Origin of the sequence: Sulfitobacter sp. CW3 (genome assembly GCF_019392245.1) — a bacterium.
GTDB lineage: Bacteria > Pseudomonadota > Alphaproteobacteria > Rhodobacterales > Rhodobacteraceae > Sulfitobacter.
Map to the genome: position 1 here is coordinate 334755 of NZ_JAHXRL010000003.1, position 54435 is coordinate 389189.

At 57.7% G+C, this 54435-nt stretch carries 59 protein-coding genes (2 of these 59 running past the window's edge); 25 read left to right on the plus strand and 34 right to left on the minus strand.

The annotated features are described in order from the left end of the window. A protein-coding gene (locus KZZ06_RS08550; RefSeq protein ID WP_219579611.1) for an Lrp/AsnC family transcriptional regulator crosses the window boundary here: on the plus strand, positions 1-158 show its end. The gene continues 343 nt to the left of window position 1, outside the view; 158 of the gene's 501 nt are visible here — the last part of the coding sequence; its start codon lies off the left edge, out of view; its stop codon occupies positions 156-158. A gap of 13 nt (positions 159-171) precedes the next feature. On the opposite strand, the gene KZZ06_RS08555 is transcribed toward KZZ06_RS08550, so the two are convergent. From KZZ06_RS08555 to lgt, 5 genes are all read right to left on the minus strand, one after another. Further along, positions 172-861 carry a Hint domain-containing protein gene (locus tag KZZ06_RS08555; RefSeq protein WP_219579612.1) on the minus strand — a complete coding sequence of 230 codons (690 nt, stop codon included), beginning with the start codon at positions 859-861 and terminating at the stop codon, positions 172-174. A 332-nt stretch (positions 862-1193) separates the two neighbouring features. Then, a complete protein-coding gene (locus KZZ06_RS08560; protein WP_219579613.1) occupies positions 1194-1337 on the minus strand; it encodes a hypothetical protein in 144 nt (47 codons plus the stop codon). Between the two features lie 285 nt (positions 1338-1622). After that, positions 1623-2378, minus strand: coding sequence for a peptidoglycan editing factor PgeF (pgeF, locus tag KZZ06_RS08565; protein ID WP_219579614.1), 756 nt, complete (start codon positions 2376-2378; stop codon positions 1623-1625). After that, positions 2375-3439: a class I SAM-dependent methyltransferase gene (locus tag KZZ06_RS08570; protein ID WP_219579615.1), complete on the minus strand. Its 1065-nt coding sequence runs from the start codon at positions 3437-3439 to the stop codon at positions 2375-2377. Before KZZ06_RS08570 ends, pgeF begins: the two co-directional genes overlap by 4 nt. Next, positions 3436-4320, minus strand: a complete 885-nt coding sequence (gene lgt, locus KZZ06_RS08575; protein ID WP_219579616.1) for a prolipoprotein diacylglyceryl transferase — start codon at positions 4318-4320, stop codon at positions 3436-3438. Before lgt ends, KZZ06_RS08570 begins: the two co-directional genes overlap by 4 nt. Before the next feature lie 96 nt (positions 4321-4416). On the opposite strand from lgt, the gene KZZ06_RS08580 reads away from it, so the two are divergent. From KZZ06_RS08580 to KZZ06_RS08600, 5 genes are all read left to right on the plus strand, one after another. Further along, positions 4417-4659, plus strand: coding sequence for an accessory factor UbiK family protein (locus KZZ06_RS08580; RefSeq protein ID WP_219579617.1), 243 nt, complete (start codon positions 4417-4419; stop codon positions 4657-4659). Positions 4660-4997: 338 nt separating this feature from the next. Continuing rightward, a complete protein-coding gene (locus tag KZZ06_RS08585) occupies positions 4998-5498 on the plus strand; it encodes a YbjN domain-containing protein (protein ID WP_219579618.1) in 501 nt (166 codons plus the stop codon). A gap of 38 nt (positions 5499-5536) precedes the next feature. Further along, complete coding sequence (proC, locus tag KZZ06_RS08590; protein ID WP_219579619.1) at positions 5537-6352, plus strand: pyrroline-5-carboxylate reductase; 816 nt, start codon at positions 5537-5539, stop codon at positions 6350-6352. Beyond that, positions 6345-6683, plus strand: a complete 339-nt coding sequence (locus KZZ06_RS08595) for a tRNA-binding protein (RefSeq protein ID WP_219579620.1) — start codon at positions 6345-6347, stop codon at positions 6681-6683. Before proC ends, KZZ06_RS08595 begins: the two co-directional genes overlap by 8 nt. After that, positions 6680-7630, plus strand: coding sequence for a D-glycerate dehydrogenase (locus KZZ06_RS08600; protein ID WP_219579621.1), 951 nt, complete (start codon positions 6680-6682; stop codon positions 7628-7630). Before KZZ06_RS08595 ends, KZZ06_RS08600 begins: the two co-directional genes overlap by 4 nt. Here the strand turns inward: KZZ06_RS08600 and KZZ06_RS08605 are convergent. Together KZZ06_RS08605 and KZZ06_RS08610 are read right to left on the minus strand one after the other, a co-directional pair. After that, positions 7627-8205, minus strand: a complete 579-nt coding sequence (locus KZZ06_RS08605) for a thymidine kinase (protein ID WP_219579622.1) — start codon at positions 8203-8205, stop codon at positions 7627-7629. The genes KZZ06_RS08600 and KZZ06_RS08605 overlap by 4 nt on opposite strands. A 122-nt stretch (positions 8206-8327) precedes the next feature. Beyond that, positions 8328-9452, minus strand: a complete 1125-nt coding sequence (locus tag KZZ06_RS08610) for a beta-ketoacyl-ACP synthase III (protein ID WP_219579623.1) — start codon at positions 9450-9452, stop codon at positions 8328-8330. A 155-nt stretch (positions 9453-9607) separates the two neighbouring features. Here KZZ06_RS08610 and KZZ06_RS08615 point away from each other — a divergent pair, with 155 nt between their 5' ends. Next, entirely contained in the window at positions 9608-10318 is a 711-nt protein-coding gene (locus KZZ06_RS08615) for a hypothetical protein (RefSeq protein WP_219579624.1), read from the plus strand. A gap of 75 nt (positions 10319-10393) precedes the next feature. On the opposite strand, the gene carB is transcribed toward KZZ06_RS08615, so the two are convergent. Both carB and KZZ06_RS08625 read right to left on the minus strand, forming a co-directional pair. Next, positions 10394-13726 carry a carbamoyl-phosphate synthase large subunit gene (gene carB / locus KZZ06_RS08620; RefSeq protein WP_219579625.1) on the minus strand — a complete coding sequence of 1111 codons (3333 nt, stop codon included), beginning with the start codon at positions 13724-13726 and terminating at the stop codon, positions 10394-10396. A 188-nt stretch (positions 13727-13914) separates the two neighbouring features. Then, positions 13915-14685: an alpha/beta fold hydrolase gene (locus KZZ06_RS08625; RefSeq protein ID WP_219579626.1), complete on the minus strand. Its 771-nt coding sequence runs from the start codon at positions 14683-14685 to the stop codon at positions 13915-13917. A 54-nt stretch (positions 14686-14739) separates the two neighbouring features. On the opposite strand from KZZ06_RS08625, the gene KZZ06_RS08630 reads away from it, so the two are divergent. Further along, positions 14740-15114 (plus strand): hypothetical protein, encoded by a 375-nt coding sequence (locus KZZ06_RS08630; protein WP_219579627.1) that lies wholly within the window; start codon positions 14740-14742, stop codon positions 15112-15114. Here KZZ06_RS08630 and KZZ06_RS08635 read toward each other — a convergent pair. After that, positions 15105-15506 carry a cupin domain-containing protein gene (locus KZZ06_RS08635; RefSeq protein ID WP_219579628.1) on the minus strand — a complete coding sequence of 134 codons (402 nt, stop codon included), beginning with the start codon at positions 15504-15506 and terminating at the stop codon, positions 15105-15107. The genes KZZ06_RS08630 and KZZ06_RS08635 overlap by 10 nt on opposite strands. A gap of 193 nt (positions 15507-15699) precedes the next feature. Continuing rightward, positions 15700-16977, minus strand: a complete 1278-nt coding sequence (glyA, locus tag KZZ06_RS08640) for a serine hydroxymethyltransferase (RefSeq protein ID WP_219579629.1) — start codon at positions 16975-16977, stop codon at positions 15700-15702. Between the two features lie 168 nt (positions 16978-17145). On the opposite strand from glyA, the gene KZZ06_RS08645 reads away from it, so the two are divergent. After that, the gene (locus KZZ06_RS08645; protein WP_219579905.1) at positions 17146-17901 is read left to right on the plus strand and encodes an NAD kinase; all 756 of its coding nucleotides are present in this window, start codon (positions 17146-17148) and stop codon (positions 17899-17901) included. Between the two features lie 111 nt (positions 17902-18012). Continuing rightward, entirely contained in the window at positions 18013-18213 is a 201-nt protein-coding gene (locus tag KZZ06_RS08650; protein WP_219579630.1) for a CsbD family protein, read from the plus strand. A 62-nt stretch (positions 18214-18275) separates the two neighbouring features. Here the strand turns inward: KZZ06_RS08650 and KZZ06_RS08655 are convergent, their stop codons facing one another. From KZZ06_RS08655 to KZZ06_RS08665, 3 genes are all read right to left on the minus strand, one after another. Beyond that, a complete protein-coding gene (locus KZZ06_RS08655) occupies positions 18276-18518 on the minus strand; it encodes a peptidase (RefSeq protein WP_219579631.1) in 243 nt (80 codons plus the stop codon). A gap of 188 nt (positions 18519-18706) precedes the next feature. Further along, on the minus strand, positions 18707-19363 hold the full coding sequence (locus KZZ06_RS08660) for an HAD family phosphatase (RefSeq protein WP_219579632.1): 657 nt from the start codon (positions 19361-19363) through the stop codon (positions 18707-18709). Positions 19364-19494: 131 nt separating this feature from the next. After that, the gene (locus tag KZZ06_RS08665; RefSeq protein ID WP_219579633.1) at positions 19495-21387 is read right to left on the minus strand and encodes a propionyl-CoA synthetase; all 1893 of its coding nucleotides are present in this window, start codon (positions 21385-21387) and stop codon (positions 19495-19497) included. Positions 21388-21661: 274 nt separating this feature from the next. Between KZZ06_RS08665 and KZZ06_RS08670 the strand changes: the two genes are divergently transcribed. Next, positions 21662-21790 (plus strand): malic enzyme, encoded by a 129-nt coding sequence (locus tag KZZ06_RS08670; RefSeq protein ID WP_219579634.1) that lies wholly within the window; start codon positions 21662-21664, stop codon positions 21788-21790. A 60-nt stretch (positions 21791-21850) separates the two neighbouring features. Here the strand turns inward: KZZ06_RS08670 and KZZ06_RS08675 are convergent, their stop codons facing one another. After that, on the minus strand, positions 21851-24124 hold the full coding sequence (locus tag KZZ06_RS08675; RefSeq protein ID WP_219579635.1) for an NADP-dependent malic enzyme: 2274 nt from the start codon (positions 24122-24124) through the stop codon (positions 21851-21853). Positions 24125-24351: 227 nt separating this feature from the next. Between KZZ06_RS08675 and KZZ06_RS08680 the strand changes: the two genes are divergently transcribed. The 5 genes from KZZ06_RS08680 (at position 24352) to KZZ06_RS08700 (ending at position 29387) form a co-directional block, all read left to right on the plus strand. After that, positions 24352-24747 (plus strand): cytidine deaminase, encoded by a 396-nt coding sequence (locus KZZ06_RS08680; protein WP_219579636.1) that lies wholly within the window; start codon positions 24352-24354, stop codon positions 24745-24747. A gap of 3 nt (positions 24748-24750) precedes the next feature. Beyond that, complete coding sequence (locus KZZ06_RS08685; RefSeq protein ID WP_219579637.1) at positions 24751-26055, plus strand: thymidine phosphorylase; 1305 nt, start codon at positions 24751-24753, stop codon at positions 26053-26055. Continuing rightward, positions 26055-27248: a phosphopentomutase gene (locus KZZ06_RS08690; protein ID WP_219579638.1), complete on the plus strand. Its 1194-nt coding sequence runs from the start codon at positions 26055-26057 to the stop codon at positions 27246-27248. The genes KZZ06_RS08685 and KZZ06_RS08690 overlap by 1 nt, the downstream gene beginning before the upstream one ends. A gap of 146 nt (positions 27249-27394) precedes the next feature. Beyond that, a complete protein-coding gene (gene upp, locus KZZ06_RS08695; protein WP_257884261.1) occupies positions 27395-28036 on the plus strand; it encodes a uracil phosphoribosyltransferase in 642 nt (213 codons plus the stop codon). Between the two features lie 91 nt (positions 28037-28127). Next, positions 28128-29387: an SPOR domain-containing protein gene (locus KZZ06_RS08700; RefSeq protein WP_219579640.1), complete on the plus strand. Its 1260-nt coding sequence runs from the start codon at positions 28128-28130 to the stop codon at positions 29385-29387. A gap of 3 nt (positions 29388-29390) precedes the next feature. Here KZZ06_RS08700 and KZZ06_RS08705 read toward each other — a convergent pair whose 3' ends face one another. Beyond that, on the minus strand, positions 29391-30113 hold the full coding sequence (locus KZZ06_RS08705; protein ID WP_219579641.1) for an SGNH/GDSL hydrolase family protein: 723 nt from the start codon (positions 30111-30113) through the stop codon (positions 29391-29393). A 9-nt stretch (positions 30114-30122) separates the two neighbouring features. Continuing rightward, positions 30123-31136: a hypothetical protein gene (locus tag KZZ06_RS08710; RefSeq protein WP_219579642.1), complete on the minus strand. Its 1014-nt coding sequence runs from the start codon at positions 31134-31136 to the stop codon at positions 30123-30125. A gap of 109 nt (positions 31137-31245) precedes the next feature. On the opposite strand from KZZ06_RS08710, the gene KZZ06_RS08715 reads away from it, so the two are divergent. Continuing rightward, a complete protein-coding gene (locus tag KZZ06_RS08715) occupies positions 31246-31710 on the plus strand; it encodes a GNAT family N-acetyltransferase (RefSeq protein WP_219579643.1) in 465 nt (154 codons plus the stop codon). 62 nt (positions 31711-31772) lie between these two features. On the opposite strand, the gene KZZ06_RS08720 is transcribed toward KZZ06_RS08715, so the two are convergent. Next, complete coding sequence (locus KZZ06_RS08720) at positions 31773-32279, minus strand: DUF992 domain-containing protein (protein ID WP_219579644.1); 507 nt, start codon at positions 32277-32279, stop codon at positions 31773-31775. 218 nt (positions 32280-32497) lie between these two features. Beyond that, a complete protein-coding gene (locus KZZ06_RS08725) occupies positions 32498-34120 on the minus strand; it encodes an AMP-binding protein (protein ID WP_219579645.1) in 1623 nt (540 codons plus the stop codon). Positions 34121-34255: 135 nt separating this feature from the next. Here KZZ06_RS08725 and KZZ06_RS08730 point away from each other — a divergent pair, with 135 nt between their 5' ends. Next, positions 34256-34912, plus strand: coding sequence for a sulfotransferase family 2 domain-containing protein (locus tag KZZ06_RS08730; RefSeq protein ID WP_219579646.1), 657 nt, complete (start codon positions 34256-34258; stop codon positions 34910-34912). 84 nt (positions 34913-34996) lie between these two features. Here KZZ06_RS08730 and KZZ06_RS08735 read toward each other — a convergent pair whose 3' ends face one another. From KZZ06_RS08735 to KZZ06_RS08770, 8 genes are all read right to left on the minus strand, one after another. Then, on the minus strand, positions 34997-37198 hold the full coding sequence (locus KZZ06_RS08735) for a 3-hydroxyacyl-CoA dehydrogenase NAD-binding domain-containing protein (protein ID WP_219579647.1): 2202 nt from the start codon (positions 37196-37198) through the stop codon (positions 34997-34999). Positions 37199-37223: 25 nt separating this feature from the next. Then, positions 37224-37523: an acetyl-CoA acetyltransferase gene (locus tag KZZ06_RS08740; RefSeq protein WP_219579648.1), complete on the minus strand. Its 300-nt coding sequence runs from the start codon at positions 37521-37523 to the stop codon at positions 37224-37226. Continuing rightward, a complete protein-coding gene (locus tag KZZ06_RS08745) occupies positions 37523-38734 on the minus strand; it encodes an acetyl-CoA C-acetyltransferase (RefSeq protein ID WP_219579649.1) in 1212 nt (403 codons plus the stop codon). The genes KZZ06_RS08740 and KZZ06_RS08745 overlap by 1 nt, the downstream gene beginning before the upstream one ends. Before the next feature lie 18 nt (positions 38735-38752). Further along, positions 38753-39391 carry a glutathione S-transferase family protein gene (locus KZZ06_RS08750; protein WP_219579650.1) on the minus strand — a complete coding sequence of 213 codons (639 nt, stop codon included), beginning with the start codon at positions 39389-39391 and terminating at the stop codon, positions 38753-38755. Positions 39392-39683: 292 nt separating this feature from the next. Continuing rightward, positions 39684-39896, minus strand: coding sequence for a hypothetical protein (locus KZZ06_RS08755; RefSeq protein WP_219579651.1), 213 nt, complete (start codon positions 39894-39896; stop codon positions 39684-39686). Positions 39897-39947: 51 nt separating this feature from the next. Then, complete coding sequence (locus KZZ06_RS08760) at positions 39948-41729, minus strand: acyl-CoA dehydrogenase C-terminal domain-containing protein (protein ID WP_219579652.1); 1782 nt, start codon at positions 41727-41729, stop codon at positions 39948-39950. Positions 41730-41776: 47 nt separating this feature from the next. After that, positions 41777-42178, minus strand: a complete 402-nt coding sequence (locus KZZ06_RS08765) for a MerR family DNA-binding transcriptional regulator (protein WP_219579653.1) — start codon at positions 42176-42178, stop codon at positions 41777-41779. 294 nt (positions 42179-42472) lie between these two features. Then, positions 42473-42847 (minus strand): MerR family DNA-binding transcriptional regulator, encoded by a 375-nt coding sequence (locus tag KZZ06_RS08770; RefSeq protein ID WP_219579654.1) that lies wholly within the window; start codon positions 42845-42847, stop codon positions 42473-42475. Positions 42848-42965: 118 nt separating this feature from the next. Here KZZ06_RS08770 and KZZ06_RS08775 point away from each other — a divergent pair, with 118 nt between their 5' ends. The 3 genes from KZZ06_RS08775 to KZZ06_RS08785 are packed head-to-tail and all read left to right on the plus strand — an operon-like array spanning position 42966 to position 45254. After that, on the plus strand, positions 42966-43388 hold the full coding sequence (locus tag KZZ06_RS08775; RefSeq protein WP_219579655.1) for a PaaI family thioesterase: 423 nt from the start codon (positions 42966-42968) through the stop codon (positions 43386-43388). Beyond that, entirely contained in the window at positions 43385-43897 is a 513-nt protein-coding gene (locus tag KZZ06_RS08780; protein WP_219579656.1) for a PaaI family thioesterase, read from the plus strand. The genes KZZ06_RS08775 and KZZ06_RS08780 overlap by 4 nt, the downstream gene beginning before the upstream one ends. 25 nt (positions 43898-43922) lie before the next feature. Further along, positions 43923-45254, plus strand: a complete 1332-nt coding sequence (locus KZZ06_RS08785) for an MATE family efflux transporter (protein WP_219579906.1) — start codon at positions 43923-43925, stop codon at positions 45252-45254. A 49-nt stretch (positions 45255-45303) separates the two neighbouring features. Here KZZ06_RS08785 and arsC read toward each other — a convergent pair whose 3' ends face one another. Genes arsC through KZZ06_RS08805 form a run of 4 tightly spaced genes read right to left on the minus strand, consistent with a single transcriptional unit; the run spans position 45304 to position 47460 of the window. After that, positions 45304-45651 carry an arsenate reductase (glutaredoxin) gene (gene arsC / locus KZZ06_RS08790; RefSeq protein ID WP_219579657.1) on the minus strand — a complete coding sequence of 116 codons (348 nt, stop codon included), beginning with the start codon at positions 45649-45651 and terminating at the stop codon, positions 45304-45306. Continuing rightward, the gene (locus tag KZZ06_RS08795) at positions 45648-46691 is read right to left on the minus strand and encodes a quinone-dependent dihydroorotate dehydrogenase (protein ID WP_219579658.1); all 1044 of its coding nucleotides are present in this window, start codon (positions 46689-46691) and stop codon (positions 45648-45650) included. The genes arsC and KZZ06_RS08795 overlap by 4 nt, the downstream gene beginning before the upstream one ends. Continuing rightward, positions 46688-47119, minus strand: a complete 432-nt coding sequence (locus KZZ06_RS08800) for a DUF1330 domain-containing protein (protein WP_219579659.1) — start codon at positions 47117-47119, stop codon at positions 46688-46690. The genes KZZ06_RS08795 and KZZ06_RS08800 overlap by 4 nt, the downstream gene beginning before the upstream one ends. Next, a complete protein-coding gene (locus KZZ06_RS08805; protein WP_219579907.1) occupies positions 47116-47460 on the minus strand; it encodes a DUF952 domain-containing protein in 345 nt (114 codons plus the stop codon). Before KZZ06_RS08805 ends, KZZ06_RS08800 begins: the two co-directional genes overlap by 4 nt. A 166-nt stretch (positions 47461-47626) precedes the next feature. On the opposite strand from KZZ06_RS08805, the gene KZZ06_RS08810 reads away from it, so the two are divergent. After that, the gene (locus tag KZZ06_RS08810; protein ID WP_219579660.1) at positions 47627-49183 is read left to right on the plus strand and encodes a bifunctional UDP-sugar hydrolase/5'-nucleotidase; all 1557 of its coding nucleotides are present in this window, start codon (positions 47627-47629) and stop codon (positions 49181-49183) included. A 77-nt stretch (positions 49184-49260) separates the two neighbouring features. Here KZZ06_RS08810 and KZZ06_RS08815 read toward each other — a convergent pair whose 3' ends face one another. After that, on the minus strand, positions 49261-49569 hold the full coding sequence (locus KZZ06_RS08815; protein ID WP_257884263.1) for a helix-turn-helix transcriptional regulator: 309 nt from the start codon (positions 49567-49569) through the stop codon (positions 49261-49263). A gap of 57 nt (positions 49570-49626) precedes the next feature. Between KZZ06_RS08815 and KZZ06_RS08820 the strand changes: the two genes are divergently transcribed. Then, a complete protein-coding gene (locus KZZ06_RS08820) occupies positions 49627-50451 on the plus strand; it encodes an alpha/beta fold hydrolase (RefSeq protein ID WP_219579661.1) in 825 nt (274 codons plus the stop codon). A gap of 41 nt (positions 50452-50492) precedes the next feature. On the opposite strand, the gene KZZ06_RS08825 is transcribed toward KZZ06_RS08820, so the two are convergent. Next, positions 50493-50846, minus strand: coding sequence for a hypothetical protein (locus KZZ06_RS08825; protein WP_219579662.1), 354 nt, complete (start codon positions 50844-50846; stop codon positions 50493-50495). A 95-nt stretch (positions 50847-50941) separates the two neighbouring features. Beyond that, positions 50942-51835 (minus strand): LysR substrate-binding domain-containing protein, encoded by an 894-nt coding sequence (locus KZZ06_RS08830; RefSeq protein WP_219579663.1) that lies wholly within the window; start codon positions 51833-51835, stop codon positions 50942-50944. Between the two features lie 99 nt (positions 51836-51934). Here KZZ06_RS08830 and KZZ06_RS08835 point away from each other — a divergent pair, with 99 nt between their 5' ends. Both KZZ06_RS08835 and KZZ06_RS08840 read left to right on the plus strand, forming a co-directional pair. Then, positions 51935-53158 (plus strand): acyl-CoA dehydrogenase, encoded by a 1224-nt coding sequence (locus tag KZZ06_RS08835; protein WP_219579664.1) that lies wholly within the window; start codon positions 51935-51937, stop codon positions 53156-53158. A gap of 154 nt (positions 53159-53312) precedes the next feature. Next, positions 53313-54435: the 5' portion of a thiamine pyrophosphate-dependent enzyme gene (locus KZZ06_RS08840; protein WP_219579665.1), read on the plus strand. 1058 nt of this gene lie beyond the right edge of the window; only the first 1123 of its 2181 coding nucleotides appear in the window; the start codon lies at positions 53313-53315; its stop codon lies off the right edge, out of view.

Sequence of the window (54435 nt, forward strand, 5' to 3'; positions counted from 1 at the left end):
CACCTGACTTGTCGAGCTTTCAAAGCTTCCTCACGGGGCAGTTGCTGACCACGCCAAATGTCGCCAGCGTCAAAACCAGTCTTGTCATCCGGCCTGCCAAGGACGAACCCGGCGTGCCTTTTGATGTCTTGGAAGATAGGTTAAGCACCAGCGCCTGAGCAGGTTTTCACCTTAGGCCGAAAGCGCCATGTTTGATCTGGCCGGCGCACGCGGTTGACACACCGCGCCGAAATCTCTTTCGCTTCGGATATGCGGAAACATCCCCAAAAACTGGTCCCGGTAACGTATTGGGACCTCGCTCAAGAAATCCATTCCGGGATGGAATGTCTCAACAAGCAGCCCGCCAACGTTGATGGTCGCGTGTTCCTCAAGGCACAGATGGTACAGGCGAACGGGCGTCGGCGGCGAAATCTCGATGATATTCACGCCATCCACCAGATCTCGCATCAGCGTCAGCACGTTTTTTTGGAAACCTTCGCCGCGCATGTCTAGGGGCGTATGCAACACCCTTGCCGATGCCCCAAATGTCAAAAACCCAGACGGCCGTCCGATCCCGAGGCTATCAGCCATCACGCGTACCAGTGGCGTCGGCTGACCCGTATCGGCCGGTACAAATGAACTGGACCCGATCCAAAGTAGGGGGGATGCAGTGCCGTCGCCTTTTACAATCATATCACCAGGGTGGAGGTCTTCGACCGCGACATCGCCGTCGGTCGTGAGGACGGGGGACCCATGGGCAAAAGCGGAAAACGCGTTCTCAAAGATAGGCACGGCAGGCGCGTGGTTTTGCCCAATAAACACGGTTCCATCGGCACGTTTTGCAACGATCTCGTAGCTTCGGCACGGCTGGTTTGTCTGCATTTTCGACCCTCGCGATAGATACGAAGTATAATAACCTCGTGCGCTTATGTCATTAGAGAGCGAAATTCGTTTAGATACGATTGAGGAAGCGGCAGTTTGTATCATTGTACTACTTTCAATTTGGGCATCACATGGCTCAAGCCCGCGCTGATCCGCACGTTGAGAAATATGCATAAAATGATGCAGGTATTTTGCTGTCGGCCCAAAGCTGCTGCGCGTGGCGCGGTATTCTGGTGCCGTATTACACAGGGCTTTTCAGCCGATATGCCCAACCTTGACGGTAAGGCACCGTGTCCAGCATTGCCGGTTAGTCGCTTCTCATAGGCTAGAACTTAGGCTGTTTTGCGTTCAGGTTGAGGTGTGTCGCGTGTTGCAATGAAGGCCGCGCGACGTGCACCGCGTGCCCATGGCATTACGGTTGTTTCTTTCGCTGCGGCTGCAACAACGGATTTTATAAAGCGTGTGTTCGTTTTCATGATCGTATCCCCTTCGACGGTGACGTTTGTTCGTTGGGATCAATATGCAAAGGCTTTGGGGCAAGCTTAGGGCGTCAAAAAATTTCTTTATTTGAAAATGAAACGCCGGTGATCAGATTTGTGACGCTTTCGCCTCAATCACCGGTTTTGCTATGTTTTGTGGGTGATTTGGCAACTTGCGTTTGCTTGGCCAGCAGTTGTTTGCGGCAGGTTGTGATCGAAAATGGCAGGGTATCTGTCAAAACGATGGCAAATTTGGTCGCATTTTCGACAAATTGCCTCAACTTACAGGGTGATCGCAGCGATCAACCGACCGTAATCTGCCTCTTTTGAGTGGGTCGTCCGGCGATACGAATAGAATCGGTCGGGATCGGCATAAGTACAGTGACGCGTCCATTCTGCATGGCCGACCCCGGCAGCACGCAAACGGTTCAAGCCAAAGCCGGGCAGGTCGAATTGCATGCGATCATCTGCACCATTCGCGAAATAACGGGCAAAGTCGGGATCCTCGGCGAGGAAATCTTCGATGAACTCGGGCCCGACTTCGTAGGCGCGTTGGCTGATGCAGGGACCGATGACCGCGCTAATATTGGCACGCTGCGCGCCCAGTTTTTCCATCGCTTCGACAGTGGCCAGCAACACCCCGTCCAGCGCCCCGCGCCACCCAGCATGGGCGGCCCCGATTACGCCTGCGTCAGGGTCGGCAAACAGCACCGGTTGGCAATCCGCTGTTAATACAGACAGCGCGATCCCCGGCGTCGCGGTCACCATGCCGTCTGCGCGGGGTTTTTCTTCTAGCGGGCCATCGACAGTGACCGCCGTGGCCGAATGTATCTGGTGAACGCCGATCAAATGCGTGTCTGGCACGCCCATTGCATCTGCGACGCGGCCCCGGTTGATCTGGACGATCTCACGCTGGTCTGAACTGCCATAGCCGCAGTTCAACCCGGTAAACACGCCAGAGGACGCCCCACCGCGACGTGTGAAGAAGCCGTGGCGCAGCCCTCCCAGACAATCGGATGTTAGAATTTCAAGCGTCATGGTTCCAATCCCGGTGGCGGTATCTGGGTCGGTGGATACACCCCGATTACCTTGAACAGGTTTCCCATTTCCGACGGGTGCGTCAAGCGCCGATGTGCAGCAATATGCGCCTCGAGGGTGGTGCCGTCCATCGTCTTGGCTAAATCTTGCGCGCGCTGGGTAATGCCCAGTCTTTCAAGAAAGACACCTTGGGGCGTCACACGGGTGTGCAGGGCGGGTGATGCGGCTGCAGCTAGTTGTTCAAAATCGACATGCGCGGTCAGATCACTGGTGCCGGGGGCCGTCAGCGGATCGGTCTTTTCATGGGCGTGCAGCGCCTGAAATGTGTCCCCCAAACTGCGCCAATCACCATAGTCGATGATAATGGCAGCCCCGCCATGCGCGGCAATACGGGCCGAGATCGCCTGCATGTTCGGCGCAATTTGCGCGCAGTCTTCGATCAGGTCGCCCTCGGCAGTATCATCAAGGCGCGCCGCAAGGGCGGGTTGCGGCAAGACCGGCCCCAGCCCAAAGCTGAGGGCAGCATCTGTCACACCGATCTGCCGCTCGCGCCAGCCATCGGCGCTGCGGATGAATTGCCGGATGGGCAGCGCGTCAAAGAATTCGTTCGCAACCAGATACAGCGGTTGATCGGGCAGGGCAGCAGCGGTGTCGGCCCAACTGACCTTGTACCCTGCCAATGTGGTGGCTTGGGTGTCGCGCAGCTTGGGTGATGCCTCGACCAGTGCTATCTCGGTCGCGTCAACAAAACCCGGCACATTGCGGGTCGCGCGCATGATGTCAGCCATCAATGTGCCGCGCCCGGGGCCCAGCTCAGCCAAGGTGAACCGCTTTGGCGCGCCTTGGGACAGCCATGTTTGCGCAAGGCACAGGCCGATCATCTCGCCGAACATCTGGCTGATTTCGGGGGCGGTGGTGAAATCACCCTGAACGCCCAGCGGATTGCGTGTGGTGTAATAGCCCAGCGTCGGGTGGAGCAGGCAGGTCGCCATGTATTCGTCAACACGCATCGGGCCGTTGGCGTGTATCTGGGCCGTTATATGGTCCAGCAGGTCGGTCATGTGGCGCGTCTGGCCCGCAGAATGAAAAAGGCCCCGACCGCGATCATTGGCAGACACAGGATCTGCCCCATGGTCAGACCATACCCGCCGATTTCCCACGCAAGGCCCAGCGGATTGCCGGGGGTGATGAATTGCGCGTCCGGCTGGCGGACAAATTCCACCATGAAACGCGCAATGCCATATCCGGCAAGAAAGGTGCCACCGATCAGGCCGGGCGATTTCAACGCCCCGCGCCGCCACGCCATGTACAGCAGCATTGTGCCAAGGATCAGCCCTTCAAGCAGGGCCTCGTATAATTGCGACGGATGGCGGGCGCAGATGCCAAGCACGTCGGGGCAGTCTTGTGCAGCCACGGTTGGAAAGGCCACGCCCCACGGTAAATCGGTCGGGCGGCCCCACAGCTCTGCATTGATGAAATTGGCCAGCCGTCCCAATAACAACCCCGGTGCAAGGCCAAGCGCCACCATATCCCCGGTCGATATTTTGTTCAGGCCATGGCGGGTGGTGAATGCCAGAAACGCCACAACGACGCCGATTGCGCCGCCATGGAACGACATACCGCCCTCCCAGATGCGCAGGATCTGAAACGGGTTTTGTAGGTAATAGGCAGGCTGGTAGAACAGCACATAGCCAAGCCGCCCGCCCAGAATCACACCCAAAATGACCCAGAACAACAAGTCTTCGACCCGTTCTTTGGTCATGACGGGGGTGGCGTCTTTCCAGTATTCGGGGTGATTGACGGTTCGCACAACCACGCGCCAGCCGATCAGGATGCCCGCAATATAAGCAAGAGCATACCAGCGTAGGGCAAAGGTCATGCCAAACAGCGAAATCGAAAACAGCTCGGGCGATATATTCGGGAAGTCGATCATTGCATTCATGGACGCGATTGAGCCTGCCCGCGCGGCGAAGTCAACCTTGCGAGAACATGAATTGAACACCATATAGAGAGCAACCGCTGATCAGGAGACACCGTAATGCAAACCCGCAACAAGATTTTTGATGATATTTCGCAGATGATGACCAATGCCATGGGCGTGGCTCAAGGGGCCAAAACCGAGGCTGAAACAGCCATGAAGGGGATGATGGACCGTTGGCTGGCGGACCGCGATTTCGTAACCCGCGATGAATTTGATGCGGTGCGCGCGATGGCCCAGAAGGCACGCGAAGAGAACGAGGCCCTCAAGGCCCGTCTGGATGCGATCGAAACCAAAGGCTGATCCCGGCTTTCGATCCCGATTGAAATTGATCAAACAGCATCCGAATTTGCGTTCGGGTGCTTTGTTTATTTTGTGGGCAGGGCGATATATCGGCTCGTTTGTCCGAAATGGTTGTGCAAAGCATTGTTAACCATGAAATTTTTGTGACGTTATCCACAAAATACTGAGGTTATCCCCGACCTTTTGCATCTATCCCCAGAAAAAGACTTGCCAGACAGACGTCATATGCGCACCATATCTTGTATGGGGTAGCGAAATGTTCCGCACCCTATAGTGAACTCACCCAAGTATAGAGGTGCCATTGGCCCGATATACCCAAGTAGATACGAGGTGGTAACATGGCCCTAAGCGAGCAATACCTTGACGACGAGATCCATCCCATCGACATCGTCGAAAATTTGGCAGCTTTTAATGACTGGGATTTTGACAGAATTTCCGATGAACAGATCGCAATGGCTGTTGAGGGCCAGTGGCGGACATATTCGATCACGCTTGCATGGTCGGCCTATGACGAAACCCTGCGGCTCATCTGTTCGTTCGAAATGGACCCACCAGCCGAAAAATTGCCTGCACTGTATCATCTTCTGAACGATGTGAACGATCAATGCTGGGCTGGTGCGTTTACCTATTGGGCTGAACAAAAGACGATGATCTATCGCTATGGTCTGGTGCTGTCTGGCGGGCGCGAGGCCTCTGCAGAACAGATCGACACGATGATCGGCGCGGCTGTCCTAAGCGCTGAACGCTATTACCCCGCCGTTCAACTTGTGGTCTGGGGCGATCAAACACCCAAGCAAGCGCTTGAGGTTGCCATTGCAGAGGCCTACGGCCACGCGTAAGTGTTGCCCCCGAATGCTAAAAATTTGGGGATATCGCGATGAAAGATACACGTATTGCAAAAGACGGCCTTGTTCTGCTGGGCTGCGGCAAAATGGGATCTGCGATGTTGGCCGGTTGGCTGGCACGCGGGTTGCCGAAATCATCGGTTTGGGTCATCGATCCTTATCCATCTGACTGGCTGAAAGAGCAGGGCGTTCATTTGAACGTCGATCTGCCAGCCGCACCTGCGATCGTGTTGGTCGCTGTAAAGCCGCAGATGATGGGCGATGCGTTGCCGACGTTGCAGGCGATGGGCAATGGCAAGACCGTGTTCGTCAGTGTCGCGGCCGGCACCACAATCGCCACCTTTGAAAAAACGCTGGGCGCACAGACGCCGATCGTGCGCGCCATGCCCAACACGCCCGCCGCCATCAGCCAAGGCATCACTGCAATTGTCGGCAATGATAATGTCGGTGCCAAGGGGATGGACGAGGCGGAAGAACTGCTAAGTGCCGTGGGCGATGTGGTTCGATTGGAAGAAGAAGCGCAGATTGATGCGGTGACGGGGGTCAGCGGCTCTGGCCCTGCATATGTCTTTCACATGATCGAAACCATGGCGGCAGGCGGCGTTGCCCAAGGGCTGAGCCCAGAATTGGCGTTGCAGCTGGCGACGGCAACCGTTGCCGGGGCAGGGGCCTTGGCCAAATCCGCGGACGAAGACCCGACACAATTGCGCAAAAACGTGACCAGCCCGAATGGCACGACACAGGCTGCGCTTGAGGTGTTGATGGACGAGGAAAACGGTTTTCCTGCCTTGCTAAAGCGCGCTGTCGCTGCCGCCGCTGACCGCTCGAGGGAGCTGTCACGTGACTGAGATCAGCTTTGACGATTTTCTGGCGGTTGATATCCGGGTCGGCACCGTCACGCGTGCCGAAGCCTTTCCCGAAGCGCGCAAACCGGCGATCAAGATATGGATCGATTTCGGACCCGAGATTGGCGAGCGCAAGACCTCGGCCCAGATCACGGTGCATTATACGCCCGACGATTTGATTGGCATTCAGGTAATGGGTGTCGTGAATTTCCCGCCGCGCCAGATCGGGCCGTTTATGTCCGAAGTGCTGGTGCTGGGGGTACCTGATGAAAACGGGGCAATTGTGCTGACGCGGCCCGCGCAGCCTGTGCCCAACGGAGGACGCATGCATTGACCAAACTTTTGATTGCCCGACCCGCCCCGGACGATGTGCACGCAGCGCTTGAGGGCTTTGACGTGACATACCGCGATGTCCATACGCCGATGACCACCGACGAGATGCTGACGGCGTTGCGCGATTATGATGGTGTGCTGCCGACATTGGGCGATATGTTTTCCGCCGATCTATTCGCGCAGGTAGAGAACCCGCGCTGTAAAATCCTCGCGAATTTTGGTGTGGGGTATAACCATATTGACGCGGCGGCCGCCAAAGCCAGCGGCATTCAGCTGTCCAATACGCCGGGTGCTGTGACGGATGCCACCGCCGATATTGGTATGACATTGATGCTGATGGCCGCACGACGTGCTGGCGAAGGCGAACGGTTGGTGCGGTCCGGCACGTGGATCGGCTGGCATCCCTCGCAACTGCTGGGCATGCATTTGACCGGCAAGACCGTTGGCATTGTCGGCATGGGCCGCATCGGTCAAGCGGTGGCGCAGCGCTGCCACTACGGGTTTTCGATGCCTGTGAAATACTTTAGCCGCAGCGCCAAGGACTTGCCCTATGAGGCGGAACATATCAGCGACCTTAAGGCTTTGGTCGCTGCCGTTGATGTGGTCGTGATCGCGGTTCCGGGCGGCGATGATACGCATCACCTGATTAACGCCGATGTGCTGGCGGCAATGCGACCGCATGGCTTGCTGATCAACATCGCGCGGGGCAACGTCGTTCATGAAAACGCGCTGATTGATGCCTTGCAATCAGGGTCCATCGGCGGTGCGGGTTTGGACGTGTACGAGTTCGAACCACAGGTGCCCGAAGCCCTGCGCGCGTTGGATAACGTGGTGCTGTTGCCGCATTTGGGCACAGCATCCCACGAGGTGCGTTTGAATATGTGGATGATGGCGGTCGAGAACCTGAAGGCAGGTGTTACTGGTAAAACGCCCCCGAACGCGGTTTAGCGGCCTACGGCCTCGCGCCAGTGACGGCGGCAGAGCGAGACATAGGTCTCGTTCCCGCCAATCTGGACCTGCGCGCCCTCTTTGGTGGCTTGTCCCTGCGCATTCTGGCGTACGACCATCGTGGCCTTCTTGCCGCAATGGCAGATGGTCCGGACTTCGCGCATCTCATCCGCGAGCGCCAGCAACGTGGCCGATCCGGGGAACAACAACCCCCGAAAATCGACCCGCAACCCGTAGCACATGATCGGCACGCCCAGATCATCGACGGCGCGGGCCAATTGCCAAACCTGTTCTTCGCCCAGGAACTGCGCCTCGTCGATAAAGATACAGGCGCAGGGACCCGTTTCTAGGCGGTCCTTGATCTTCTCAAACAGATCTTCGCCAGTGCCGAATGTGTCGGCCTCTTGGCCGATGCCAATCCGCGACGCGATACGCCCGTTGCCCGCGCGATTGTCGAACTGCGCCGTCATCAAATAGGGCACCATGCCGCGCTCCACATAGTTATGGGCGGCTTGCAGCAGCACCGTGGATTTGCCTGCGTTCATGGTCGAATAGTGGAAATAAAGCTTTGCCATGGCTCTCTTTACAAGCAGTCAGGTCGGGCGTTCAAGGTGGGGCCGGCGAATTGGTGACCTGTATGCAGACCGCTCAGGTTGCGACCGTCTGAAGTCAAGCCTGCGACCACTCGCACCGGCGTTTACTCGTGACGTTCCACCAGAACAGAACCCACGGAATACCCCGCCCCGAATGAACAGATCAGCCCGGTATCGCCCTCTTTCAGATCGCTGGAGTATTTCGAGAATGCGATGATGGACCCCGCAGACGAGGTGTTGGCATAGTCTTGCAAGATGTTTGGCTGTTCGCCCGGCTCCGGCACGCGGCCCAACACTTTGCGCCCGATGAAATCATTCATCGACTTGTTCGCCTGATGCAGCCAAAGCCGTTTCAGATCAGCGGCCTCAACGCCTTCTTCCGCCATATGGTTGGCGATATGATCGGCGACCAGTGGCAACACTTCTTTGAATACTTTACGGCCGTTTTGCATGAATTGCATGTCGCGACGATCCGCAACACCATCAGGGCGCGACCGGCGCAGAAAGCCGTTGTTGTTGCGAATGTTGTTTGAAAACTGCGTGGCACAACGCGTGGATTTGATTTCAAAATAGGGGCCGGTTGCGTCCTCTGCCCGTTCAATCAAAACGGCGGTTGCCACGTCACCAAAAATGAAATGGCAATCGCGGTCGCGCCATTCGATGTGGGCGGAGCAAATCTCGGGGTTGACGACCAGCGCCGACCGGATCGAACCGGACCGCACCATATCTGCGGCCACTTGAATGCCAAAAGTGGCTGACGAACAGGCCACATTCATGTCAAAGGCAAAGCCGTTAATTCCCAACAGATCCTGTATTTCAATCGCCACGGCGGGATAGGCGCGTTCAAGGTTCGATGCCGCGCAGATCACCGCATCTACATCCGCCGCCGTCTTGCCCGCATCTGCCAGCGCCTTTTGCGCCGCGTCCAAGGCCATTTCTGCCATCAGGCCGGGCTCATCATCCGACCGCTGACGCAGCAGCGGGTGCATTATGTGCGGGTTCAAAGGGCCGGTTTTGTCGATCACATACCGCTGTTCAATCCCCGACGCCTTGAAAATGAACTCTTCCGAGGAATGTTCCTTGGCGTCCACTGTGCCCGCCGCGATCTCGTCCGCGTGTTCGGCGTTGTAAAGATCGGCATAGGCGTTAAAGGCGACAACCAGCTCGGCGTTGGTGATAACCTGATCCGGCGTGAAAATTCCGCTGCCGGTAATGGCTGGTGTGAACATGATGAACCCTTTCTTGCAGACCACCGATAAAGCCTAAAACCAGCAGAAAGGTCAAGCTGAAGCGCCCTGCTTTGCATCCGCTTTCGTGATAAACGGTTGTCATGCCGGGGGCTTGATTGCACTGTCCTCCAAACCCTGCCCAGATCGGAGCCACCATGACCCTGCCGCCGCTTTTGCCCCTTGGCGAACTTGATCAGCTTGCCCAAGAAATGGGGACCGACAAGTCATCGCGCACCCATGACTATATGCGGCTCTACGAGTTTCTGTTTAAACCGTTCAAGGATCAGGAGTTCTGCTTTATGGAGCTGGGCGTCGGCCTGCCGCGCATCCAAGCGGCGTCTTTGCGGTCGTGGCGGCGGTTCTTTACCAAAGCGCTGATCGTCGGCGTGGATAACGACCGAAGGGTGCGCAAATTTTCAGGCGATGATTTCACGATCCGCATCGGTGACGCGTCAGACCCCGCGTTTCTGACCAAGATGTCAGAGACCTATAAACCCTCGATCGTGCTGGATGACGCCAGCCACAAATGGTCGCATCAGATCATCGCGTTCAAAACCATGTTCCCGCTGCTGCCCCCCGGCGGGCTATACGTGATCGAGGATATTTTCACGTCCTTCCCGATGCCGATCAAATATGACGTCTATGCGGATCACCCTGAATCCTGCTGGAGCTTCATCTCACGGCTACAGGCCGCTTTGGCCGGCTGCCAAACTGAATGGCCCGCACTAAGCGCCGAGGAATCCGAGCTGGTATCCTGGATCGACGCCGTGTTTCTAACGCGCCGCACGGTGATTTTCGTGAAGAGGGATGCGCAGCGCCCCGAGGAGGTGGAACGGGTGGCGGAGTTGAAGCGGCGACAGGGGTGATTTAAGCGCTCCGCCCGGAATCAAGCCGCAGTTGACCGTTGCATCGCCTTCCCGCAGGCAGGCGATGCCACTTAATTACCCCTGCAGTGACTTCACGCCAATCTCGTCTTCGGCCTGTGCTTTGATCGCCAGTGCCGCTGCATAAGAACCCGCAGCGGTGGTGAAGTACGGGATCTTGTCATACAGCGCGATGGAGCGGATGGATTTGCTGTCTTCGACCGCTTGCGCGCCTTCGGTGGTGTTCATCACCAGTTGGATCGCTTCGTCCTTCATCATGTCGGTGATGTCGGGGCGGCCTTCGTAGACTTTGTTGACGATCTGGCACGCGATATCATGGGATGTCAGCCAATCGGCGGTGCCACGGGTCGCGACGATGGTAAAGTCCTGCTCGAGCAGGATGCGCGCGGCGCTTAGCATGTCGTCGGTTTTGTCCATGTCCTTGATCGACAGGAAAGCGCAGCCGTTGCGGGGCAGCGGGTTGCCTGCGCCCATTTGCGCCTTGAGGAAGGCACGCGGGAAGTCGCGATCCCAGCCCATGACTTCGCCGGTAGAGCGCATTTCCGGCCCCAGCAGCGTGTCGACACCGGGGAAACGGGCGAAGGGCAGAACCGCCTCTTTGACCGAGAACCACGGCATGTTCGGGTCGGCCAGCGTCATCGGATCGCCAAGCGGCAGCACGTCGTCATAGGCGGCATCGGCATTGTAGGGCGCGCGCAGCGGGAAGTTCGACAGCGGTTCGCCCGCCATGATCCGCGCGGCGATGGACGCAATCGCGCTGTCCGTCGCTTTGGCCACGAAGGGCACGGTGCGCGAGGCACGGGGGTTGACCTCGATCAGGTAAATCTCGCCGTCTTTGATGGCGAACTGGATGTTCATCAGGCCGACGACGTTTAGCGCAAGGGCCAGCGCCTTGGTCTGTTTTTCGACTTCGGCAATGATCTCGCGCGAGAGCGAATAGGGGGGCAGCGAACAGGCGCTGTCGCCCGAATGCACGCCGGCCTCTTCGATGTGTTGCATGATGCCTGCGACGTGGACGTTTTTGCCGTCACACAGCGCATCAACGTCAAGCTCGACCGCGCCGGATAGGTAATTATCCAGCAACACCGGGCTTTTACCCGATACAACCACGGCCTCGCGAATATAGCGTTCAAGGCTGGCTTGATCGCGCACGATTTCCATCGCGCGGCCACCCAAGACGTAAGACGGGCGGATCACCAGCGGGAAACCGATGTCGGCTGCAATTTCCAGCGCCTCGGCGTCGGAATGGGCGATGCCGTTATGTGGCTGTTTCAGGCCCAGCTTTTTGACCAGATCGGCAAAGCGTTCGCGGTCTTCGGCAAGGTCGATCATGTCGGGCGTGGTGCCAAGGATCGGGATGCCCGCGTCTTGCAAGGCTTGTGCGATTTTCAGCGGAGTCTGGCCACCGAATTGGACGATCACACCGTGCAGCGTGCCGTTTTCCTGTTCGACGCGCATGATTTCCATGACATGTTCAAAGGTCAGCGGCTCGAAATACAAGCGGTCCGAGGTGTCATAGTCGGTCGACACGGTTTCGGGGTTACAGTTGACCATGATGGTCTCGTAACCCGCGTCGGTCAGCGCATAGCAGGCGTGACAGCAGCAATAGTCGAATTCGATGCCCTGGCCGATACGGTTCGGGCCACCGCCCAGAATCACGACCTTTTTGCGGTCGGACGGGCGCGCCTCGCATTCGACTTCGTCAAAGGCGGGGGATTCATAGGTGGAATACATATACGGGGTTTGCGCCTCAAACTCGGCGGCGCAGGTATCGATGCGTTTGAACACGGCCTTGACGCCAAGGTTCAGACGGGCGCGGCGCACATTGTCTTCGTCGCGGCCGGTCAGAATGCCAAGGCGTGCATCGGTAAAGCCCATCATTTTGAGCTGGCGCATGCCGGTTTCAGTCAGGGGCAGACCTTCTTGGCGCACGACTTCTTCGGCCTCGACGATCTCGCGGATACGGGCAAGGAACCACGGGTCGAACATGGTCACACCATGGATGTCGATGTCAGACATGCCGTGACGCATCGCTTGGGCGATGGTGCGCATGCGGTCAGGGGTTTGCTTGCTGATCGCTTTGATCAGGGCGGCCTGTTCGGGGGCACCGGGAATGTCGATTTCGTCAAAACCGGTCAGGCCGGATTCCATCGATGCCAGCGCCTTTTGCAGGGATTCGTGGATCGTGCGGCCGATCGCCATTGCCTCGCCCACGGATTTCATCGCGGTGGTCAGGTAGGGTTCGGAGCCTGGGAATTTTTCAAACGCGAATTTCGGGATCTTGGTGACGACATAGTCGATTGTCGGCTCGAAAGATGCAGGGGTCACGCCGGTGATGTCGTTATCAAGCTCGTCCAGCGTAAAGCCAACGGCCAGTTTCGCGGCGATCTTGGCAATCGGGAAACCCGTCGCCTTGGACGCCAGCGCCGAGGAACGCGACACGCGCGGGTTCATTTCGATCACGACCATGCGGCCATCGGCAGGGTTCACGGCCCATTGCACGTTTGATCCGCCGGTTTCCACGCCGATTTCGCGCAGGACGGCGATCGAGTGGTTGCGCATGATCTGGTATTCTTTGTCGGTCAACGTCAGCGCAGGGGCGACGGTGATCGAATCGCCCGTGTGTACGCCCATAGGGTCGATGTTTTCGATGGAACATACGATGATGGCGTTGTCCGCAGTGTCGCGCACGACCTCCATCTCGAATTCTTTCCAGCCCAGCAGGGACTCGTCGATCAGGATCTGGCCCATCGGGGACGCGTCCATGCCCGAGCGGCAGAAGAATTCATAATCGTCGCGGTTATAGGCAACACCACCACCAGTACCGCCCATGGTAAAGGCAGGGCGGATGATCGCGGGCAGGCCGACATAGTCAAGCGCCTCAAGCGCGATGGCCACACCTGCGGCGAGGTCTTTCTTGCCGGCAGCATTCTTGGGGGCGGTGACGATTGTGGCCTTGGGGTTTTCAATGCCCAAACGGTCCATCGCTTCGCGGAACAGCTGGCGATCTTCTGCCATTTCAATGGCTTCGCGCTTTGCCCCGATCATCTCGACGCCGTATTTTTCCAACACGCCCATTTCTTCGAGGGCGAGGGAGGTGTTCAGCCCGGTTTGGCCACCCATGGTGGGCAGCAGTGCGTCGGGGCGTTCTTTTTCGATGATTTTAGCGACGATTTCGGGGGTGATCGGTTCGATATATGTGGCGTCTGCCAGCCCCGGGTCGGTCATGATTGTCGCAGGGTTGGAGTTGACGAGGATGACGCGGTAGCCTTCCTCTTTCAGGGCCTTACAGGCCTGAGCGCCGGAATAGTCAAATTCGCAGGCCTGACCGATCACGATGGGCCCCGCACCAATGATCATAATCGATTTGATATCGGTTCTTTTTGGCATGGTTCAGGCCCCCGGATGTTTGCAAATTCTCCGCGTTATAGGCCTTGGGGGGAGAGGTGCAAGGGGGGATGGCCGCTATCTGGTCGGGTTTTGGTTTTGGGGATGGCGGATTGGGGCGCTGCCCCAAACCCCGGGATATTTAAGAGCCAGAGAAGAGGGGCCGTTTCGTGGCGCGGCTGCGGTTGTTTTTAAGGTTCGCCGTGATCGAGGAAGGCGCGCACCGATGCCTCGAACGCGCGGGGGTTTTCAGCATGCAGCCAATGACCCGCGCCGGGAATTTTTGCGAAATGGGCATTGGGGAACAGTGACTTGATCAGGGGCCGGTATTCAGGTTTCACATAATGCGACGCGGCACCTGACAAAAAGAAGGTCGGGCCGTTGAAGGGGCCGGTGACGGTTTCAGGCCAACCGACGATTTGAGGCATATCGGCCTCGAGCACATCAAGGTTCAGTTTCCACGCCTTGTTGGCCACGTCGAGGGATTGGGTGAAAAAGCTTTGCAATGCGGCTTCCACCCCGGCGGCGGCAAGTTGTTCTTGGGCGTCGGAGCGGCGGGTGAGCGTGGAAAGATCGACGCTGCGCATGGCGTCGATGAAGCCTTGTTGGTTGTGATCATAGGCGACGGGCGCGATGTCTGCGACGATCAGGCGGCGCACCAGTTCGGGGTGTTGAAGGGCCAGAACCATCGATGCCTTGCCACCCATCGAGTGCCCACAAACATCCATCGGTGCGCCGATGTGGCGAATAAGCTTAGCCAGATCGGCGGCCATGTCTGGATAGGTCTGCGTGTCTGCGCGCGGACTGTCGCCGTGGTTGCGCATATCAACGGTGATCACGCGGCGGGTGTCGGACAGCCGTTTGGCGATCACGCCCCAATTGCGGCCCGAACCGAACAGGCCGTGGACAATCAAAAGGGCGGCGGCATCTGTTGCGGTGCCATATTCTGAGAAACTGAGCATGGTGTGAGATTTACGGCCATTGCAGCGGATAGGCCAGAGTGTTTAGGATATAGAATGCTGAGTCAAAAAGACATTTATAAGAAAACCTACGCGGTGCGCCGTCAGTTGGACGAAAAACTGGGCGTGCGGGGCCGTGATCTGGGGCATGCGGTGCGTAAGGCCGGACGCCGGTTACCTGTTGCGATCCGTGCGCAGGCTGGCACCTTGGCTGAGGCTGAATTTTTCGCGGAAAACCCAAAGATGGCGCGGCGGTTGGACGGGCCTGCGATGCAAGCCGCGTTTGACAGCGTGATGGCGTATTTGCGGGGCATTGATGTGGCTGAGGCCCGCAAGGCTCGCATCCTTGGCATCGCGGGAAGTGTTGGGTTTAACCTGTTGTTCGTCGCGGTCGCGTTTATCGCTTTCCTGTGGTGGCGCGGCTACATTTGATCGGCATATTGCGCGTCGGTGACATGCTCTAGCCAGTCTACTGCTTTTCCGTCCAAGGCCTCTTGAATGGCGAGATGGGTCATTGCGCAGTCAGGCGCGGCCCCGTGCCAGTGTTTTTCGCCGGGGGCGAACCAGACGGTATCGCCGGGCCGCAAGGGTTTGATCGGCCCCCCTTGAGATTGGGCAAGACCAGCACCTGACAGCACCACAAGTGTTTGACCCAAGGGATGCGTGTGCCAAGCGGTGCGCGCGCCGGGCTCAAACGTCACGGTCGCTGCGCGGATGCGGGCAGGGTCGGGGGCCGAAACAACTGGATCAAGGCGCACGGTGCCGGTGAAATACTCTGGCGATCCCGCTTCGGAGGGGCGGGTGCCTGTGTGCTTGATGTCCATGTGAACCTCTTTGTAATGGAAATGAGTTTCTTAGAGGATCAGGGCAGATCGGGGTAATTACAAGGGGTATGATCTGTACCCCGGCAGCCGATGCGGCCGGGGTTGATTTTTGCGAGGGTGAAGGGGCGCTGCCCCCGCCCTGTCGGGCTTCCCCCGGGATTAAAACCATTTGGAAATGGACGGGGGAAGACGTTTAGAGGTTTGGGTAAATGGGGAAGCGGGCGCAGAGCGCTTCGACTTCGGCTTTTACCTTGGCTTCGACGTCTGCGTTGCCTTCGGCACCATTGGCGGCAAGGCCATCGACGACTTCGATAATCCAATCGGCGACCTGGCGGAATTCAGCCTCGCCAAAACCACGGGTTGTGGCGGCGGGGGAGCCAAGGCGAATGCCCGATGTGATCGTTGGCTTTTCCGGGTCGAAAGGCACACCGTTTTTGTTGCAGGTGATATGCGCGCGGCCAAGAGCCTTGTCCACTATATTACCTGTGACGCCTTTGGGGCGCAGATCGACCAGAACGACATGGGTGTCGGTGCCGTGGGTTACGGTGTCGAGCCCGCCTTTGATCAACTGATCGCTTAGCGCTTGGGCGTTTGCGATGACTTGTTTGATGTAGGTTTTGAATTCGGGCTGCAGGGCTTCGCCAAAGGCGACGGCTTTGGCCGCGATGACATGCATCAACGGGCCACCTTGGATGCCGGGGAAAATGGCGGAGTTGAATTTCTTTGCCAGCGCCTCGTCATTGGTGAGGATCATGCCACCGCGGGGCCCGCGCAGGGTTTTGTGGGTTGTTGTCGTGGCAACATGTGCGTGCGGGAAGGGCGAGGGGTGTTCGCCGGCTGCTACCAGACCTGCGAAATGGGCCATGTCCACGTGCAGATACGCGCCGACCATATCGGCGATCTCGCGCATGCGTTTGAAATCAATCTGGCGTGGGATGGCGGAGCCGCCGGCGATGATCATTTTGGGCTGGTGTTCTTTTGCGAGCGCTTCGACTTGATCGTAGTCGAGCAGGTTGTCCTGTTTGCGCACGCCGTATTGGATGGCGTTGAACCATTTGCCTGACTGGTTCGGCTTGGCACCATGTGTAAGGTGGCCACCTGCGTCGAGGCTCATCCCGAGGATCGTGTCGCCGGGCTGCAAGAGGGCCTGAAACACGCCTTGGTTTGCCTGCGAGCCGGAGTTTGGTTGCACGTTGGCAAAGCCGCAGCCAAAGAGTTCTTTTGCGCGGTCAATGGCCAGGTTTTCCGCGACATCGACGAATTCGCACCCGCCGTAATAGCGACGGCCCGGATAGCCTTCGGCGTATTTGTTGGTCATCACCGAGCCTTGCGCTTCCATTACGGCAGCAGAGACGATGTTTTCGGAGGCAATCAATTCGATTTCGCTGCGCTGGCGGCCCAGCTCGTCTGAAATGGAGCCGAAAATTGCGGGGTCTGCTTGCGACAAGGTCTTAGTGAAGAAACCGGACATTTGGTGTTCCTTTTGAAAGGGTATGAATTGCGCGTTGTCTATCTCAAACCGTTGGCGGCGTGAAGGTCGTATTCCGCCGGGCTGGGCGACATAAACGGCAAAGCTGGTAGAGCGGTGGATAATGTGGTTCTTTCGCGTCAGAATATCCCCGATTGGAAACTTGTGCCCATGAAAATCGCCTTTACCGCCAGCCGTGCCGACGTCGCCCAAGCCGCTTTGCAGGCGTTAGGTACGCAGTATGGCAATGTGCCCGCGTCCGAGGCCGAGGTGATTGTGGCGCTGGGTGGTGACGGTTTTATGTTGCAAACCTTGCATGATACGCAGTCGTTGAAGGTGCCGGTTTATGGGATGAACCGCGGCACCATCGGGTTTTTGATGAACGAATACGCCGAGGACACGCTGATCGAGCGGTTGGATGCAGCTGAGGAAGCCGTGATTAACCCGTTGGTCATGGTTGCGACCCATGCGGATGGCACCACGTCGATGGGATTGGCACTGAACGAGGTGGCGTTGCTGCGCGAGGGGCCGCAAGCCGCAAAGCTGCGGATCAGCGTTGACGGGCGCGTGCGCATGGAAGAGCTGGTCTGTGACGGCGCGCTTTTGGCAACGCCTGCCGGGTCGACGGCGTATAATTATTCAGCCCACGGGCCGATCTTGCCGATCGGGGCGGATGTGCTGGCGCTTACCGCTGTTGCAGCTTTCCGGCCTAGACGATGGCGCGGCGCGCTATTGCCGAAAACCGCGACGGTGCGTTTTGATGTGCTCGAGCCGGAAAAGCGGCCTGTGATGGCCGACGCCGATGGCATTTCCCATCGCCATGTCGTGTCGGTCGAGATCAGATCAGATCCGACGATTTCGCACAGCATCCTGTTTGATCCGGGCCACGGTCTGGAAGAGCGGCTGATCAGCGAGCAGTTCACCTGAGGCGACCCCATTTTGTAGGGAACAAAATCAGCGGCGGCACGTTTGATTAATGAGACGCAAGAGACACCCTGATGGTGTTTCAAGCGCCGCTAATCATGATGGAGAACCGCTATGAATTGGGATACAGTCAAAGGCAACTGGAAGCAGATGACCGGTAAAATCAAAGAAGAATGGGGCGATCTGACGGATGATGATCTGACCGAGGCCGCAGGCGAACGCGACCAACTGGTTGGTAAAATCCAAGCCAAATACGGCATCGCCAAAGAAGAAGCCGAAAAGCAAGTCGACAACTTTATGGCTAAGCACAAATAAGCTGATTTGATTGAAGCGGAAAAGCGGTCCTGCGGGGCCGCTTTTTTTATGCCACCCTGACGCTAGATCAGAAAATACCGCGCGATACCGTACACATAAAGCGCCGAGAACATGATATTGAGGTATTTCAGCTGTGGTTCGGTCCGCAGCCAGCCGCAGTACACCCATATCAGGCAAAACGGCAGGCTGAACAGCATCGCCGCCAATTGCCAACCTTGTACCAAACTGATTGTGCTGAAGATGCCCAGACCGACCGCAATCCATTTCAACTGCTGCTCAAAGGCCGCAAGTCGTAAAAGTATCATCGTAAAAGCTCTCTGGAAACCAGCGCCGTGAACCCGGCGATCTGATGCAGTTTTTGTAATCGAACGGGTTTAAGATCGCAATAACGGTTTTCTGGTGGCTGTGGGGGCAGGTCCTTGCAAAAATGCGCATAGGGGCTGTTACCGAAGTACCCTTGGGAAAAAGGGCTGCAATGAGCCTGCTTTATAGGTCACTCAACGAGCGACAATATAGCCTCCAGCCTATCGACAACCGTGTCCGCCCCAACGTCATACAAGCGTTGAGCGTGCCCGTCTGTGCAATGGGACCCGCCGGTAAAACCTATGCAGGTCATACCCGCAGACTTAGCGGCTGTGACACCTGCAACGCTATCTTCAACGACGATACAGCGCGATGGAGAAGTCTTCATCTTTCCTGCGGCATATAAGAAAATATCAGGGTGCGGCTTTCCCTTTTTAACCAACCTTGTTGAGAAGATATTCGGGTACATCAGCTCGTACATTTCGGTCTCGATTAGCCCTAGCGCCAGTTTCGCAGGTGCTGCTGATGATGCGATGCATTTGGCTGTTTTCAAAGAGGACAGAAGAGTTTTTGCACCGCTGATCGGTTGTAGTTCAGTTCTGTATTTCCCAATCACTTCTTTCTTTATCTCGGATCTAAAATCGGCGGGCAGGCTCTTTCCAATTTCAGCGGTAAGAGCCGCATCGACAGCCTCATTCGGCATGCCTGCAAAGCGCCTTGCGACCTCTTCTGTCGTGATTTCATATCCGAAACGGGTGTAAGCTTCGGCATCTGCACGACATGCTATCATCTCACTGTCGAGAAGCACCCCATCACAATCGAAAATCACGAGATCAAATTTAGTCATTTTTTGGCGTAGCCCCAGAGGAAGTTGAACCTAATGGGGCAGGGATAGTGCGTAAACTGAACGGCGGCAATGTCTGCACCGCCGCTCTTACTCCCCTAAGCGCACTGCTCCAAAAGCAAGGAGCCCATCCATCAGTCCTTTGCGTAGCCGATTGTCTGAAGCGCCGCTTTGATCTCGTCCAGAATGGCGGGGTCGTCGATGGTAGCGGGCAGTTTGAAGGGTTCCCCATCCGCGATTTTGACCATGGTGGCGCGCAGGATTTTGCCCGATCGCGTCTTGGGCAGGCGGTCCACAACGAGGGTCATCTTGTAGGCGGCCACCGGGCCGATCTGGTCGCGCACCATCTGAACGCATTCGGCGGCGATATCGCTGTGCGGGCGGTTCACGCCTTTGGACAGGCAAACGAAACCCATCGGCGCTTGGCCTTTTAGCGCGTCGCTGACACCGATCACGGCGCACTCGGCCACATCGGGGTGGGCGGCCAGGACTTCCTCCATCGCGCCGGTGGACAGGCGGTGACCCGCGACGTTGATCACGTCATCTGTGCGCGCCATGATATACAGATAGCCATCTTCGTCGATCATCCCCGCATCGCCGGTCTCGTAATATCCGGGATAGGTGGTCAGATAGCTTTTGCGGAACCGGTCTTCGGCGTTCCAAAGCGTCGGCAGGGTGCCGGGGGGCAGGGGCAGCTTGATCGCGATGGACCCAAGGGTGCCTGCGGGCTGCGGATGGCCTGCTTCGTCCAGAATTTGCACGTCATAGCCGGGCATCGGCACGGTGGGGGATCCGACCTTGACCGGCAGGGCCTCGAGCCCGGCGGGGTTGCCCGCGATGGTGAACCCGGTTTCGGTCTGCCACCAGTGATCGTAGACCGGCACGCCCAGTTTTTCCTGCGCCCAGACAACGGTGTCAGGGTCCGCACGTTCGCCGGCCAGATACAAACCGCGCAGACTGGAAATATCGTATTTGCCGATTTCTAAGCCGTCTGGATCTTCGCGTTTGACAGCACGAATGGCCGTTGGCGCGGTAAAGAAACTGCGCACGTTGTGTTCCTGGATGATCCGCCAAAAGGTGCCTGCATCGGGCGTGCCGACCGGCTTGCCCTCGAACACAATCGTTGTGTTGCCGTGGATCAACGGACCATAGCAGATATAGCTGTGCCCTACGACCCAGCCGACGTCGGACGCGGCCCAGAAGACATCGCCGGGATCGACGTTATAAATGTTTTTCATCGTCCAGTTCAGCGCCACCAGATGGCCGGCGGTGTGGCGTACCACGCCCTTGGGCGCGCCGGTGGTGCCAGACGTATACAGGATATAGGCGGGGTGGTTGCCGTCGACGGGAACGCAATCCGCGGGGGCAACGCCATCTTGGGCCGCGTGCCAATCCAGATCACGACCGGGGATCAGATCGCAGGGGGATTGGTCGCGTTGCAGGATCATGCAGAAATCAGGCTTGTGATCGGCCTGCTCGATAGCGCTGTCCAGCAGGGGCTTGTACTGAACGATACGGTTGGGTTCCAACCCGCAGGACGCGGCAAGGATCGCCTTGGGCGTGCAGTCATTGATCCGCACGGCCAGTTCGTGCGCTGCGAAACCACCAAAGACAACGGAATGCACCGCGCCGATCCGGGCGCAGGCCAGCATCGCCTCCAGCGCCTCGGGGACCATGGGCATATAGATGATGACGCGGTCGCCTTTGGTCACGCCATTGGCCTGCAACGCGCCTGCAACGGCGGCCACACGAGTTTGCAGTTCGGCGAATGTGATCTTGGTCTGGGTGCCGGTGATGGGGCTGTCGTGGATGATCGCCACCTGATCGGCGCGGCCGTTTTCAACATGGCGATCAACAGCGTTATAACAGCCGTTCACCTTGGCGTCGGCGAACCATTCATAAAGACCGTTGCCCTTGTCGAACATCGCTTGGGTTGGTGCCTGATCCCAGTCAATCGTTTTTGCTTGGTCCAGCCAATAGGCCTCTGGATTGTCCTGCCAGTTTTTATAGGTGTCCTGATATCCCATGTGCGGCTCCCTCCCGTGATCGCTTGGTCCTTTTGTTAGGGCACAGTTGCGGGGCAGGGCAAGGTTCTTGCTGGATTAGGCCGCCATTGTGAAAGAAAATTTACAGGCTTTGACAGGGCGGGGTTGAATGTCTTTACAAATAATCGCGATCTTCGATGTCGAAAACAGACGCATTTGTCGAATATGGACCAGCACTGGCCCCGGCGTTCAGCTAGCTTGATGGGTAGGGGTCGTATTCCACTGGCCCCCCGTCTTTAATCAAAGGTTTAGGACAATGGGTGACAAGATCGCCAACAAAAAGAAAAAGGCCAAAGCTGACGCGCGGCCTGCCAAACAGCCAATCGCAGCAATGGCTGATATCAAACCGATTTTTGCAGCCAAGGGTGGTAAATCTGCAAAATAAACCGGACTGATCGAGGATATGCACGCCGCCCCAAACCGGGCGGCGTTTGTCGTTTCAGGCTTAACCGTATTCGGTGACCGGGGTCCCTGCAATCGCGCCGACGTTCAGCAAACCGCGTGCGGTAATCGACGACGATACGATATGCGCGCGGTTGCCCATGCCCATCAGGATCGGCCCGACCTCTAGCCCGCCGCCCTTGATCTTGAGGATGTTACGCACGCCCGAGGCCGCATCTGCATGGGCAAAGACCAGCACATTCGCGGCCCCTTCCATCCGGTTGGACGGTAGTAGACGATTGCGCAATTCCGCATCAAGCGCGGTGTCGATGTTCATCTCGCCCTCATAGCAGAAATCGTGGCTGCCCTCGTCCAGCATGCGAATGGCGGCGCGCAAACGTTTGCCGCTGCCCTCGCCCTGATTGCCGAATTGGCTTTGCGAACAGAATGCGATTTTCGGTTCGATCCCGAAACGGCGCACGTGGCGGGCCGCACCAATCGCGATCTCGGCGATCTGTTCGGGGGTCGGATGCAGATGCACCTGCGTATCGGCGATAAACAGTGGCCCATCTTCGAGGATCATCAATGACAATGCGCCATGCGGCCGCCTGCCATCGCGGCCCAAGACCTGTTCGATATAGTTCATGTGCCAGCGGAATTCACCGAAAGTGCCACAGATCAGACTGTCCGCTTCCTCGCGGTAGACCATGACCGCGCCGATTGCGGTGGTGTTAGTGCGCATGATCGCGCGGGCAATATCGGGCGACACGCCACGGCGCGCCATGAGGTGGTGATAGGTCTCCCAATAATCGCGGTAGCGTGGGTCATTCTCGGGGTTCACCAGATCGACGGATTCGCCCAGCTTGATGGTCAGGCCGGCCTTTTCAATGCGCCGTTCGATGACTTCGGGGCGGCCAATCAGGATCGGGCGTTCGCTGGTTTCCTCGACCATGGCTTGGGCGGCACGCAATACACGCTCGTCCTCGCCTTCGGCAAAGACGATACGGCGCGGGGCGGCGCGCGCGGCCTCGAATACCGGGCGCATCAGAAGGGCGGATTTGAACACCGAGCTGTCCAACTTGTGGCGGTAGGCGTCCAGATCTTCGATCGGGCGGGTCGCCACGCCGGTCTCCATCGCGGCCTTGGCCACAGCCGAGGACACAACACCAATCAGGCGCGGGTCGAACGGTTTGGGGATCAGGTAATCCGCGCCAAATGTCAGCTGTTCGCCCTGATAGGCGGCGGCGGCCTCGGCAGAGGTGGTGGCACGCGCAAGGGCGGCAATGCCGTCAATACAGGCGATCTTCATCTCGTCGTTGATGGTGGTGGCCCCGACATCCAACGCACCGCGAAAGATGAACGGAAAGCACAGCACGTTATTGACCTGATTGGGGAAATCCGACCGGCCTGTTGCAATAATCGCATCGGGTGCCACGGCACGGACAAGGTCGGGCATGATTTCAGGGGTCGGGTTTGCGAGGGCAAAGACAATCGGCCGGGGGGCCATTTTCTGAACCAGTTCAGGGGTCAGGACACCGGGACCGGACAGACCAAGAAACAGATCAGCCCCGTCAATGACATCGGCCAAATGCCGCAGATCGGATTTTTGCGCATATTCGGTTTTGATCGGGTTCATGTCGATTTCGCGGCCTTCATAGACCAGACCGTGAATGTCGCAAAGCCAGACGTTTTCACGTTTAACGCCCAATTTCAGCAACATGTTGAGGCACGCAATACCCGCCGCCCCGCCACCGGTTGAAACGATTTTGATGTCTTCGAATTTCTTTTTGGCCACAAAAAGCGCGTTCTTGACGGCGGCACCTACGACGATGGCTGTGCCGTGCTGGTCGTCATGAAAGACAGGAATGTTCATCCGCTCGCGGCAGATTCTCTCGACCGTAAAGCAATCAGGGGCTTTGATGTCTTCGAGGTTAATGGCCCCAAAAGTGGGTTCCAGCGCGCAGACCAGTTCAGCCAGTTTTTCAGGATCGTTTTCGTTCAGTTCGATGTCAAAGCAGTCGATGTTGGCGAATTTCTTGAACAGGACGGCTTTGCCCTCCATCACCGGTTTGGAGGCCAACGCACCGATGTTGCCCAAGCCTAAAACGGCCGTACCATTGGTGACCACGCCGACCAGATTGGCGCGGGTAGTATAGAGCGCGGCCGTTGACGGGTCTGATTTGATCTCGAGGCAGGCCTCGGCGACGCCGGGCGAATAGGCACGGGCCAGATCACGACCATTGGCCAACGGCTTGGTCGCGCGGATTTCCAGCTTTCCGGGTTTTGGAAAGGCGTGATAATCAAGCGCAGCTTGGCGCAGGTTGGGCGCATCGGTCATAATTTTAGGTCCTTTTGGCGAATGGTTTAGCGTTAAACTATATTTTGGCCCGCGCCAACATGGCATTTGACGTGGCGTCGAAAAGCGACGGTGTTGGGGGCCAGCCCCCATCGCGGCAAGCCGCTCATCCCCCGGAGTTTTTCGGCAAAATGAACGGTAAAGGTTTTTATTCTTTTGCCATCGCAACTTTGAGCAAAGCTTTTTATACTTTCGTGAACGGAGGCCCAATGACACAAGATTTAAGAGACAAAGCCAGCGCGGTTCAGGCCAATGCCTATGCGCCCTATTCAAATTTCAAAGTGGGGGCGGCGCTGCGGGGGCTTTCTGGTGCGCTTTATGTGGGCTGCAACGTTGAGAATGTGGCCTATCCGGAGGGCACTTGTGCCGAGGCTGGTGCCATCGCGGCGATGGTGGCAGCAGGCGAAACAGAGTTTACCGAAGCCTATGTTATTGCGGGTAGCCCGATGCCAATCACCCCTTGCGGGGGCTGTCGGCAGAAGCTGGCTGAATTTGGTAAAGGCGATGCGCGGGTCACCATGGCCACGCTTTCGGGTGTTGAAGAAGTCATGCCGCTGGCCGAGCTGTTGCCGGGGGCATTTGGCCGTGCCCATATGGAAACCTAGCACATGGATGCGCGTGTTATTCTCGGCAAGCTGCGGCATCGGCAGTCACCCAACCGTGACGAGCTGGTTTGGTTTGCCAAAGCCTTGGCCGATGGGCGCGTCAGCGATGCGCAGGCCGGGGCCTTTGCGATGGGGGTCTGTCAGGTCGGCCTAAGCGACGCGGGCCGCGTGGCGCTGACCCTTGCGATGCGCGACAGTGGGCAGGTTCTGACATGGAATTTGAACGGGCCGGTTCTGGATAAGCATTCGACCGGCGGTGTGGGCGATTGTGTCAGCCTTATCCTTGCGCCGGCTTTGGCAGCCTGCGGTGCCTATGTTCCGATGATTTCCGGACGTGGTCTGGGCCATACGGGCGGCACGCTGGACAAGATGGAGGCCATTCCGGGCGTTTCGACGCAAATGGATGAGGCGCAGTTGCGACGGGTCGTTGGCAAGATCGGCTGTGCGATTGTCGGGGCCACAGGCGATATCGCGCCTGCGGACAAACGACTATACGCGGTGCGCGATGTGACATCGACTGTTGATAGCATGGATCTGATCACGGCATCGATCCTATCGAAAAAGCTGGCCGCAGGTTTGCAAGGGCTGGTGCTGGATGTCAAAGTTGGCAGTGGCGCGTTCATGAAAGATCTTGAGCAGGCGCAGATGTTGGCCGGTGCCTTGGCCAAAACCGCCAATGCCAGCGGTTGCAAGACGACAGCAATCATTAGCGATATGAGCCAGCCCTTGGTACCCAGCCTTGGCAATGCGCTTGAGGTGGCTGAGGTGATGCGGGTGCTGACGGGGCAAACCGAAGGTCCGATTGTATCGGTTTGTGCTGCTCTGGGTGGGGTTTTGTTGGCCAATGCGGGCCTTGCCGCAGATGTGCAGCAGGGGGCGGATGCGATTTGCAGCGCCATCCGCGACGGACGTGCGGCGGAGCGGTTTGGCATGATGATCGCGGAAATGGGCGGGCCTTTGCAATTTGTGGAGAATTGGAACCGCTTTTTGCCTGAGGCCACAATCATAGGCGAAATCCCTGCGCCCGAGGCTGGTTATGTCTCGGCTATTGATGGCGAGGCGTTGGGCATGGCTGTGGTGGCGCTTGGCGGCGGGCGCATGTTGGAAACCGACCAGATAAACACAGCCGTAGGGTTGTCGGAAGTCGTGCGGCTGGGCGTAAAGGTCGCCAAGGGCGATCCCTTGGCCGTCATTCACGCGGTCCGGTCAGAGGATGCCGAAAGAGCCGCAAGAGCCGTGCGCAGTGCGATTACACTGACGACGAAACCTGTTAAATCACCGGATCTTATTCTTGAGCGGGTGGGCTGATGGCACGTGCATTTTTGGTGGTCATGGATTCGGTCGGCATTGGGGGCGCACCTGATGCTGATGCATTTTTCAACGGCTCGGTGCCGGATACCGGTTCAAACACCGTCGGACATATCGCACAGGCCTGTGCCGAAGGGCGCGCGGAAGAGGGGCGTTCTGGTCCGTTGAACCTGCCCAATCTGGTGTCGATGGGCTTGGGCGCTGCGACCAAACTGTCCAGCGGGCTTGAGGTGGCGAGTTTGGCGGGCGAAGTTACCGGAACGTGGGGTGCCGCGACAGAGCTGTCACGTGGCAAGGATACGCCGTCGGGCCATTGGGAGCTTGCCGGGTTGGTTGTGCCTTGGGAATGGCATTACTTTGCAGATGTCAGAAATTCGTTTCCACCTGAGCTGTTGGCACAATTGGCGGAGCTGGCCGGCGTAGACGGGATATTGGGCAATTGTCATGCCCCCGGCACGGCTATCATCGAGGAATTCGGTGCCGAGCATATCGCGACGGGCTATCCGATTTGCTATACATCGGCTGACAGCGTTTTGCAGATTGCAGCACATGAGGTGCATTTCGGGCTGGACCGGCTGATCGAGCTATGCGCCAAGATCGCGCCGATTGCGCATGAGATGAAAGTCGGGCGTGTGATCGCGCGCCCCTTTGTTGGGGACGCCGAGGCCGGGTTTACGCGCACGGCAAATCGCCGGGACTTTGCCATCGAACTGCCCGCGCCTGTGCTGAGCAATTGGGTTCAGGATGCCGGGCGGCGTGTCTATGCAGTTGGCAAGATCGGCGATATTTTTTCGATGTCGGGTTTTGACGAGTTGCGCAAAGGGCCGGATGAAACCTTGATGCGACATCTGGATGATTTGGTTGAGACCGCCGAGGACGGCAGTCTGACATTTGCCAATTTTGTCGAGTTTGACAGCATTTATGGGCACAGGCGCGATGTGTCTGGATATGCACGCGCGCTGGAATGGTTTGACGCCGAGATCGGCAAAATCATGTCGAAGCTACGCGATGGGGACATTCTGGTGCTGACGGCAGATCATGGAAATGATCCGACCTGGGTAGGAACCGATCACACCAGAGAGCGCGCGCCGGTCTTGGTGCAGGGGTTTGGTCAGGGAAGTTTGGGGTTGATCGGGTTCAAGGATGTGGCGACGTTGGTTGCTGAACATTTGGGCGTGGTTGTTCCAAAATAGCGGTGACGGGGGCCAGCCCCCATCGTGGCAAGCCACGATTCCCCCGGAGTTTATTTGGCAAAATGAACCCAGACGGGGCGCGCTATGGTTGCGGGCCATGGCATTTCAAGGCAAGAGTCGAGCCAAGCAAAATGGAGAGCGCAGCTATGCCCGATACATCTGAACATCTCACCGTGGTGAACCATCCGCTGGTGCAGCACAAGCTGACCATCATGCGTGACAAGGAAACGCCGACGGCCGTTTTTCGGCAATTGCTGCGCGAAATCAGCCAGCTTTTGGCTTATGAGGTGACGCGCGGGTTGCCGATGACCACAAAGCGGATCGAGACACCGATGCAGCCGATGGATGCACCTACGCTGGATGGCAAGAAGCTGGCGCTGATATCGATCCTGCGGGCGGGCAATGGTTTGTTGGATGGCGTTCTTGAGCTGATCCCGTCCGCGCGTGTTGGGTTTGTCGGCCTGTACCGCGATGAAGAGACGCTGAAGCCGGTCAAATACTATTTCAAGGTGCCTGAAGGCATGGACGATCGTTTGGTAATTGCAGTGGACCCGATGTTGGCCACGGGCAATTCATCTGTCGCGGCAATCGATATGTTGAAAGAGGCTGGTGCCACCAATATCCGGTTCTTGTGTTTGTTGGCAGCACCCGAAGGCATCAAGCGCATGCAAGAAGCACATCCCGATGTGCCTATCGTGACGGCTGCTGTGGATGAAAAGCTGAACGAGTTGGGCTATATCGTCCCTGGTTTGGGTGACGCGGGAGACCGGATGTTTGGCACGAAATAATGACGCAAATGTGCTGAGCCTGTTATAGGAAGCTTTACTCTGACTAGGGGATGACGCATTATTTAGACTATATGTTGTGTTGGGGGCGCAGATGAAGTTTTTGAATATTGTCGCAATCGCTGTCGTTTTTGGGGCTGCCAGCATCGGAGCGGGGCAGGCCCAATCGTTTGAGGAACAACCGAAAGAGTTCCCGCCCGCGTCCTATAAGGGTAAGCAATATGTCGACAGCGCTGGCTGTGTTTTCATTCGGGCAGGCATTGATGGAAATGTGACTTGGGTGCCGCGTGTGACGCGCAAGCGTGCTGGCGTCTGTGGCTTTAAACCGACGAATGTCGGCACTGCGCTGGCATTCCCCGCACCGCAAGCGAATGCACCGGTGCAGATTACGCTAAATGATGCACCAGCGCAGACCGCGCCCGCGGCTGTGAAACCGCGCCCTGTTCCCCAAATCCGCCGCACGCCGCCTGTTGTTCGCCAGACGGCACCAGCGGTGGTGCGCCAAACAGCCCCACGTCCGGTTGTCGCCGCGTCCGTTGCCCCGCAAGGGCGTCGTAGTGTCTGTCCGGAACGGTCCGCTCTTGCGCAAAGCTATATGGGGCGGTCGGGGCTGGCGGAACGGTGTGGCCCGCAGACCGAGCCGATTGCACAAGTCGCGCGCCGTGCGACATCGCACCGCAAAATCCCGGCTGGTACTGTCGCCGTTACCCCAACCACCCGCATTGTTCCCAAGCATGTCGCGGTCAACCGCATCAACACCTACAACACCGTGCAGGTCCCGAAAGGCTACAAGCCGGTTTGGGAAGATGATCGCTTGAACCCGAAACGGGCCGAGCAAAACCTGGCTGGTCGGGCGCAGATGCTTTTGATGTGGACCAACACTGTCCCGCGTCGTTTGATCAACCAAACGACAGGGCAGGACGTGACGGCGCGCATGCCGTTGATTTACCCGTATACATCGATTGATCAGCAGAGCCGCGAAATGGGTCACGTAACGCTGTCCACGCGGGGCGGGCAGGTGGTCAAGCGGGTCGTGCGAAACCGTGGTGCGGCACCTGCCGTGCGCACGTCAACCTATTCCAGCCGTTCCGCGGCCGAGCCTGATACCGCATCTGCGCAAATCCGTAATGGTGGCAGCACCTATGTGCAGGTGGGGGTCTTTCAAGACGCAGCCAATGCACAGCGGGCGGCCAAACGTATTGCCGGCATGGGCATGGGCGCGCGGATCGGCAAATCGACACGCGGTGGCAAGATCTATCTATCTGTTCAGGCGGGTCCGTTTGCCAAGGCGTCAGCACCCCACGCATTGGGCAAGTTGCGCGGCGGTGGATATCAGGACGCCTATATTCGCTAGGGCTTAGTGCCGGTTTGAAACAGGTGGCCAGTCGGTGTTGATCCGGCTGGCTATTTCTTTTCCCCAAAGCGCATAGATTCCGGGACCGGGATGAAAGCCGTCGGCCGCCATTTGCGTGGGGTCCAACGGCACGTCAAATGGCATGTGGTGCCAGTGTTTTCTGGTGCCCAGCGATGTGGCCAATGCCTGATCAAACCGCGCGGCTTGCCTGCCCAATGTCCAGCGCAGCGGGTATGGCAGGATCGGGAAAAGACCCAGCGGCGGCACGCCCGACATATAGACCAGTCGTGGCGCAAAAAGCTGTTCAATGCGCGCGTGCAATGCGTGTTGCCGTCGTTGCCAAACCCCAAAGGGAACAGCATGGGTGACGTCATTCACACCCAGGGCCGTCACCACAATATCGACGGGCGATGGGGCAAGCCCTTCGAGGTGCTTAAGCGTACTGGCAGTCGTCGCGCCGGTCTTTGCGATCAAACGCCAGTTGAGGCTGAAATCCTGCGACAGCTGTTGCGACAATTGACCTGCAAGCGCTTGATCTTGATGCGTGACGCCAACGCCAGCCGCAGATGAATCGCCCAGTATTAACACCGACAATGCGGGGCCAGTGCCGATTATGCCTTCTCGGGGGCCGCTTGCCTCGGGCAGTTTTAGAGCGCGGGCGCGCACGCAGGCACCTTGTATCAGCAACACAGGTGACAGGGCGAGGCGCAGGCCGATATCCAGCATATGCTTTCCCTAGCCGCCGCAGATGTTTTGCAGGCGCAGCCAATCGGAATCGTTGATCAGCGGGTCGGTATCTTGGCCCGCCATTGGATCGCCCTCAATCAGGGCCAGTGTCGTTTCACCAGTGATATCAAGCGCTTCTGCATAGGGGGTGCTGTGCAGCCGTTCGTCATTGAACCGTGCCAGGAGTTGGCCCACCGGTGCTGGCGTGTCCTGCGCCGCCATCAGCGTTTCGGCATAGTCTTTGAGAGCGGGTTCGGAAATCTCGCCGGTGGTAAGCAGGCGGAAATTTTCGCGCAGGCTGAGGTCGGCCAACATGTCGCGCAGCGGGTCGCTTTGCGCGCGTTTGACTACTTCGGACAGGATGAAACCGGCGGCAACATCGGGGGATTCATAGTCTTCAAAGATGGTTTTGTTCAGCACGATCAGTCCGCCGGGCAGGTGGATGCTGTCGCGGGTCATGGCGGGCAACACGGTCAACGGCCCCGCTGACAGGCGCGTGCCAAGCTTGACCAGGGCGGCGCGACCGCGCGGGTTGGTGCAGGCCACGCCGGACACCCGTTCGATCTGGCGCAGCAATGCGATCCCGATCGAGGCGCGTTTCACCTTTGGCACGACTTTTAGCGTGTGATCCTGCATGGCACCGGGCAGCCAGAACAGCGCCAAGGCGACCACCGTAAAGATGGACCCCAGGACACCGATCAGGCGCAAACGCCCCGGATGCGGGCGGTTGCGTTCGACTGCGCGGCGCAGGGTTTCGATGGCATCGATCATCTCGCTGTGGGTGTCTGCGATCTCGAGCGTTTCGGCGGGGTCGCCGTCGGGGTGAAATATCGCAGGACGTATGCCGGGGTTTGCACGGGCCACCGCGGCAAGCGACCAATGCGCTATCGCTTGGTCCTTCATGTCCGAAATCACCAGCGTCGCGTCCCCGATTGACACGATGACCTCGCGACGTTGATCTTTGGGGTCGGCACGCCAAAGGCCCGTCGCTTCGATGCGCGCGTATTTCGTGAGGGCCGTCATGAGCTGTAATATACTGCCTAGTTATTTTGCCGTACTTTAGCACCTGATAAGACTTGATCAATGGGCCAGCACCAGCCAGCGTGGTCCAAACGTGCAGGAGAACAGATTAATGGATGTAAAACCCGCAGTATCTGACGACATCCCCGCGATTGCGGCGTTGTGGCGTCACGGGTGGATGCAGGGGCATGGTGCGGCCGCACCGCAATCACTGACCAAGCAGCGCACAGCGGACGAGTTTTTGACAAGAACCACGGCGCATTTGAAGCAGACGCAGGTCGCTTGGATTGACGGCCAGATGGCCGGGTTCTTTATGCTTGAGGGTGACGAGCTTTATCAGTTTTACGTCGCGCCGGATTTCCAAGGATCAGGCACCGCGCGCGACCTGATGGCCAATGCGGAGGCCGCATTGGGTGACGGGTTGAAATGGCTTGCCTGTTTGGTTGGCAATGACCGCGCGGCACGTTTCTATGAAAAATCCGGCTGGGTTCTGGCTGCGACGGTTCCCTACGAGGTGGAAACCGAAGACGGGCCACATACCATCAATGCATGGCGGTATGAAAAGCGTCTGGGGTAGGTGCACGAGAACGAAAAAGGGCGGCACATCGCCGCCCTCTATTCGTAAAATTTGCGCGGGGTTTAGCCGCCGACGCGGGTCAGGTTGATCTCGCCCACACCTACAGCAAGGTTGATGCCGTTTTGGGTGTTCACGCTTACCGGCTGCAGCGCCAGCGTGTTTTCAGAACCACCGGTCATCACGTTCGCGCCAAGGCCTACACCAAATGTCGCTTCGGCAGATACACCCTTGTAAGAGCCGTTCAACCCGCCTTCGCTATATTCGGACTCGGTTGGAGCCAGAACAAGCCATGACATCTGGCCGTTTTGCGTCTCGCCGATATCCAGACCCCAGCGGTTGATTTCGCCGACATATTTTTCGTCTGCTTGACCATCTTCGACGGGGTTAAAGATACAGGTCAGTTCGCGGCTCGAGCCAACGATGAAACCGCTGCCGTCGCCTACATCACAGCTAAGCGATCCGACCTCTGTATGATCCACTGTTTCGTTATCGGCTGCCAGGGCCGCGCCGCCAAACATCGTGCCAACCAACATTGCGGTGCTTAGGGTAAGTTTCGAAATCCGTGTCATCTTGTTCGCTTTCTGTCACTCGTTAAAAGTGTCTGTTACTGAATTATCAGGCAGTGAGCTGTCGTCCGCCAGCGCCCTTCGTCACGGGGAGATAACCAGCGCAGTCGACGTTTGTTCCAAGGAATTTGCTGAATGCTACGCGAGGGTACGCAAGTCTACGGGAACGGCGGGCAGTTGTGGCCCGCCGAGCAGCGTAATTTTGGTGGGGTGATCAGACGCTAAAGCGTGGCAGCTTTCTTGCGCAGTTCGAATTTCTGGATTTTGCCGGTCGAAGTTTTTGGCAGCTCTTGAAACACGACCTTTTTGGGGGTTTTGAAACCGGCCAAGGTTTCGCGGGCAAAGGCGATCATCGCGACTTCGTCCCCTATCTGGCCGGGTTTTAGTTCCACAAAGGCGCAAGGCACCTCGCCCCATTTATCATCGGGCTTGGCGACAACAGCGGCAAGGTTCACATCCGGGTGCCCCATCAGCACACCTTCGATCTCGACCGAGGAGATGTTTTCACCGCCCGAGATGATGATATCCTTGGCGCGGTCGGCGATCTGCATATAGCCGTTGGGATGCTGCACGGCCAAATCGCCCGAATGGAAATACCCCCCTTCAAACGCTTCTTTTGTGGCTTCGGGATTTTTGAAATACCCTTTCATCACCGAATTCCCGCGGATCATGATCTCGCCTTGGGTGGCCCCGTCCTTGGTGACTTGGGTCATGTCGGGGTTCAATACGGTGATGTCTTCCATCATCGGCATTGGCACGCCTTGGCGGGCCTTTACGGCGGCGCGATCTTCGCCTTGCAACGCGTCCCAATCAGCACTCCATAGGCATTCGGTGACATGGCCATAGGTTTCGGTCAGGCCGTAAACCTGGGTGACGTTGAACCCCAATGCCTCGATCTTGGAAAGGGTCGCGGGGGCGGGGGGCGCACCTGCGGTAAAGACTTCGACAACGTGGTCAAAGGCGCGGCGTTCGGCGTCGGGCGCGTTGACCATCATGTTCAACACAATCGGTGCACCACCGAAATGGGTCACGCCTTCGCCCGCGATGGCGTCGTAGATGGCGCTGGCAGTGATGTCGCGGCAGCAGACCAAGGTGCCGCCCAGCAGGGGCATCATCCACGCATGGTTCCAGCCGTTGCAATGAAACAGCGGCACGATCTGCATAAAGACCGGACGCATCACCATACGCCAGCTGACAACGGTGCCCATGGTCATCAGATAGGCACCGCGGTGATGGTAAACGACGCCCTTGGGCCGGCCTGTGGTGCCAGACGTATAGTTCAAGGCAAGGCTTTCCCATTCGTCTTGGGGCATGACCCACGTATAGGCTGGATCACCCTTCGCCAGCAGATCATCATAGGTCGGGTAGCGTCCGGTTGCCGGGAACCCAGCTTGCGCATCGGGAACTTCGATCAGGGTCGGCGGGGTGTCCAGCGTGGCACAGGCGGCTTCCGCCAGCTCAACGAACTGGGTATCGACCAGCGCGACCTTGGCTTCGCCATGATCAAGGATATAGGCGACGGTATCGACGTCCAAACGGGTGTTAATGGTGTTCAACACGGCACCACATGCGGGCACGCCGAAATGCGCCTCGGCTTGGGCGGGGATATTGGGCAAAATGGTTGATACCACGTCGCTGGGCATCACGCCCATATCCGCCAGCGCCGATGCCAAGCGGCTGCATCGGGCATGATATTGGGCATAGGTCGTGCGGTGCGCGCCATAGGAAACGGCCAGAACATCGGGAAACACATGGGCCGCGCGTTGCAGGTGCGACAGCGGGCTAAGCGGCACATAGTTGGCGCGGCACTTTTCCAATCCGTCTTCGTTTGTCATCCAACCCATGATGTATCCTTCGGCGTTGCGCGGTTTTTCTGCTTGAGTATTGCGCCAGTTGCGTAAAGTTAAAAGTATGAAACATAGCGAACCACAGGATGATTTTGCACAGCGTGCCGCGACAGGCGCGCAAAGGCGCGTGCGATGATCATTAGCCGTGGCCGTAATTACATCTTTGTGCATAGCCCCAAGACCGGGGGAACGTCGCTGGCGCTGGCGCTGGAAGGTCGCGCGATGAAAGATGACATCATGCTGGGTGACACGCCCAAAGCGCTAAAGCGCCGCAAACGTATGAAGGACGTGCAGGCGGCGGGGCGGCTTTGGAAGCATTCGACGCTGGCCGATATCGAAGGGGTGGTGACGCGCAACGAGATTGCCCAGATGTTTTGTTTCACCTTGGTGCGCAACCCGTGGGACCGGATCGTGAGCTATTATCACTGGCTGCGGGCGCAGTCCTTTGATCACCCCATGGTCCGGCTTGCGCAACAAACCAGTTTCGCCGCATTCCTTGAAACGCCAGCGTTGCAAGCCAGCCTGCAAAACGCACCCTATGGCAGCTATCTGCAAGACGGCGCGGGGGCGGAACAGGGTAATCTGTTCATCCGGCTTGAGCATTTCACGCAAGACGCCCAGCCCCTGTTTGATCATCTGGGGTTCACGCTGACGCTGCCAAATGAAAACGTCTCTGACCGTGATGCCGCGTATCAAAGCTATTACACGGATGATCTTGTGCAGATCGTGGCGCGGATTTGCGCGGCCGATATTGCGCGGTTTGGCTACCGCTTCGAGGATGCGAATTAGCCGCAGCCAGCGCGTCATTGCGATAGATACAAAAACGGCCAGCAGTTACCTGCTGGCCGTATGTCTTTTAGATGTGACGCCTGATCAGGCGGCTTTGGCATCCGGTCCGAAACGGCCATAGAATGTCTGACCTTTGTCTGCCATTTCACGCAGCAGGGCAGGGCATTCGAAACGATCGCCGAACTTGGCTTGCAACTGGTCACAGCGTTCAGCGGCATAGGGTGCGCCGATGATATCAAGCCAGCTGAACGGGCCACCGGACCAAGGCGCAAAGCCCCAGCCAAGGATCGCGCCAACATCGCCTTCGCGGATGTCTTCCAACACGCCTTCTTCCAGTGCGCGCACAGCTTCAAGCACCTGCGAGAACATCAGACGATCCTGCACATCGCGCAGATCGGGCTGGGTTTCGGCCAGCGGGAACTTGTCGTGCATGCCCTTCCAATAACCCTGCCGCTTGCCTTTTTCATCATAGTCAAAAAAGCCTGCGTTGGCTTTGCGGCCCAGACGGCCCAGATCTTCCATCCAGAAAATCAGATCGTCGGCTTGGGACGCAGGATAGGCATTGCCCATCGCAGCCTTGGTCGCGCGGGCAATCTTGGCCCCCAGATCAATGGATGTCTCGTCGGTCAGTTGCACAGGCCCAACAGGGAAGCCCAGCAATTGCGCCGCGTGATCCACCAGTTGCGGTGCAACGCCTTCGGTGATCATCCGTGCGCCTTCGTTGGCATAAGGGATGATGCAGCGGTTGGCATAGAAGAACCGTGCGTCGTTAACCACGATCGGCGTCTTGCGGATCTGGCGCACGTAATCGAGCGATTTCGCGACGGCACGGTCACCGGTTTCCTTGCCTTTGATGATCTCGACCAGCAGCATCTTTTCGACAGGCGAAAAGAAGTGGATGCCGATGAACTGATCCGCGCGTGACGATGCTTTGGCCAGTTCGGTGATCGGCAGGGTCGAGGTGTTAGAGGCGAAAATGCAATCCTCGGGGATCACGGCTTCGACCTTTTTGGTCATCTCGGCCTTGACGGCTGGGTCTTCGAACACCGCTTCGATGATCAGATCGCAACCTTTCAGCGCGTCCAGATCGGTGGTCGCGGTGATCAGGTCCAACGCGGCCTGCTTTTTCTCTTCGGTGGATTTGCGACGTGCAATGCCCTTGTCAAAGAAGCTCGCCGAATAGGCTTTGCCCTTGTCTGCGGCCTCTTGGGTCTGGTCGATCAACACAACCTCGATGCCGGCCTGAACGGACACAAGCGTAATGCCTGCCCCCATCATGCCTGCACCCAGAACGCCCAACTTTTTGACGCGCTGGTCTGGCACACCTTCGGGACGCACAGCGCCTTTTTCCAGGGCTTCCTTGTTCAGGAACAGCGACTGGATCATGGCCGACGACGACGGGTTCAGCAGGATGTTGGTGAACCAGCGTGCTTCGATTTTTAGTGCTGTATCGAAAGGAACCAACGCACCTTCATAGACCGCACTCAACAGTGCCTTGGCTGCCGGGAACGCGCCTTGAGTCTTGCCGTTGACCATCGCATTGGCACCAACAAAGGTCATGAAACCGGCAGGGTGGTAAGGCGTGCCGCCGGGCATCTTATAGCCCTTGGCATCCCACGGCTTCAGAATGTCCGCGTCCTTGGCGTTCAAAACCCATTCTTTCGCGGCGGCGACCGGATCGGCGACTACCTCGTCGATCAGGCCCGCTGATTTCGCGGCAGCAGGGGCAACCATCTTGCCCTCAAGCAGGAACGGCGAGGCCCCCATCGCGCCCAGTTTGCGTGTCAGACGGGTTGTACCGCCCGCACCGGGGAAAATGCCAACCATGATTTCGGGCAGGCCGATACGCGCCTTGGGGTTGTCCGCGACGAAAATGCGGTGCGTGGCCAGTGGCAGTTCCAGACCGATACCAGCGGCAGTGCCGGGCAGGGCAGACGCAATCGGCTTGCCGCCCTTGTTGGTTTTCGGGTCCATGCCAGCGCGTTCAATCTTGCGCAGCAGGGCGTGCATTTGCATCGTGCCCTCGAACAGACCCTTGGCAGGATCGTCGCCCGCATCTTCGCGCATTTTGGCCAGCAGGTTCAGGTCCATGCCGCCTGCAAACGATCCGTCCTTGCCGGATGTGACAACCGCACCCTTGATGCTGTCATCGGACAAAACTGTGTCGATGATGGCGTCCAGTTCGGACAACCCTTCGATCGACATGACGTTCATGGATTTACCGGGCACGTCCCAGGTGATGATGGCGACGCCGTCGGCGTCCTTGGTCATTGTGAAATCGGTCATTTATCTCTCCCTGATTTGGAGTGTGTTACGAGCGCTGAGGTGTGTAATCAGCGAATTTTTCAAGCAGTGATCTGATCAGTTCGATCGTGGCTTTCGGACCATCTTGGCAATCTTCCTCGCTCAGCAGGATCCGCTTGAAGTTATCGAAACTCTCGCGGTCAAAACTGTCGCTTGGATCATTGCGGTGCTTGAAGAACAGCGGCGGGGCATCCTGGTACAAACGTACATAGGCACCGCCCCGTTCGACTTTGACCTTCAGATCCTTCAGGCCCTTTTTCGGGGCCAGTTCTGCGATGGCAAGAAAGGGATGTGGTTGATCGCCCATCAGACGCGCTCGATGATTGTGGCGGCACCCATGCCGGATGCAATGCAAAGCGTCGCCATGCCGACTTCCTTGTCGGAGCGCTCAAGCTCGTCCAGCAGCGTGCCGATGATCATCGCACCGGTCGCACCCAAGGGGTGACCCATCGCAATGGATCCGCCGTTTACGTTGACCTTGCTTTCATCCACATCAAACGCCTGCATGAAGCGCATGACGACGGCGGCAAAGGCTTCGTTGACTTCGAACAGGTCGATGTCGCCGATCTTCATGCCGTTGTCGGCCAAAATCTTTTCGGTCACGGGCACGGGGCCTGTCAGCATGATTGTCGGATCTGTGCCGATCTTGGCTGTGGCCCGGATGCGGGCGCGTGGCTTGAGGCCGTATTTCTCACCGAATTCCTTGTTGCCGATCAGCACAGCCGCCGCACCATCAACGATACCCGATGAGTTCCCCGCGTGGTGGATGTGGTTGATTTTCTCAAGATGCGGGTACTTCATCAGTGCGATCTTGTCGAAACCGGGCATGACTTCGCCCATCTGCTGGAACGCAGGGTTCAACGACCCAAGCGACTGCATGTCAGTCTGGGGGCGCATGTATTCGTCATGGCTGAGGATCGACAAACCATTCTGATCCTTGATGTCGATGACGGATTTGGCAAAGCGGCCTTCGTCCCACGCCATCTTGGCGCGCTGCTGGGATTTGACGGCCAGCTGGTCGGCTTCTTCACGGGTAAAACCGTATTCTGTCGCGATAATGTCAGCCGAAATACCCTGCGGTACAAAGTACTTTTCCATCGCCAGCGTCGGATCAACGGCAATCGCGGCACCGTCGCTGCCCATGGGCACGCGGCCCATCATCTCAACACCGCCAGCGATATAGGCCATGCCCGCGCCGCCTTTGACCTGGTTTGCGGCCAAGTTCACGGCTTCCATACCGGAGGCACAGAAACGGTTGATCGCAAGACCCGGAATGCGTTCATCCAGATCGGATGCCAACACGGCCGAGCGCGCAAGGCAGCCGCCCTGTTCCATGACTTGGGTCACGTTGCCCCAGATCACGTCCTCGACCGCGTGGCCCTCAAGGTTGTTGCGTTCCTTGAGTGCGTTCAGCGTCAGCGCGGACAGGCGCAGCGATGTCAATTCGTGCAGCGCGCCGTCTTTGCGGCCCTTGCCGCGCGGGGTGCGCAATGCGTCATAGATATAAGCTTCGGTCATTAGGTATCTCCCTTAAATTCAAGCGCGGTCAGCAGGGCTGCCGGGCATCAGGTCATACGGGGCCTTCCAGCCCGGTGTTTCACTTAGACGCGTAAGCCACGCGTCGATATTGGGCCAATCCTTGCGGTTGAAACCGAAAGGTTCAGGGTAATACAGGTAGCCGCAGCAGCTCAGATCGGCGTTGGTGATCCCGTCGCCCACGATCCAGTCGCGCCCATTCAGGTGATCGTTCAGCACTGCATAGGCAGCGGCAAGACGTCCCTGCATAAAGCCGATGACCTCCTTTGGCTGCTTGTCCTCGGGCAGGAAGTTCATCAAAAACCGGGTCATCCCGGCGTTGGAGCTGAGCTTGTGGTTGTCCCACAAAACCCACCGCAAAACCTCGCGCCGTTCAGTGGCGTCCTTGCCGCCGAACTTGCCGGATTTCTCGGACACGTAATCCTGGATGACGCCGGATTGTGTCAGCCGGACATCGCCATCAATCATGACCGGTGCTTCGCCCATGCTGTTGATGTCGGTACGATAATCCGGCGTGCGGGTTTCACCCCCAAAGAAGTCGACTTTTACCGGCTCCCAGGCAAGACCCGACAGTTCCAGCGCAAGGGCTGCTTTATACGCATTTCCGCTTTCGCCGAAGCAATGCAATGTGATGGTCATTTGAACCTCCCTAAGGTCATTTTTTGTCTCTCCGGTCGACGTGGGGGTTTCACACCCCCACACCCCCGTGGAGTTTATCTGGCAAAATGAAATCAAACTGTTTCATTTTTAAGGCCTTCTTAGTGTCTGTCTTTTATCAAACAGATGCGCAGCAGGCTGGAGAGCTGAGCGGCGTGCAAAGTGAAACCCTGTCTCTTTCTTGGTTTTAGCTGAGAGTGAGGCAGGGCCTTGCCGCCCGTTTCATTTTGCCAAGTAAACTCTCCCCGAAGGGTCGGTTTCATCCTTTTCCCGGTTATTTTTTGCGTTCATCGATTTCGGCATTGAAAAGCCGCAGGCGGGCTGTCAGCTTTTCTTCGTTCATGACGCTGTTGAAGTTTTCGAATAGAAACGACAGCGCTTCCCCTTCGTCCAGCCCTGCCTCAGCCGAGAATTTCTTGAGCCGTCTGTAACCGTCTTCGGTCATGGCGACGGGAAAGCGGCGGGTGAGGCGGAAGCGTTTGGGCATCAGGGACCTTTCGAAAAGCGTGAGGTGGGGTCTTGCCCCACCTCTGGTAGCTTAGAAGTTTGCCGCGTCCAGCGCCATCACCGTATCCGCACCGGTTTGAATACGGGTCAGATGCAGTGCGGTGGCTGGCAGTTGGCGCGCCATGTAATAGCGGCCGGTTGCCAGTTTGGTCTCGTAGAATGCAGCGTCGCCTGTGCCTTCTGCGATTGCTTTCTTTGCAGCCAGACCCATTTTCGCCCACATGTAGCCTAGGCATACATGGCCGAACATGTGCATGAAGTCGGTCGATCCGGCCAAGGCGTTGTTGGGGTTCTTCATACCGTTTTGCATGAAATACATGCCCGCCGCTTGCAGGTCTTTGCTGGCTGCCTTGAGTGGTTCAAGATAGGCCGCGTCGAATTCAGCGTCCTGACCTGCGTTTTCCTTGATAAAGGATTTGAGCATGTCAAAGAACGCCATCACGTGCTTGCCGCCGTCTTGGGCCAGTTTGCGACCCACAAGGTCAAGCGCCTGAACGCCGTTTGCACCTTCATAGATCATGGCAATGCGGGCATCGCGGGTGAATTGGGACATGCCCCATTCTTCGATATAGCCGTGGCCGCCGTAAACCTGCTGCGCCTTGACGGTCATGTCATAGCCGACATCGGTCAGGAAACCCTTGATGACGGGGGTCATCAACGACACCAGACCGTCGGCGTCTTTGTCGTTCGACCGGTGCGCGGCGTCGATCAGGTTTGCGCCCCAAAGGATGAATGCGCGTGCGCCTTCGATAAAGGACTTCTGATCCATCAGGCTGCGGCGGATATCGGGGTGTACGATCAGCGGATCGGCCGGGCCATTGGGGTTTTCGGTGCCTGTCACGGCACGCCCTTGCAGGCGGTCCTTGGCGTAGTCGCGCGCATTTTGATAGGCGACATCGGCCTGTGCCAAGCCTTGCATGCCAACGCCGACGCGGGCTTCGTTCATCATGGTGAACATGGCGCGCATGCCTTTGTGTTCTTCGCCCAGCAGATAGCCAACAGCGCCGTCATAGTTCATCACGCAGGTTGAATTGCCGTGGATGCCCATTTTCTCTTCGATGGAGCCGACGGAGAGGCTGTTGCGATCACCAAGGGAGCCGTCTTCGTTGACCATGAACTTGGGAACGATGAACAGCGACACACCTTTGATGCCTTCCGGGCCGCCTTCGATTTTGGCCAGAACAAGGTGAATGATGTTGTCGGCCATGTCGTGGTCGCCGGAGGAGATAAAGATTTTCTGACCGGAGATTTTATAGCTGCCGTCCGCTTGAGGCGCTGCTTTGGTGCGCATCAGGCCCAGATCGGTGCCGCAATGCGGTTCGGTCAGGTTCATGGTGCCGGTCCATTCGCACGATACCATGTTGGGCAGATAGGTGTCTTTTTGCGCGTCCGACCCGTGGGCCAAAATCGCGGACGCCGCACCGTGGGTCAGGCCCTGATACATGGTGAACGCTTGGTTGGAGGCCGAGAACATCTCGCCCACTGCGGTGCCGATGACATAGGGCATGTTCTGGCCGCCGTATTGTTCTGGCATGTCCAGACCGGGCCAGCCGCCTTCTTTGACCTTGCCGAAAGCATCTTTGAAACCGGTTGGCGTGTAGATCACGCCATTTTCCAGACGGCAGCCTTCTTTGTCGCCCACGGCGTTCAGCGGGGCCAACACTTCCGAGGTCAGCTTGCCTGCTTCCTCAAGAATAGCCGAGGTGAAATCGGCCTCAAGTTCATCATATCCGGGGATGCCGGATTCGGTGACCTTGAGCACGTCGTGCAGCACGAATTGCATGTCTTTGATGGGGGCTGTGTAGCTAGGCATGTTGGGTTCTCCCTTGGGCGGATGTCTGTGTATCTTGGCGTTGCTGTTTATTCTGCCGCTTTGCGCGGGCTGTTCAGTGAGGCGATCATCTTTTCCGCCCATTTCAACTGGTTGCGCAAATCGTCGATGGCTTGTTCGATGTCGTCACGTTGGGTTTCAAGATCGGCAAGCCGGTCACGCGCGATGTCATAGGTGCGGGCCAGTTGTGTCTGCTGCTGGTCACCCATGTGATACAGGTCCAGCAGCTGACGAATTTCTTCCAGGCTAAAGCCAAAACGCTTGCCGCGAATGATCAGCTTAAGCCGCGCGCGGTCGCGTTTGGTGAATAGGCGTTTCTGGCCTTGGCGTTCGGGAAACAGCAGTTCCTTCGCCTCGTAAAAGCGCAATGTTCGCGGAGTCACGTCGAAGGTGTCGCACATCTCGCGGATGGTCATTGTCGTGGTGTTCATCTCTTGGTGCCACTCTCGCATCATAGGTCGGATGAGACCGATTTGGGGGTTTCCGGGTCGCAATACAATAGACGTATGGGTTGACGTAGTGGTACGTCACGTCACTTTTAGGTTTACCTAAGGTAATTTTGCGTCAACTTTTAAAAAGATCGTCAAAAGGGGTGCGCCTGCAAGGTGTTTCCATCGCTTGCCTGCGTTTTTTCGTACAAAATTTTAGTGGATTTGATAGCGTTACAGTGGGCGCTGTTGGCCCCATTGCAGGTGAACAGCGTGAGCTTTGACCGCTTGAGCAGGCTACATATCTTTTAGGGCGTTCGCCGTATCGTCACGAAGACGTTGCAACTCATCGATTGCGTCATCCAGCTGGGCGCGTTGATCGGCCAGCTCTAGCAATTGCCGGTCGGCACTGACGACCCATGCGCGCATTTGCGCTTCGGTGCCTTCTTTTTCATAGATCAGCAACCATTGGCGGATACCTTCAAGGGAATAGCCAAATTTACGGCCCCGCATGATCAACTTCATGCGTGCAATTTCCCGCGGGCCGTAGCTGCGGGATCGGCCATCACGTTCGGGATGCAGCAATTCGATATACTCGTAATACCGCAACGTACGCGGCGTTACGTCGAACTCGGCACACATCTCCTTAAAGGTCAGGCGTTTATCGGACATTGCTTTCTCCTTAATTCGGGAAACTAAGCGCAAGCTAGGGCAAGCGCAACAGGCGGGGTTGCTCTTTGCGACGCGGATGGGTGATATATGTTGAAGGTATACGAAAAGGGGCTGACAAATGTCAGACAAAATACGGATCGCCGGGCAATTCATTGCGGCTTTGCCATTCAGTGAGGCGCTGAACATGTCCCTAGAGGATCTTGGGGATGGTGTTGCGGTCATTTCGATGCCGTATGATTCCAAGCTTGTGGGCGACCCTCGTACGGGGGTGATTCATGGCGGCGCGGTATCGGCGCTGATGGACACCTGTTGTGGGGCTGCGGTGATGAGCCACCCCAGCAGCCCTGGGGGGACCGCCACCATTGACCTGCGGATCGAATATTTACGGGCCGCCAAACCCGGTCAGAAAATCACCACGCGCGCAGAATGCTATCACGTCACGCGGTCAGTCGCCTTTGTGCGCGCCACCGCCCAAGACGAGGAAGACGGAAGCCCCGTGGCCACGGCCACAGGCAGTTTTGTAGTAGAGGGTAAACGATGAGCGGACGTCCCAAGCCAGAGACCGTTCAGGTCATCAAGAAACGCCGTGACGGTGCGCTGAATGCGCTGGTCGGCGGCGTGCCCTATATCAAGTTTCTGGGCATCGAATTTGATCGCCGCGGCGACGAGCTGACAGCGATCTTGCCATTTTCCGAAAAGCTGATCGGCAACCCGATTATCAAGGCAATTCACGGCGGGGCCACGGCGTCGTTTCTTGAGGTGACATCGATCATTACTCTCAGCTGGAGCTATCTGTGGGAAGACCTTGAATCGGGGGCATTGGACGTCGACAAGATGGACAGCGAACATATGCCGCGCTTGCCCAAGACGATTGATTTTACCGTCGATTATCTGCGCTCTGGTTTGCCCCGCGACGCCTATGCGCGGGCGACAATCAATCGGTCTGGGCGTCGCTATGCGTCGGTTCATGTCGAGGCGTGGCAAGATAACCGTGCCAAACTGTTTGCGCAGGCAACCGGGCATTTCCTGATGCCACACAGCCGTGGCTGAACCGACCCGGTCGGTCCATGACCAAATGGGTACGTCAGGTACCGCAGATGCACGTGCGGTGGTGACCCATCGCCGGGTGCTGAATATTGCGATCCCGATTGTGATTTCCAATGCAACGGTGCCGATACTGGGTGCTGTGGATACCGGCGTTGTAGGGCAGATGGGTCTTGCGGCCCCGATCGGTGCGGTTGGCATCGGTGCGGTTATTCTGTCTGCGCTGTACTGGATATTCGGTTTTCTGCGGATGGGAACAGTCGGGCTGACGGCCCAAGCCGCCGGTCATGGCGACGACGCCGAGGTTGCGGCGCTGCTGACCCGCGGTTTGCTGATCGGAGGATTGGCAGGGCTGGTCGTCATCCTGCTGCAAATCCCGCTGTTTTGGGCATCGTTTCAGGTGTCGCCCGCCAGCGCCGAGGTCGAAGGGCTGGCGCGGTCCTATATGCAGATCCGCATCTGGTCGGCACCTGCGGCGATTGCGATTTATGCCATTACCGGTTGGCTGATCGCCCAAGAACGCACCCGCGCCGTGCTGGTCATTCAAGTTTGGATGAACGGGTTGAACATCTTGCTGGACCTCTGGTTCGTGCTGGGGCTCGCTTGGGGTGTCGAAGGCGTGGCTTTGGCCACGTTCCTTGCGGAATGGACTGGGGCGGCAGTAGGGCTCTGGTTCTGCCGAGAGGCATTCGGAGTGCCCGCTTGGCGCGATTGGGCGCAGGTGTTCGACGGTCCACGCTGGGTCAATATGATGAAGGTGAACGGTGATATCCTGATCCGGTCATTGCTGCTTCAGGCGGTCTTTGTCTCGTTTCTGTTTCTTGGCTCGGGCCTTGGCGATGTCAAACTGGCGGCCAATCAGGTGCTGCTGCAATTCCTGATGATCACGGCCTATGCGCTGGATGGCTTTGCCTTTGCAGCCGAGGCGCTGGTCGGACATGCGATGGGCCGCAAACAACGCGACATCCTGCGGCGCAGTGCGGTGCTGACCAGCGGTTGGGGCTTGCTGGCCTGTGGGCTGATGACGGTCGGATTCGCGATTGGTGGCGGCGCTATTATTGATCTGATGACGACGGCCCCGTTGGTGCGCGAAGAGGCGCGGGTGTTCTTGCCCTATATGATTGCCGCCCCGCTGATCGGATGCGCGTCATGGATGCTGGACGGAATTTTCATAGGGGCGACGCGGTCGCGGGACATGCGCAATATGATGGCGGTGTCCTTTGTTATCTATTGTGCGTGCGCAGCGGTTTTGGTTCCCATGCTTGGCAATCATGGTTTGTGGATTTCGCTGCTGGTCAGTTTTATCGCCCGCGGTATCACACTTGGCCTGCGCTATCCGGCGCTTGAGCGGGCGGCGGGGTAGCCCGTTTTCTTTGAAAGAAAACGGTCCGGAATTTTTGAAAAATTCCGGCTCAGCCCTCCAGCAAAGTGTTCACTGTTTCGGGTGGCCGCCCGATTATGGCTTTGCTGCCTTTAAAGACGATGGGGCGTTCGATCAGGATCGGATTTTCTGCCATCGCTCGCATCAATGCGACGTCATCACTGTCTTTGCTCAGGCCCAGTTCTTTGAAACGGGCCTCGCCGCTGCGCATCATCTGGATCGGGCGCAGGCCAAGCGCGGCCCTTGCCGTTTCAAGCTCTGCCAGGCTGGGCGGGTTCTCAAGATACCGGCGGATCGATACCTCGGCACCTGATGCCTCGATCAACGCCAAGGTCTGGCGTGATTTTGAACAGCGCGGGTTGTGCCATATCGTGATCACAACCAATCCTCGCGTTTGGTGCCCACCGCATCGGCCACGGATGCAAAACCGTCGCGTGCCAGTATTTGATCCAGCCCTCGCGCAATATCAGCGGCAAGCGACAAGCCACCGTAAACCAAAGCGGTGTAAAGCTGGACCGCCGACGCGCCTGCGCAAATCTTGGCATAGGCATCCTCGGCCGACCCGATGCCACCCACACCCACCAGCGGAATATCGGTCAGGGTGGACAGTCGCGCCAGCACGCGGGTTGATTTTTCGAACAGCGGCGCACCCGACAGGCCGCCCATCTCATCGCGATGTGGGCTGTGCAGGCCTGTGCGATCCAATGTTGTGTTGGTCGCGATGATCGCAGCGACACCCGCCTGATTAGCCACATCGGCCACATCTGCAATTTCCGCTTCGGTCAGGTCAGGTGCGATTTTCAGGAACACGGGCGTTGATCCGCGCACGTCCATGACGCCGGCCAAAAGTGCTGCCAACGCGGCCTTGCCCTGCAAATCGCGCAGCTTTTCGGTGTTGGGGGACGACACATTGACGGTGGCAAAATCCACGTGATCGCGGGCGGTTTCCATCACACGTGCGAAATCGGCGGCGCGGTCCGTGCTGGTTTTATTAGCCCCGAGGTTCAGACCGACAGGAATACCGGGGGCGCGGTCGCGCAGACGTGCGCAAATCGCGTCCATCCCTTGGTTGTTGAACCCGAAACGGTTGATCGCGGCGCGGTCTTCGGTCAGGCGAAACAGGCGGGGTTTGTCATTACCCGGTTGGGGCAGGGGTGTGGCGGCACCGACTTCGATAAAGCCGAAACCGGCCTTGGACAGCGGCGCAATTGCCGTTGCGTTTTTGTCAAAACCGGCTGCAAGCCCCACGGGGTTGGGCAGGTCCAGTCCGGCCAAAGTGGTTTTCAGCCGATCCGAGGTCACAGGCCCGGGCATCGGGGCCAACCCCATCCGCAAGGCTGAAATTGCCAGCCCATGCGCTGCCTCGGGGTCGATTCTGCGCAGGGCGCGCAGGCCGATTTGTTCAGCAATTCTTTTCATGCAAATCCATCCGTAATGGGCAAGGGGCCGGTCCGGATCAGCCGCGATGTGGTGACAGCAGCCTGACGGTGGACAACCGCCAGCTTGTAGCGGGGGTCCGATATCATCTGCAAAAACGCATGTGCATTGGGGTAGTGGGCGATGAACATGATATCCCATGCCTCGTCGCGCGGGCCGATCAATGTCATTTCGAACTGGCCACGCCAAACGATGGACCCGCCGACATCGGCGAGCACGGGCCCGCTTGCGGCACCGTAGTTCTGATAGGCGTCGGCACCGGTCAAACCATCTGACGCAAGCGCGTGATCCGCCGGGTAGGCGGCAACATCGCGCAGCCGCACAAGGTTGAGCATGTGCAAAGGCGTGTCGCGGTCCAATCCTTTGAAGGCGTCAAATTGCGCGCGGTCTGGATCCAGATAATCGGTCACTCGGTTTCAAACCCCGCCGGAAACTGATGCGCGCCATCGTGCAGCGGCAATGGTTGCGCCCATGCGATGTCAGTTAGTTGAAGATCGCGATAGAGGTGGGGGAACTTGGCACCACCGCGCGATACCTCCCATTTTATGGCGTCACCCAAACGATCCGTTTCCACGGCCAGCAGGAACAAGTCGTCCTCGCTCGCGAAATGTTTTGCAGCTGTTTCGGCCGCTTGGGTCGCAGTCGAGAAATGGACATAGCCGTCGGCCACATCAATCGGCGCACCTTGGGTTGTCCCCGCGCTGCGCAGTGTTTGCCATTCGTTGGCGCGAAAAATTTTGTATATCAACATGAAACCCGTGATGCCTTGGCGGCGGCATACGGTCAAGACCTGTGCACTGCGGCCCATCTTGTGCTTCTTGACCTAGGGGTAGGCGATAATTGGTGCAAATGATCTTTGACAGATGGCAAGCCGGAGGCCACGATACAGCCAGAATTCCAACTCTGGGGGTACCACCATGAAACGATTCCTGACCGCCACTGCGGCGCTTGCTTTGACGACAGGCATGGCGCAGGCCGATTACAGCCTGACCATTCTGCACACCAATGATTTCCATGCGCGGTTTGAACCGATCAGCAAATACGACGGTCCATGTTCAGCCGAGGATAACACCGAAGGCAAATGCTTTGGCGGTACGGCCCGTCTGGTCAACGCGATCAAAGATGCCAAGGCGCGGACCAATAACTACATTCTCGTTGATGGTGGCGACCAGTTCCAAGGGTCGCTGTTCTATACTTATTACAAGGGCCAGATGGCCGCCGAGATGATGAACAAGCTGGGCTATGACGGCATGACCGTTGGCAACCACGAATTCGACGACGGCCCAGAAGTGCTTGCCGGGTTTATGGACGCGCTTGAGTTCCCGATCCTGATGTCGAACGCCGATATTTCTGCTGAACCGCTTTTGGCGGGTAAGCTGGCGAAATCTGCTGTGCTTGAACGCGGCGGCGAAAAGATCGGCCTGATTGGTCTGACGACCGAAGACACGGACGAGCTGGCCAGCCCCGGTGAAAACGTGATCTTTACCGATTCCGTCGCAGCCGTTCAGGGCGAAGTTGATCTGCTGACTGCGCAGGGCGTGAACAAGATCATCGTGCTCAGCCACTCGGGCTATAAGGTCGATCAGATGGTCGCGGCGAATACCACCGGTGTTGATGTGATCGTGGGCGGCCATTCTAATACGCTGCTGTCCAACTCTAACGACCGCGCCGAAGGGGCATACCCCACGATGGTCAACGAAACGGCTATCGTGCAGGCCTATGCCTACGGTAAATATCTGGGCGAACTGAACGTCACCTTTGACGACGAAGGCAACGTCAAGGAAGCATCAGGCGAGCCTGTGTTGATCGACGCAGCCGTTGTCGAAGACGAAGGTACCGTGGCACGCATCGCTGAGCTGGCGCAGCCGCTTGACGAAATCCGTAACAAGGTCGTGGCCGAAACGTCAGCGCTGATCGAAGGCGACCGTGCGGTTTGCCGGATTATGGAATGCGCGATGGGTAACCTGATTGCCGACGCGATGCTGGCCCGTGTGGCCGACCAAGGCGTGCAAATCGCGATCCAGAACAGCGGCGGTATACGGTCCTCGATCGACGCGGGCGAGGTTACGATGGGCGAAGTGCTGACGGTGCTGCCGTTCCAGAACACGCTGTCGACGTTTCAGGTATCGGGCGCAACCATCGTCGAGGCGCTTGAAAATGGCGTGAGCCAGATCGAAGAAGTCGCAGGTCGTTTCCCGCAAGTGGCGGGCATGACTTATGCGGTTGATGCAAAAGCCGAAGTTGGCAGCCGCATCAGTGATGTGATGGTCTCTGGCGAACCGATTGATCCGGCCAAGGTTTACGGCGTTGTGTCCAACAACTACGTGCGCAATGGCGGCGACGGCTATGAGATGTTCAAGGCAGCTGAAAACGCCTATGATTACGGCCCGGATGTCGCGGACGTTACGGCTGAATTCATCGCGGCGAACGGGGCCTACACGCCCTATCTTGATGGTCGCATCACGCTGAAATAATATAAGCCCACACAGCTTTAAGGCGCGCCATTTCGCGATGGCGCGCCTTTTTTTGTGGGCGTGTCTGCCCCCGACGCTCAGGCCGAAAGCTCTGCTCGCAGCCACAGCAGATAATCATCGATACCTGCCTCATCGCGTTTGCAATAAGACCATTTCTGATGCTTCTGAACCGTGATGAAACCCGCTTGCTTTAGAAGGTCTAAATGCCTGCTGGCGGTCGGTTGCGCGACGGATAGCGCCTCTGCGATCAGTGTCATACAAACGCCAAATTCTACCGGATCGGCAGACCACTGATCTCCAAAATGCTCCTGCGGCGCTGACAGCAAACGCAGGATTTTCATCCGTGTCTCGCTTGCCATCGCTTTTATCTGCATTGATCTATTCATTTCATCATCATATCGTAAGTTAGCTAAATGACTATGTGATTATGCGAGATGTGCCAAATGCTGGAATTGCCGAATACATCGATCATTGAAAATAATGCGGTAAAATGGGGTGTCTGCGGCTCCGGCCCACCGCTTGTTGCGATCCACGGGACGCCGTTTTCATCGCAGGTCTGGCGCAGGATTATTCCGCAACTGGCCGATCTAAGAACCGTCTACTTCTTTGATCTGGTCGGCTATGGGCAGTCCGAGATGCGCGAAGGCCAAAATGTCTCATTGGGGGTGCAAAACACCGTTCTCGCCGCCCTGTTCAACGAGTGGGGCCTGAGCCGCCCCGATGTGTTGGCCCATGATTTTGGCGGCGCGACGGCCTTGCGCGGCTATTATATCGACCGTCTTCGCTATCGCTCTTTGACGATCTTTGATGCTGTGACCATGGCACCTTGGGGTTCGCCCTTCGTTCAGCATGTGCGCAAACACGAGGCCGCATTCGCCGGCATGCCTGACTATATGCACCGCGCATTGCTGGCGTCATATCTGCAGACGGCAGCCCATAATCCGCTGTCGAAAGAGGCGTTGGAAATATACAGCGCCCCGTGGCTCGGTCCGGTCGGGCAGCCCGCCTTTTATCGGCAAATCGCGCAGATGGACCAGAAATTCACCGATGAGGTTCAAGGGCAATATGCGCAGATGGACTGTCCCGTCACCGTTCTGTGGGGCGAGAACGATGATTGGATTCCCTATGCAAAGGGGGAGGAACTGGCCGGTCTGATCTCGGACCGCCCCTGCATTCCGGTCAAGAACGCAGGGCACCTTGTTCAAGAGGACCGACCGGAAGCTATCGTTGCTGCGGTGTTAAAGCAGATAATGCCGGTGTCGCAGTAACCTTGTGCCCTGCAACGAAGGTTCAGCAGCAGTGGCGTGACCTAGTTACCCAGAGGCGGTTCATCAAAGCTGATCGTGCCCTCATAGCCGTCGCCGCCTTGTCCGGTGGAGCTGGCAAAGACCAGTGGCGACGCTGAATCGACAACATAGCTAAAGGTGCTACCCGTGCTCAGCTGTTCGGACGTCCAGGATTCATCGGGCGCTTTCACGATTCTGGACCCGTCGGCCCTGTTGGTAAAGTTGATCGTGTCGCCGGTCTCTACATAGATGACAGCGGGAAAGAACGCCTGATCCAAGATCATAACGTCATGAGTCTGTGCAAGAACGGCAGTGCCGCTCGTTGCCAAAGTGAATGCGGCAAAGGCTGCGGCAGCCTTGTGAAAAGATATTGGCATATGAAAGCTCCTGAGAACGGCCCCACCCGGTTACAGTTAATCACCGCTTAAGGGTAGATTGTGACGGAAATAGGGCGAAGGGTCGAAGATGTTTGTTAAAGGTTCTCACCAGTCTGTGTGGCAAGCCACGCCTTGAACGACCGCAGCGCTGCGGTCTCAATGCGATCCTCAGGCCAGACCAGATAATAATTGCCAATGCTTTGCGTCGTCTGGGTCGACGCCAGAACCAACTGTTTTGTGCGCAAATAGGGATCAGCCGAAAAGGTGGGCAGCAAGGCAACGCCAAGCCCGTGCACCGCCGCTTGGGCCATGGTCGAAAACTGGTCAAATATCATGCCGGACGGCGGTTCATCACGTACACCAAGCGCCTCAAGCCAGCGCGCCCAACCTCTGGGGCGGGTTTCAAGGTGCAACAGCGGAAACCGCAGGATGTCGGCGGGGCTGTCCAGCGGTGCATCCAGCAATTCGGGCGCGCAGACGGGGACAACGGTTTCTGGCATCAGGTGCAGATAGGCCGCACCGGGCCAGTCTTCCTTGCCGAAATGAATGGCCGCGTCAAAGGGGCTGCTTTGGAATGAGAACGGGTTGAGCCGCGTGCTCAGGTTCACGGTGACTTCTGGATGGGCTTGGGCAAAATCGCGCAACCGCGGTGCCAGCCAATGCATGCCAAATCCGGGTAGAATGGCAAGGTTAAGCGCCCCGGCCATGGGATTTGTGCGTGCCGAAATCGACGCCTGCGCCAGCCTGTTCAGGATTTCACGCACCTGAATGACATAGATTTTCCCGGCTTCTGTCAGCACCAGTTGTCTGCCTTGGCGGTCCATCAACCCCACGCCTAGCTGCTCTTCCAAAGTCTTGAGCTGCCGACTGATCGCGCTTTGGGTCAGGGACAGCTCAAGCGCCGCCTGCGTGGCGCTGCCCAGCCGCGCCACGGCCTCAAAGGCCAGCAATGCAGTGATCGAGGGCAGAAAGCGGCGTGGGGCTATCATATGACTAAAACTCATAAGGCTAGGATAAAGCAGCGATAGTATTCCGCGCCCGTCTTTGCAATAGTTCGGCCAAACCTACACCTTTTGGGAGGATACAGAATGAACGCCGAAGCCCCAGTTCTCAAGGCCAAAGACGCCCCAAACATGAGCAGCTTTGATTGGACGGACCCGTTTCGTCTGGCCGACCAGCTGACCGAAGACGAACGCATGATCCAAGAAAGTGCACGCGCCTATGCACAGGAAAAGCTGCAACCCCGCGTGATCGACGCCTTTGCGAACGAAAGCACAGACCCCGCGATTTTCAAGGAAATGGGCGATATGGGCCTGTTGGGCGTCACCGTCCCCGAGGAATACGGCGGCTTGGGCGGCAACTATGTGTCCTATGGTCTGGTCGCGCGCGAAGTTGAGCGCGTGGACAGCGGTTACCGGTCGATGATGTCGGTGCAGTCCAGCCTGGTGATGTACCCGATCTATGCCTACGGGTCCGAAGCACAGCGCAAAAAGTACCTGCCCAAGCTGGCGAGCGGTGATTTCATCGGCTGCTTTGGTCTGACCGAACCTGATGCAGGGTCCGACCCCGCAGGTATGAAAACGCGGGCCGTGAAAACGGCAAACGGGTACAAGCTGATCGGGTCTAAAATGTGGATTTCGAACGCGCCGATCGCAGATGTGTTTGTGGTGTGGGCCAAGTCCGAAGAACACGGCGGCAAAATCCGCGGTTTTGTCCTTGAGAAAGGGATGAAGGGCCTGTCCGCACCAAAGATCGGTAACAAACTGTCGCTGCGTGCATCGATCACCGGTGAAATCGTGATGGACAATGTCGAAGTCGGCGAAGACGCGCTGCTGCCGCATGTCGAAGGCCTCAAAGGTCCGTTCGGCTGTCTGAACCGCGCCCGCTATGGCATCAGCTGGGGCGTTCTGGGCTCGGCCGAGTTCTGCTGGCACGCGTCGCGTCAATATGGGCTGGATCGTAAACAGTTCAACAAACCGCTGGCGCAGACGCAACTGTTCCAGAAGAAACTGGCCGACATGATGACTGAAATCTCGCTCGGCTTGCAGGCGTCGCTACAGGTTGGCCGCTTGATGGACCAAGCCAATGCCGCACCCGAGATGATCTCGATCGTGAAGCGCAACAACTGTGGCAAGGCCTTGGACATCGCGCGCATGTCGCGTGACATGCATGGCGGCAACGGCATTAGCGGTGAATATCAGGTGATCCGCCACATGATGAACCTTGAGACGGTGAATACCTATGAAGGCACCCATGACGTTCACGCGCTGATCTTGGGCCGTGCGCAAACGGGCCTTCAGGCATTTTTCTAAAGACGGAATGAGGGGGCTGTCTGCCCCCTCAAACTCCCCCGAGGATATTTAAAAGCCAGAGAAGAGCGGAAGAGGTTCCCTTTTCTCTGGCTCTTAAATATCCCCGCCGGAGGCACCTTTTGGAGGAGCCTTTGGCCAGATCGGAAGGGTAACAATGGACCGCGTACAGATTGTTCATGGCAATTTTCTGCGTCGCGTTGCGGCGCAGGATTTTCCTGTTGGCGGGGCCGTTATCCCCGGGTTGGATAACGCATCGGCTGTGGGGCTGTACCGTGCGCAGGTTCTATCGCGCGCGCTGGATCTGCAAAGCCGCGTGATGCAGTCCAATAAGCAAGGGTTTTACACCATCGGGTCCAGCGGGCACGAAGGTATGGCCGCCGTTGCCCATGCGTTGCGCCCCGATGATATCGCCTTTCTTCATTATCGTGATGCAGCCTTTCAGATCGCGCGTGCGGATCAGGTTGGGGGGCAGGACATGTTGCGCGACATGTTGCTGTCTTTCGCCTGTTCCTCGGATGATCCGACCAGTGGTGGGCGTCACAAAGTGTTGGGCAGCCGCCGCCTGATGATCCCGCCGCAGACCTCGACCATTGCCAGCCACCTGCCAAAGGCCGTTGGCGCGGCCCATGCGTTGGGTCTGGCCCGGCGTAACCCGCCAGAGCATCGATTGCTGGCCCATGATGGCATTGCGATGTGCAGTTTTGGGGATGCTTCGGCCAACCATTCGACTGCGCAGGGGGCTATCAACGCGGCCTGTTGGACTGCCGTTCAGGGTGTCCCATTGCCTTTGCTATTTGTGTGCGAGGACAATGGCATTGGCATTTCAACCAAGACCCCAACCGGGTGGATCAAGGCCTCAATGTCGGCACGCCCCGGTCTTGCTTATTTCGAGGCTGACGGACTGGACCTGTTTGCGGCCTATGCCGCGTCCAAAGAGGCGGCGGATTTTGTCCGCAAGCACCGCAAACCCGCCTTTCTGCATTTGCGCACCGTGCGGCTTTATGGGCATGCGGGTGCCGATATCGCGACAAGTTATCTGCCGAAATCCGAGGTCGAGGCCGACGAGGCGAATGATCCGCTGTTGCACAGTGTGCGTCTGTTGATCGATGCTGGTGCGTTGGATGCGGGCAAAGCATTGGCGATTTATACCGAAACATTAGACGCTGTCGCGCAGGCTGCGGATGATGCCGTGACCCGCCCGCATCTGAAATCTGCGGCGGATGTGATGGCCAGCATTGTTCCGCCAAAACGCGCCGGTGCGCTGGTCAATGGCCCAT

What these genes read in the sequence shown, in the direction of transcription:
- KZZ06_RS08560 (WP_219579613.1), bottom strand. Translation starts at nt 1,337, where the DNA reads ATGAAAACGAACACACGCTTTATAAAATCCGTTGTTGCAGCCGCAGCG.
- KZZ06_RS08660 (WP_219579632.1), bottom strand. Translation starts at nt 19,363, where the DNA reads ATGACTAAATTTGATCTCGTGATTTTCGATTGTGATGGGGTGCTTCTC.
- KZZ06_RS08585 (WP_219579618.1), top strand. Translation starts at nt 4,998, where the DNA reads ATGGCCCTAAGCGAGCAATACCTTGACGACGAGATCCATCCCATCGAC.
- KZZ06_RS08675 (WP_219579635.1), bottom strand. Translation starts at nt 24,124, where the DNA reads ATGACCGATGCGCCCAACCTGCGCCAAGCTGCGCTTGATTATCACGCC.
- KZZ06_RS08645 (WP_219579905.1), top strand. Translation starts at nt 17,146, where the DNA reads ATGAAAATCGCCTTTACCGCCAGCCGTGCCGACGTCGCCCAAGCCGCT.
- KZZ06_RS08690 (WP_219579638.1), top strand. Translation starts at nt 26,055, where the DNA reads ATGGCACGTGCATTTTTGGTGGTCATGGATTCGGTCGGCATTGGGGGC.
- KZZ06_RS08650 (WP_219579630.1), top strand. Translation starts at nt 18,013, where the DNA reads ATGAATTGGGATACAGTCAAAGGCAACTGGAAGCAGATGACCGGTAAA.
- proC (WP_219579619.1), top strand. Translation starts at nt 5,537, where the DNA reads ATGAAAGATACACGTATTGCAAAAGACGGCCTTGTTCTGCTGGGCTGC.
- KZZ06_RS08765 (WP_219579653.1), bottom strand. Translation starts at nt 42,178, where the DNA reads ATGAACACCACGACAATGACCATCCGCGAGATGTGCGACACCTTCGAC.
- KZZ06_RS08775 (WP_219579655.1), top strand. Translation starts at nt 42,966, where the DNA reads ATGTCAGACAAAATACGGATCGCCGGGCAATTCATTGCGGCTTTGCCA.
- KZZ06_RS08730 (WP_219579646.1), top strand. Translation starts at nt 34,256, where the DNA reads ATGATCATTAGCCGTGGCCGTAATTACATCTTTGTGCATAGCCCCAAG.
- pgeF (WP_219579614.1), bottom strand. Translation starts at nt 2,378, where the DNA reads ATGACGCTTGAAATTCTAACATCCGATTGTCTGGGAGGGCTGCGCCAC.
- upp (WP_257884261.1), top strand. Translation starts at nt 27,395, where the DNA reads ATGCCCGATACATCTGAACATCTCACCGTGGTGAACCATCCGCTGGTG.
- KZZ06_RS08795 (WP_219579658.1), bottom strand. Translation starts at nt 46,691, where the DNA reads ATGAAAAGAATTGCTGAACAAATCGGCCTGCGCGCCCTGCGCAGAATC.
- KZZ06_RS08835 (WP_219579664.1), top strand. Translation starts at nt 51,935, where the DNA reads ATGAACGCCGAAGCCCCAGTTCTCAAGGCCAAAGACGCCCCAAACATG.
- KZZ06_RS08615 (WP_219579624.1), top strand. Translation starts at nt 9,608, where the DNA reads ATGACCCTGCCGCCGCTTTTGCCCCTTGGCGAACTTGATCAGCTTGCC.
- KZZ06_RS08705 (WP_219579641.1), bottom strand. Translation starts at nt 30,113, where the DNA reads ATGCTGGATATCGGCCTGCGCCTCGCCCTGTCACCTGTGTTGCTGATA.
- KZZ06_RS08605 (WP_219579622.1), bottom strand. Translation starts at nt 8,205, where the DNA reads ATGGCAAAGCTTTATTTCCACTATTCGACCATGAACGCAGGCAAATCC.
- glyA (WP_219579629.1), bottom strand. Translation starts at nt 16,977, where the DNA reads ATGTCCGGTTTCTTCACTAAGACCTTGTCGCAAGCAGACCCCGCAATT.
- KZZ06_RS08750 (WP_219579650.1), bottom strand. Translation starts at nt 39,391, where the DNA reads ATGACCATCACATTGCATTGCTTCGGCGAAAGCGGAAATGCGTATAAA.
- KZZ06_RS08760 (WP_219579652.1), bottom strand. Translation starts at nt 41,729, where the DNA reads ATGCCTAGCTACACAGCCCCCATCAAAGACATGCAATTCGTGCTGCAC.
- KZZ06_RS08755 (WP_219579651.1), bottom strand. Translation starts at nt 39,896, where the DNA reads ATGCCCAAACGCTTCCGCCTCACCCGCCGCTTTCCCGTCGCCATGACC.
- KZZ06_RS08780 (WP_219579656.1), top strand. Translation starts at nt 43,385, where the DNA reads ATGAGCGGACGTCCCAAGCCAGAGACCGTTCAGGTCATCAAGAAACGC.
- KZZ06_RS08680 (WP_219579636.1), top strand. Translation starts at nt 24,352, where the DNA reads ATGACACAAGATTTAAGAGACAAAGCCAGCGCGGTTCAGGCCAATGCC.
- KZZ06_RS08770 (WP_219579654.1), bottom strand. Translation starts at nt 42,847, where the DNA reads ATGTCCGATAAACGCCTGACCTTTAAGGAGATGTGTGCCGAGTTCGAC.
- carB (WP_219579625.1), bottom strand. Translation starts at nt 13,726, where the DNA reads ATGCCAAAAAGAACCGATATCAAATCGATTATGATCATTGGTGCGGGG.
- KZZ06_RS08720 (WP_219579644.1), bottom strand. Translation starts at nt 32,279, where the DNA reads ATGACACGGATTTCGAAACTTACCCTAAGCACCGCAATGTTGGTTGGC.
- KZZ06_RS08670 (WP_219579634.1), top strand. Translation starts at nt 21,662, where the DNA reads ATGGGTGACAAGATCGCCAACAAAAAGAAAAAGGCCAAAGCTGACGCG.
- KZZ06_RS08700 (WP_219579640.1), top strand. Translation starts at nt 28,128, where the DNA reads ATGAAGTTTTTGAATATTGTCGCAATCGCTGTCGTTTTTGGGGCTGCC.
- KZZ06_RS08725 (WP_219579645.1), bottom strand. Translation starts at nt 34,120, where the DNA reads ATGGGTTGGATGACAAACGAAGACGGATTGGAAAAGTGCCGCGCCAAC.
- KZZ06_RS08635 (WP_219579628.1), bottom strand. Translation starts at nt 15,506, where the DNA reads ATGGACATCAAGCACACAGGCACCCGCCCCTCCGAAGCGGGATCGCCA.
- KZZ06_RS08830 (WP_219579663.1), bottom strand. Translation starts at nt 51,835, where the DNA reads ATGATAGCCCCACGCCGCTTTCTGCCCTCGATCACTGCATTGCTGGCC.
- KZZ06_RS08555 (WP_219579612.1), bottom strand. Translation starts at nt 861, where the DNA reads ATGCAGACAAACCAGCCGTGCCGAAGCTACGAGATCGTTGCAAAACGT.
- KZZ06_RS08685 (WP_219579637.1), top strand. Translation starts at nt 24,751, where the DNA reads ATGGATGCGCGTGTTATTCTCGGCAAGCTGCGGCATCGGCAGTCACCC.
- KZZ06_RS08745 (WP_219579649.1), bottom strand. Translation starts at nt 38,734, where the DNA reads ATGACCGAAGCTTATATCTATGACGCATTGCGCACCCCGCGCGGCAAG.
- KZZ06_RS08735 (WP_219579647.1), bottom strand. Translation starts at nt 37,198, where the DNA reads ATGACCGATTTCACAATGACCAAGGACGCCGACGGCGTCGCCATCATC.
- KZZ06_RS08580 (WP_219579617.1), top strand. Translation starts at nt 4,417, where the DNA reads ATGCAAACCCGCAACAAGATTTTTGATGATATTTCGCAGATGATGACC.
- KZZ06_RS08785 (WP_219579906.1), top strand. Translation starts at nt 43,923, where the DNA reads ATGGGTACGTCAGGTACCGCAGATGCACGTGCGGTGGTGACCCATCGC.
- KZZ06_RS08710 (WP_219579642.1), bottom strand. Translation starts at nt 31,136, where the DNA reads ATGACGGCCCTCACGAAATACGCGCGCATCGAAGCGACGGGCCTTTGG.
- lgt (WP_219579616.1), bottom strand. Translation starts at nt 4,320, where the DNA reads ATGAATGCAATGATCGACTTCCCGAATATATCGCCCGAGCTGTTTTCG.
- KZZ06_RS08665 (WP_219579633.1), bottom strand. Translation starts at nt 21,387, where the DNA reads ATGGGATATCAGGACACCTATAAAAACTGGCAGGACAATCCAGAGGCC.
- KZZ06_RS08805 (WP_219579907.1), bottom strand. Translation starts at nt 47,460, where the DNA reads ATGTTGATATACAAAATTTTTCGCGCCAACGAATGGCAAACACTGCGC.
- KZZ06_RS08630 (WP_219579627.1), top strand. Translation starts at nt 14,740, where the DNA reads ATGCTGAGTCAAAAAGACATTTATAAGAAAACCTACGCGGTGCGCCGT.
- KZZ06_RS08740 (WP_219579648.1), bottom strand. Translation starts at nt 37,523, where the DNA reads ATGGGCGATCAACCACATCCCTTTCTTGCCATCGCAGAACTGGCCCCG.
- KZZ06_RS08820 (WP_219579661.1), top strand. Translation starts at nt 49,627, where the DNA reads ATGCTGGAATTGCCGAATACATCGATCATTGAAAATAATGCGGTAAAA.
- KZZ06_RS08810 (WP_219579660.1), top strand. Translation starts at nt 47,627, where the DNA reads ATGAAACGATTCCTGACCGCCACTGCGGCGCTTGCTTTGACGACAGGC.
- KZZ06_RS08610 (WP_219579623.1), bottom strand. Translation starts at nt 9,452, where the DNA reads ATGTTCACACCAGCCATTACCGGCAGCGGAATTTTCACGCCGGATCAG.
- KZZ06_RS08715 (WP_219579643.1), top strand. Translation starts at nt 31,246, where the DNA reads ATGGATGTAAAACCCGCAGTATCTGACGACATCCCCGCGATTGCGGCG.
- KZZ06_RS08655 (WP_219579631.1), bottom strand. Translation starts at nt 18,518, where the DNA reads ATGATACTTTTACGACTTGCGGCCTTTGAGCAGCAGTTGAAATGGATT.
- KZZ06_RS08815 (WP_257884263.1), bottom strand. Translation starts at nt 49,569, where the DNA reads ATGAATAGATCAATGCAGATAAAAGCGATGGCAAGCGAGACACGGATG.
- KZZ06_RS08625 (WP_219579626.1), bottom strand. Translation starts at nt 14,685, where the DNA reads ATGCTCAGTTTCTCAGAATATGGCACCGCAACAGATGCCGCCGCCCTT.
- KZZ06_RS08570 (WP_219579615.1), bottom strand. Translation starts at nt 3,439, where the DNA reads ATGACCGACCTGCTGGACCATATAACGGCCCAGATACACGCCAACGGC.
- KZZ06_RS08825 (WP_219579662.1), bottom strand. Translation starts at nt 50,846, where the DNA reads ATGCCAATATCTTTTCACAAGGCTGCCGCAGCCTTTGCCGCATTCACT.